This window comes from Duganella margarita, from assembly GCF_009857535.1.
In the GTDB taxonomy this organism is placed as follows: domain Bacteria; phylum Pseudomonadota; class Gammaproteobacteria; order Burkholderiales; family Burkholderiaceae_D; genus Rugamonas; species Rugamonas margarita.
The window spans coordinates 451,522-508,854 of the sequence record NZ_WWCS01000001.1 but is presented as its reverse complement, the minus strand read 5'-3'; the positions used below and the strand labels follow the sequence as shown (position 1 = coordinate 508,854).

48 protein-coding genes and 2 pseudogenes (2 of these 50 cut by a window edge) are annotated in these 57,333 nt (G+C 63.6%); 19 read left to right on the top strand and 31 right to left on the bottom strand.

Annotation, left to right across the window (positions count from 1 at the left end):
- On the bottom strand, nt 1-703 hold the 5' portion of the coding sequence (locus GTP55_RS02330) for an HD-GYP domain-containing protein (protein ID WP_161043358.1). It extends 518 nt beyond the left edge of the window; the window shows 703 of its 1,221 coding nt (coding positions 1-703); it begins with the start codon at nt 701-703; its stop codon lies off the left edge, out of view.
- Nucleotides 704-835: 132 nt separating this feature from the next.
- Between GTP55_RS02330 and GTP55_RS02325 the strand changes: the two genes are divergently transcribed.
- The 3 genes from GTP55_RS02325 (at nt 836) to icmF (ending at nt 8,790) form a co-directional block, all read left to right on the top strand.
- Nucleotides 836-1,765, top strand: a complete 930-nt coding sequence (locus GTP55_RS02325) for a LysR substrate-binding domain-containing protein (protein WP_161043357.1) — start codon at nt 836-838, stop codon at nt 1,763-1,765.
- A gap of 165 nt (nt 1,766-1,930) precedes the next feature.
- Nucleotides 1,931-5,449: an indolepyruvate ferredoxin oxidoreductase family protein gene (locus GTP55_RS02320; protein ID WP_161043356.1), complete on the top strand. Its 3,519-nt coding sequence runs from the start codon at nt 1,931-1,933 to the stop codon at nt 5,447-5,449.
- A gap of 50 nt (nt 5,450-5,499) precedes the next feature.
- Nucleotides 5,500-8,790 (top strand): fused isobutyryl-CoA mutase/GTPase IcmF, encoded by a 3,291-nt coding sequence (gene icmF / locus GTP55_RS02315; RefSeq protein ID WP_161043355.1) that lies wholly within the window; start codon nt 5,500-5,502, stop codon nt 8,788-8,790.
- A 43-nt stretch (nt 8,791-8,833) separates the two neighbouring features.
- Here the strand turns inward: icmF and GTP55_RS02310 are convergent, their stop codons facing one another.
- Nucleotides 8,834-10,279 (bottom strand): pectate lyase family protein, encoded by a 1,446-nt coding sequence (locus GTP55_RS02310; protein WP_161043354.1) that lies wholly within the window; start codon nt 10,277-10,279, stop codon nt 8,834-8,836.
- Between the two features lie 244 nt (nt 10,280-10,523).
- Nucleotides 10,524-10,661, bottom strand: a pseudogene (locus GTP55_RS02305) (redox-sensitive transcriptional activator SoxR); the annotation flags it as partial.
- On the opposite strand from GTP55_RS02305, the pseudogene GTP55_RS02300 reads away from it, so the two are divergent.
- Nucleotides 10,635-10,886: pseudogene (locus GTP55_RS02300) on the top strand (Rid family hydrolase); the annotation flags it as partial. The pseudogenes GTP55_RS02305 and GTP55_RS02300 sit on opposite strands and share 27 nt — an antisense overlap.
- Here GTP55_RS02300 and GTP55_RS02295 read toward each other — a convergent pair.
- Entirely contained in the window at nt 10,880-11,281 is a 402-nt protein-coding gene (locus tag GTP55_RS02295; protein WP_161043353.1) for a hypothetical protein, read from the bottom strand. The pseudogene GTP55_RS02300 and the gene GTP55_RS02295 sit on opposite strands and share 7 nt — an antisense overlap.
- Nucleotides 11,282-11,416: 135 nt before the next feature.
- On the opposite strand from GTP55_RS02295, the gene GTP55_RS02290 reads away from it, so the two are divergent.
- Together GTP55_RS02290 and GTP55_RS30325 are read left to right on the top strand one after the other, a co-directional pair.
- Nucleotides 11,417-11,656 carry a hypothetical protein gene (locus tag GTP55_RS02290; protein ID WP_161043352.1) on the top strand — a complete coding sequence of 80 codons (240 nt, stop codon included), beginning with the start codon at nt 11,417-11,419 and terminating at the stop codon, nt 11,654-11,656.
- Nucleotides 11,640-12,071: a putative toxin-antitoxin system toxin component, PIN family gene (locus tag GTP55_RS30325; RefSeq protein ID WP_161043351.1), complete on the top strand. Its 432-nt coding sequence runs from the start codon at nt 11,640-11,642 to the stop codon at nt 12,069-12,071. The genes GTP55_RS02290 and GTP55_RS30325 overlap by 17 nt, the downstream gene beginning before the upstream one ends.
- Here GTP55_RS30325 and GTP55_RS02280 read toward each other — a convergent pair.
- The 5 genes from GTP55_RS02280 to GTP55_RS02260 all read right to left on the bottom strand — a co-directional run bounded on the left by GTP55_RS02280 (nt 12,052) and on the right by GTP55_RS02260 (nt 18,496).
- Nucleotides 12,052-13,071 carry a substrate-binding domain-containing protein gene (locus tag GTP55_RS02280; protein ID WP_161043350.1) on the bottom strand — a complete coding sequence of 340 codons (1,020 nt, stop codon included), beginning with the start codon at nt 13,069-13,071 and terminating at the stop codon, nt 12,052-12,054. The two genes, GTP55_RS30325 and GTP55_RS02280, sit on opposite strands and share 20 nt — an antisense overlap.
- Nucleotides 13,072-13,081: 10 nt before the next feature.
- Nucleotides 13,082-14,350 (bottom strand): MFS transporter, encoded by a 1,269-nt coding sequence (locus tag GTP55_RS02275; protein ID WP_161043349.1) that lies wholly within the window; start codon nt 14,348-14,350, stop codon nt 13,082-13,084.
- Nucleotides 14,351-14,453: 103 nt separating this feature from the next.
- Entirely contained in the window at nt 14,454-15,095 is a 642-nt protein-coding gene (gene pgmB, locus GTP55_RS02270; protein ID WP_161043348.1) for a beta-phosphoglucomutase, read from the bottom strand.
- Nucleotides 15,092-17,413: a glycoside hydrolase family 65 protein gene (locus tag GTP55_RS02265; protein WP_371868274.1), complete on the bottom strand. Its 2,322-nt coding sequence runs from the start codon at nt 17,411-17,413 to the stop codon at nt 15,092-15,094. Before GTP55_RS02265 ends, pgmB begins: the two co-directional genes overlap by 4 nt.
- Nucleotides 17,414-17,500: 87 nt before the next feature.
- The gene (locus tag GTP55_RS02260) at nt 17,501-18,496 is read right to left on the bottom strand and encodes a LacI family DNA-binding transcriptional regulator (RefSeq protein ID WP_161043346.1); all 996 of its coding nucleotides are present in this window, start codon (nt 18,494-18,496) and stop codon (nt 17,501-17,503) included.
- A gap of 186 nt (nt 18,497-18,682) precedes the next feature.
- On the opposite strand from GTP55_RS02260, the gene GTP55_RS02255 reads away from it, so the two are divergent.
- Both GTP55_RS02255 and GTP55_RS02250 read left to right on the top strand, forming a co-directional pair.
- Nucleotides 18,683-21,145, top strand: coding sequence for a TonB-dependent receptor (locus tag GTP55_RS02255; RefSeq protein ID WP_161043345.1), 2,463 nt, complete (start codon nt 18,683-18,685; stop codon nt 21,143-21,145).
- 107 nt (nt 21,146-21,252) lie between these two features.
- Entirely contained in the window at nt 21,253-21,591 is a 339-nt protein-coding gene (locus tag GTP55_RS02250) for a hypothetical protein (RefSeq protein WP_161043344.1), read from the top strand.
- Here GTP55_RS02250 and GTP55_RS02245 read toward each other — a convergent pair whose 3' ends face one another.
- On the bottom strand, nt 21,592-22,656 hold the full coding sequence (locus tag GTP55_RS02245) for an MBL fold metallo-hydrolase (protein WP_161043343.1): 1,065 nt from the start codon (nt 22,654-22,656) through the stop codon (nt 21,592-21,594).
- An 86-nt stretch (nt 22,657-22,742) separates the two neighbouring features.
- On the opposite strand from GTP55_RS02245, the gene GTP55_RS02240 reads away from it, so the two are divergent.
- A complete protein-coding gene (locus GTP55_RS02240) occupies nt 22,743-23,348 on the top strand; it encodes a TetR/AcrR family transcriptional regulator (protein WP_161043342.1) in 606 nt (201 codons plus the stop codon).
- Between the two features lie 3 nt (nt 23,349-23,351).
- On the opposite strand, the gene GTP55_RS02235 is transcribed toward GTP55_RS02240, so the two are convergent.
- Both GTP55_RS02235 and GTP55_RS02230 read right to left on the bottom strand, forming a co-directional pair.
- The gene (locus GTP55_RS02235; RefSeq protein ID WP_161043341.1) at nt 23,352-24,443 is read right to left on the bottom strand and encodes a WD40/YVTN/BNR-like repeat-containing protein; all 1,092 of its coding nucleotides are present in this window, start codon (nt 24,441-24,443) and stop codon (nt 23,352-23,354) included.
- Nucleotides 24,444-24,445: 2 nt separating this feature from the next.
- Nucleotides 24,446-24,715: a MoaD/ThiS family protein gene (locus GTP55_RS02230; RefSeq protein ID WP_161043340.1), complete on the bottom strand. Its 270-nt coding sequence runs from the start codon at nt 24,713-24,715 to the stop codon at nt 24,446-24,448.
- A gap of 61 nt (nt 24,716-24,776) precedes the next feature.
- On the opposite strand from GTP55_RS02230, the gene GTP55_RS02225 reads away from it, so the two are divergent.
- Nucleotides 24,777-25,088, top strand: coding sequence for a hypothetical protein (locus GTP55_RS02225; protein ID WP_161043414.1), 312 nt, complete (start codon nt 24,777-24,779; stop codon nt 25,086-25,088).
- A gap of 108 nt (nt 25,089-25,196) precedes the next feature.
- Here GTP55_RS02225 and GTP55_RS02220 read toward each other — a convergent pair whose 3' ends face one another.
- Nucleotides 25,197-25,733, bottom strand: a complete 537-nt coding sequence (locus GTP55_RS02220; protein ID WP_161043339.1) for a carboxymuconolactone decarboxylase family protein — start codon at nt 25,731-25,733, stop codon at nt 25,197-25,199.
- A gap of 112 nt (nt 25,734-25,845) precedes the next feature.
- Between GTP55_RS02220 and GTP55_RS02215 the strand changes: the two genes are divergently transcribed.
- Nucleotides 25,846-26,739, top strand: a complete 894-nt coding sequence (locus GTP55_RS02215) for an AraC family transcriptional regulator (protein ID WP_161043338.1) — start codon at nt 25,846-25,848, stop codon at nt 26,737-26,739.
- On the opposite strand, the gene GTP55_RS02210 is transcribed toward GTP55_RS02215, so the two are convergent.
- The 5 genes from GTP55_RS02210 to GTP55_RS02190 form a co-directional block, all read right to left on the bottom strand.
- A complete protein-coding gene (locus GTP55_RS02210) occupies nt 26,684-26,995 on the bottom strand; it encodes a 2Fe-2S iron-sulfur cluster-binding protein (RefSeq protein WP_161043337.1) in 312 nt (103 codons plus the stop codon). The genes GTP55_RS02215 and GTP55_RS02210 overlap by 56 nt on opposite strands.
- A 29-nt stretch (nt 26,996-27,024) precedes the next feature.
- Nucleotides 27,025-28,692, bottom strand: coding sequence for a methyl-accepting chemotaxis protein (locus GTP55_RS02205; protein ID WP_161043336.1), 1,668 nt, complete (start codon nt 28,690-28,692; stop codon nt 27,025-27,027).
- Nucleotides 28,693-28,863: 171 nt separating this feature from the next.
- Nucleotides 28,864-29,790: an ABC transporter permease gene (locus tag GTP55_RS02200; RefSeq protein ID WP_161043335.1), complete on the bottom strand. Its 927-nt coding sequence runs from the start codon at nt 29,788-29,790 to the stop codon at nt 28,864-28,866.
- Nucleotides 29,787-30,863 carry an ABC transporter permease gene (locus GTP55_RS02195; RefSeq protein ID WP_229257697.1) on the bottom strand — a complete coding sequence of 359 codons (1,077 nt, stop codon included), beginning with the start codon at nt 30,861-30,863 and terminating at the stop codon, nt 29,787-29,789. Before GTP55_RS02195 ends, GTP55_RS02200 begins: the two co-directional genes overlap by 4 nt.
- Entirely contained in the window at nt 30,850-32,391 is a 1,542-nt protein-coding gene (locus tag GTP55_RS02190) for an ABC transporter ATP-binding protein (RefSeq protein ID WP_161043334.1), read from the bottom strand. Before GTP55_RS02190 ends, GTP55_RS02195 begins: the two co-directional genes overlap by 14 nt.
- A gap of 219 nt (nt 32,392-32,610) precedes the next feature.
- Between GTP55_RS02190 and GTP55_RS02185 the strand changes: the two genes are divergently transcribed.
- The 6 genes from GTP55_RS02185 to GTP55_RS02160 all read left to right on the top strand — a co-directional run bounded on the left by GTP55_RS02185 (nt 32,611) and on the right by GTP55_RS02160 (nt 37,344).
- Complete coding sequence (locus GTP55_RS02185) at nt 32,611-33,297, top strand: GntR family transcriptional regulator (RefSeq protein WP_161043333.1); 687 nt, start codon at nt 32,611-32,613, stop codon at nt 33,295-33,297.
- Between the two features lie 118 nt (nt 33,298-33,415).
- Nucleotides 33,416-34,264 carry an outer envelope protein gene (locus GTP55_RS02180; protein ID WP_161043332.1) on the top strand — a complete coding sequence of 283 codons (849 nt, stop codon included), beginning with the start codon at nt 33,416-33,418 and terminating at the stop codon, nt 34,262-34,264.
- 24 nt (nt 34,265-34,288) lie between these two features.
- Nucleotides 34,289-35,365, top strand: coding sequence for a BMP family ABC transporter substrate-binding protein (locus GTP55_RS02175; RefSeq protein ID WP_161043331.1), 1,077 nt, complete (start codon nt 34,289-34,291; stop codon nt 35,363-35,365).
- Between the two features lie 2 nt (nt 35,366-35,367).
- Nucleotides 35,368-36,351 (top strand): aromatic ring-hydroxylating dioxygenase subunit alpha, encoded by a 984-nt coding sequence (locus tag GTP55_RS02170; protein WP_202423453.1) that lies wholly within the window; start codon nt 35,368-35,370, stop codon nt 36,349-36,351.
- Nucleotides 36,348-36,824, top strand: coding sequence for a nucleoside deaminase (locus GTP55_RS02165; RefSeq protein ID WP_161043330.1), 477 nt, complete (start codon nt 36,348-36,350; stop codon nt 36,822-36,824). The genes GTP55_RS02170 and GTP55_RS02165 overlap by 4 nt, the downstream gene beginning before the upstream one ends.
- Before the next feature lie 133 nt (nt 36,825-36,957).
- Complete coding sequence (locus GTP55_RS02160; protein WP_161043329.1) at nt 36,958-37,344, top strand: EF-hand domain-containing protein; 387 nt, start codon at nt 36,958-36,960, stop codon at nt 37,342-37,344.
- A 9-nt stretch (nt 37,345-37,353) separates the two neighbouring features.
- On the opposite strand, the gene GTP55_RS02155 is transcribed toward GTP55_RS02160, so the two are convergent.
- From GTP55_RS02155 to GTP55_RS02135, 5 genes are all read right to left on the bottom strand, one after another.
- Nucleotides 37,354-38,532 (bottom strand): hybrid sensor histidine kinase/response regulator, encoded by a 1,179-nt coding sequence (locus GTP55_RS02155; RefSeq protein WP_161043328.1) that lies wholly within the window; start codon nt 38,530-38,532, stop codon nt 37,354-37,356.
- The gene (locus GTP55_RS02150) at nt 38,532-39,134 is read right to left on the bottom strand and encodes a chemotaxis protein CheB (protein WP_161043327.1); all 603 of its coding nucleotides are present in this window, start codon (nt 39,132-39,134) and stop codon (nt 38,532-38,534) included. The genes GTP55_RS02155 and GTP55_RS02150 overlap by 1 nt, the downstream gene beginning before the upstream one ends.
- A 2-nt stretch (nt 39,135-39,136) precedes the next feature.
- Nucleotides 39,137-39,955, bottom strand: a complete 819-nt coding sequence (locus tag GTP55_RS02145) for a CheR family methyltransferase (RefSeq protein ID WP_161043326.1) — start codon at nt 39,953-39,955, stop codon at nt 39,137-39,139.
- A 2-nt stretch (nt 39,956-39,957) separates the two neighbouring features.
- Nucleotides 39,958-43,458, bottom strand: a complete 3,501-nt coding sequence (locus GTP55_RS02140; protein ID WP_161043325.1) for a response regulator — start codon at nt 43,456-43,458, stop codon at nt 39,958-39,960.
- A gap of 114 nt (nt 43,459-43,572) precedes the next feature.
- Nucleotides 43,573-44,355: a TauD/TfdA dioxygenase family protein gene (locus GTP55_RS02135; protein WP_161043324.1), complete on the bottom strand. Its 783-nt coding sequence runs from the start codon at nt 44,353-44,355 to the stop codon at nt 43,573-43,575.
- A 102-nt stretch (nt 44,356-44,457) separates the two neighbouring features.
- Here GTP55_RS02135 and GTP55_RS02130 point away from each other — a divergent pair, with 102 nt between their 5' ends.
- Nucleotides 44,458-45,354, top strand: a complete 897-nt coding sequence (locus GTP55_RS02130) for a LysR family transcriptional regulator (RefSeq protein WP_161043323.1) — start codon at nt 44,458-44,460, stop codon at nt 45,352-45,354.
- On the opposite strand, the gene GTP55_RS02125 is transcribed toward GTP55_RS02130, so the two are convergent.
- The gene (locus GTP55_RS02125) at nt 45,347-46,375 is read right to left on the bottom strand and encodes an SDR family oxidoreductase (RefSeq protein ID WP_161043322.1); all 1,029 of its coding nucleotides are present in this window, start codon (nt 46,373-46,375) and stop codon (nt 45,347-45,349) included. The two genes, GTP55_RS02130 and GTP55_RS02125, sit on opposite strands and share 8 nt — an antisense overlap.
- Nucleotides 46,376-46,432: 57 nt before the next feature.
- Between GTP55_RS02125 and GTP55_RS02120 the strand changes: the two genes are divergently transcribed.
- A complete protein-coding gene (locus GTP55_RS02120; protein ID WP_161043321.1) occupies nt 46,433-47,407 on the top strand; it encodes an AraC family transcriptional regulator in 975 nt (324 codons plus the stop codon).
- Between the two features lie 8 nt (nt 47,408-47,415).
- Here the strand turns inward: GTP55_RS02120 and GTP55_RS02115 are convergent, their stop codons facing one another.
- The 7 genes from GTP55_RS02115 to GTP55_RS02085 form a co-directional block, all read right to left on the bottom strand.
- Nucleotides 47,416-48,762, bottom strand: coding sequence for a cytochrome c (locus GTP55_RS02115; RefSeq protein WP_161043320.1), 1,347 nt, complete (start codon nt 48,760-48,762; stop codon nt 47,416-47,418).
- A gap of 12 nt (nt 48,763-48,774) precedes the next feature.
- The gene (locus tag GTP55_RS02110) at nt 48,775-50,550 is read right to left on the bottom strand and encodes a GMC family oxidoreductase (protein WP_161043319.1); all 1,776 of its coding nucleotides are present in this window, start codon (nt 50,548-50,550) and stop codon (nt 48,775-48,777) included.
- Nucleotides 50,551-50,554: 4 nt separating this feature from the next.
- Nucleotides 50,555-51,283, bottom strand: coding sequence for a gluconate 2-dehydrogenase subunit 3 family protein (locus GTP55_RS02105; protein ID WP_161043318.1), 729 nt, complete (start codon nt 51,281-51,283; stop codon nt 50,555-50,557).
- Nucleotides 51,284-51,306: 23 nt separating this feature from the next.
- The gene (locus tag GTP55_RS02100; RefSeq protein ID WP_161043317.1) at nt 51,307-51,987 is read right to left on the bottom strand and encodes a response regulator; all 681 of its coding nucleotides are present in this window, start codon (nt 51,985-51,987) and stop codon (nt 51,307-51,309) included.
- A complete protein-coding gene (locus tag GTP55_RS30450; protein WP_161043316.1) occupies nt 51,984-53,405 on the bottom strand; it encodes an ATP-binding protein in 1,422 nt (473 codons plus the stop codon). Before GTP55_RS30450 ends, GTP55_RS02100 begins: the two co-directional genes overlap by 4 nt.
- A gap of 100 nt (nt 53,406-53,505) precedes the next feature.
- Nucleotides 53,506-55,665 carry an ATP-binding protein gene (locus tag GTP55_RS02090; RefSeq protein ID WP_161043315.1) on the bottom strand — a complete coding sequence of 720 codons (2,160 nt, stop codon included), beginning with the start codon at nt 55,663-55,665 and terminating at the stop codon, nt 53,506-53,508.
- 96 nt (nt 55,666-55,761) lie between these two features.
- Nucleotides 55,762-57,333: the 3' portion of a TonB-dependent receptor gene (locus tag GTP55_RS02085; protein ID WP_161043314.1), read on the bottom strand. It continues 1,140 nt past the right edge of the window; only the last 1,572 of its 2,712 coding nucleotides appear in the window; its start codon lies beyond the right edge, outside the window; it ends in the stop codon at nt 55,762-55,764.

The following is a 57,333-nucleotide window of genomic DNA, read 5'->3' as shown; positions in this document are numbered from 1 at the left end:
GCTTCAGGATCTTGTAGCCATCTTCTGGATGCTTCTTGATGATGGCGAATTCCTCGTCGGTCAGCGGCCCCGGTTTATTGAGAATGGCGTCCGGCACCAGCGCCTTGCCGGTATCATGCAACAACCCGCCCAGGCCGGCCTGATGGGTAACATCGGCCGCAATATTGCGCGAGCGGCAGAACGCCACCAGCAGCGTGCATACGCTGACCGAATGCAAAAAGGTGTAATCGTCCTTGTTCTTGATCCGCAGCAGCCCGACCAGCGCGCCGGGATTGCGCAGGATCGACTCGGTGATGTTCTGCACCACCGGCTGCACCTGGTCCAGCTCGATCGCCTTGCCGAGACGGGCGTCCTGCATCACCGAACGCACCAGCGTTGACGCCTGGTGGCGGATCTGCACCGCCCGCTGCATCTCCTCGCCCAGCGACACCCGGGTCTGCACCGGCGCCTTGGCGACGATTTCAACGATTTCGCGTTCGGTGGCGGCTTGCGCTTCGGCCAGCGACGGCGCATCCTGCACATCCAGGCCCTTGGCACTGTCTATGACAACGTCGTGGATGCCGGCATTGAGGATCTTGCGGATTTCATCGTGGGTGGTAATCAGAAAGCGGTTGCGCACGAACGGATGGGTCATCCAGTCGCAGCTCAGGTCATGAATATACATGCCCACTTTCAGCTGAGAAGAATCGACTTTCTTTAACATGCGTATACCCGTCAGAATAGGGGCTGAATGACGACCCACGATGCAAGCAGTATAACAAACTGTGTTTCCTGCGGGGATCAAATTTACAACTACAACTACTTTTGAGCAAGTCTCTCACCTTTACTTATTGGTATGGAATTACGTCAGCTGCGCTATTTTGTTGCCATCGTCGACCACGGATCGTTGTCCCGGGCGGCGCTGATCCTGCACGTCGCCCAGCCCGCGCTGACCCAGCAGTTACGCCAGCTGGAAGAGGACCTGGGGGTGCAATTGCTGCACCGTTCCGCCCAAGGGGTGCTCAGCACCGATGCCGGCAAGGTGTTCTACGAGCACGCCCAGGCCATCCTCAAGCAGGTGGCAGACGCCCGTTCCGCCGTGGCGCAATCGGCCGAGCGGCCCAGCGGCGCCGTCACGCTGGGCCTGCCGCACAGCATCTCCGGTGCGCTGGCGCTGCCGCTGCTGACCGCCACCCGTGCCCAGTACCCGGAAATCACGCTGCAACTGACCGAAGAGCTGACCGGCAACCTGGGCGACCAGCTCAAATCCGGCCGCCTCAACCTGGCCGTGCTGTTTGACGATGGCCAGCTCGGCCAGTTCGCCACCACGCCGCTGGCGGAGGAAGAACTGCGCTTCATCTGCCGCACCGACCGGCCGTACGGCGAAGGTGAGCAATCACTTACATTGCGACAGGCGCTGGCCACCACGCTGATCCTGCCGGGCTTGCAACATGGCGTGCGGCCGCGCATCGAGAGCGTGGCGCGCGCCGCGGGCCTGACGGTTGGCGACGTGATCGAAATCAATTCCATCGCCATCCTCAAATCCGCCTTGCTGGCGGACATGGGGGCGACGCTGCTGCCATCGGCGCCTGTCCTGGACGAACTGCAACGCGGCACTTTACGCGCGCAACGCATCGACCAACCATCAATTTCCCGCACCGTCGTACTGTGTTATTCCCGCAACATCCCACTGACCAATGCGGCCACCGCCATCAGCCGATTGGTGCGCCAGGTCAGCGAAAAGCTGTGCGTGGAGGGGCTATGGCCCGGAGCCACACCCCTATAAGTTATTCTTATACCCCCATCGGCAAACGGTATTTCCGTATACGTCAACGCGCGCCCATACTGGGACCAAGCCGCTAACAATGCGGCACCATGGCTTGTGCCTGGCCCGCTTACCCGGCGTCCTCCAGTCCAAGCGCGATCTGATACCAAAAACGGAGACACCACCATGCCAGACGGCGCCAGCACCCTCACGTCCGTGAGCCTCGACGACAAGTACACTTCCACCAACGGCAAAATCTTCCTGTCCGGCATCCAGGCGCTGGTGCGCCTGCCGATGATCCAGCATGCGCGCGACAAGACCGCCGGGCTGAACACCGCCGGCTTCATCTCCGGCTACCGCGGCTCGCCGCTGGGCGGTCTGGACGAAAACCTGTGGAAGGCCAAGCCGCATCTGGAAGCGCACAACGTGCAGTTCGTGCCCGGCGTTAACGAGGATCTGGCCGCGACCGCCGTTTGGGGCTCGCAGCAGGTCGACCTGATTGGCGAATCGAAATACGACGGCGTGTTCGCCATGTGGTACGGCAAAGGGCCGGGCGTGGACCGCTGCGGCGACGTCTTCAAGCACATGAACCACGCCGGCACCGCCAGGCACGGCGGCGTGCTGCTGGTGGCGGGTGACGACCACGGCGCGTATTCGTCCACGCTGCCACACCAGTCCGACCACATCTTCTCGGCCTGCATGGTGCCGGTGCTCTACCCTTGCAACGTGCAGGAGTATCTGGACCTCGGCATCCATGGCTGGGCCATGTCGCGCTTCTCCGGCTGCGCGGTGGCCTTCAAGGCGCTGGCCGACACGGTGGAATCGTCCGCCTCGATCGACGCCGATCCATTCCGCGTCGAGACCAGGATGCCGAAGGACTTCGTCATGCCGGCCGGCGGCCTGAATGCCCGCCTGTCGTCCGTGCCACTGGGCCAGCAGGCGCGCAATCAGGAAGCGCTGATGCAGGACTACAAAATCTACGCCGCGCTGGCCTATGCGCGCGAGAACAAACTGAATCACACCACCATCGATTCACCAGACGCCAAGCTGGGTATCATCGCCTCCGGCAAATCCTATCTGGATGTGCTGGAAGCGCTGGAAGAACTGGGCATCGATGAAGCCATGGCCGCCAAGGTCGGCCTGCGCCTGTTCAAGGTCGCCATGCCATGGCCGCTGGAACCGGACAGCGTGCGCGAGTTCGCGCAGGGCCTAGACGAAATCCTGGTGGTCGAAGAGAAGCGCCAGTTCGTCGAATACCAGTTGAAGGAACAGCTGTACAACTGGCGCGACGACGTGCGGCCGCGCGTGGTCGGCAAATTCGACGACAAGGGCGAATGGGTCGCGCCGCGCGGCGAATGGCTGCTGCCGCCGAAGGCCGACTTCTCGGTGTCGCAAGTGGCGCGCGTGATCGCCAGCCGCGTGGCGCGTTACATCAGCGACGCCAATATCCACGACCAGATCAAGGCGCGCCTGACCTTCCTCGACGCCAAGGACGCGGTGCTGAAGAAGGCCATCAACACGCCATTCCGCCCGGCCTTCTACTGCTCCGGATGCCCGCACAACACCTCGACCAAGGTGCCGGATGGTTCGTTCGCGCTGGCCGGCATCGGCTGCCACGTGATGGCCACTTCGATCTACCCGGAATTCAACAAGCTGACCACGCACATGGGCGGCGAAGGCGCGCCTTGGATCGGCCAGGCCGCGTTCTCCAAGATTCCGCACGTGTTCCAGAATCTCGGCGACGGCACCTACTTCCACTCCGGCTACCTGGCGATTCGCGCGGCGGTGGCGGCCAAGGTCAACATGACCTATAAGATTTTGTATAACGACGCCGTCGCCATGACCGGCGGCCAGCCGGTGGACGGCCAGACCTCGGTGCCGATGATTGCGCAGCAGATGGCGGCCGAAGGCGTCAAACGCATCGCGCTGGTGACGGAAGACCTGTCGCGCTACAGCGACCGTTCGGCGCTGCCGTCCAATGTATCGCTGCACGACCGCAAGGATATGGACGCGGTGCAGCGCGAACTGCGCGAAGTGGCCGGCGTGTCGGTGTTGATCTACGACCAGACCTGCGCTGCTGAAAAGCGCCGCCGCCGCAAAACCGGCGCTTATCCGGACATCGCCAAGCGCATGGTGATTAACGAAGCGGTGTGCGAAGGCTGCGGCGACTGCGGTATTCAATCCAACTGCGTCTCTATCCTGCCGAAGGAAACGGAATTCGGCCGCAAGCGCACCATCGACCAGTCGTCCTGCAACAAGGACTACTCGTGCGTGAAGGGTTTCTGCCCGAGCTTCGTTACGGTGGAAGGCGGCGCGCTGAAGAAATCCAAAGCCGGCGCTACGTCCAGCGATGACGGCTGGGATGAACTGCCAGCGCCAACGCTGCCGGACTGCGAACACCCGTACAACATCCTGATCAACGGCATCGGCGGAACCGGCGTGATCACCGTCGGCGCGCTGATGGGCATGGCCGCGCACATCGAAGGCAAAGGCGCCTCGGTGCTGGACATGACCGGCATGTCGCAGAAAAACGGCTCGGTCACCTCGCACGTGAAGATCGCGCGCACGCCGTCGCACCTGCGCGCGCAGCGCATCGCCACCGGCGAAGCCGACGTAGTCCTCGGCTGCGACATGCTGACCGCCGGCGCCGCCGATGCGGTCTCGAAGATGCGTCCCGGACGCACGCTGGCCATCGTCAACCTGCACGAACAGCCGCCCGGCACCTTCGCGCAGAACGCCGACTGGGAATATCCCGCCGCCGAGGTGCGCGCATTGATCGAGGAATCGGTCGGTGAAGGCGCCGCCGATTTCATCGACGCCACCAAGCTCGCCACCGCGTTGATGGGCGACTCGATTGCCGCCAACCTGTTCATGCTGGGCTACGCCTGGCAACGCGGCCGCATCCCGCTGAAAGAAGAATCGCTGCTGCGCGCGATTGAGCTGAATGGCGTGGCGGTAGCGTCGAACAAGAAGAGCCTTCTGTGGGGTCGACGCGCCGCCGTGGACCTGAAACGCGTCGAACGCACCGCCACGCCGTCGCAGCCTATCGTGCTGCAAATGCCACAAAGCCTGGACAGCATCATCGCCAAGCGCATGGAGTTCCTCACCGCGTACCAGAACGCCGCCTACGCCAGCACCTATTCGGAGCTGGTGGCGCAGGTGCGCGCAAAAGAGACCGCGCTCGGCCTCGGCAACAAGCTGTCCAGCGCCGTCGCCAAGTCCTACTTCAAGCTGATGGCCTATAAGGACGAATACGAAGTGGCGCGCCTGTACACCGATGGCCGCTTTGTCGAACAACTGCAGCAGCAGTTCGAGGGCAATTTCAGCGTCAAGTTCAACCTGGCGCCGCCGCTGTTGGCGAAGAAGGACGCCAAGGGCCATCTGGTGAAGGCGGAATTTGGTTCGTGGATGTGGAGCGCTTTCAAGATGCTGGCCAAATTCAAAGGCCTGCGCGGGGGCGCCTTCGACATCTTCGGCTACACCGAAGAACGCAGGATGGAGCGTGCGCTGATCGGCGAATATCGCGACATGGTGACGGCGTTGATCGGCCAACTGAACGCGGACAACCACCCGACGGCGGTCGAACTGGCAGCGCTGCCGGAAAAAGTGCGCGGCTTCGGCCATGTGAAGGAGGCTGCGGTCGCCACCTTCCGTACCGAGAAGGCCCGCCTGTTGACACAATTCAGCCATCAACGAGCAGCTTGACGTTAACGTAAACGTCATATAATCGATAAAAAATATTATTAGGGACACCAATGAACGATCTCTCGACTCCGAAACTCGCGGCCGTCGCGGACGAGCCGCGTGTGCAGAACAAAGTTCGCTTCGTCACCGCCGCCTCGCTGTTCGACGGCCACGATGCTTCGATCAACATCATGCGCCGCATCCTGCAATCGAACGGCGTAGAAGTCGTCCACCTCGGCCATAACCGCTCGGTGGACGAAGTGGTCACCGCCGCGCTGGCGGAAGACGTGCAAGGCATCGCCATCTCCAGCTACCAGGGCGGCCACGTCGAATACTTCAAATACATGATCGACCTGCTGCGCCAGCGCGGCGGCGCGCACATCAAGGTATTCGGCGGCGGCGGCGGCGTCATCGTTCCGAGCGAGATCGAAGAGCTGCACGCGTATGGCGTTACCAAAATCTTCAGCCCCGAAGACGGCCAGCGCATGGGCCTCGTCGGCATGATCCAGTGGATGGTGCAGCAGTGCGACATCGATCTGTCGCAATACTCCCCTACCTCGCTGGCGCCGCTGCGTGAAGGCGCGGACGTCGCCGGCCGTCACCGCCCGCTGGCGCAGCTGATCACCGCACTCGAAAACGAAAAAGCCGCGCCAGCGCTGCGCGCCGAACTGCTGGCCGCTGCCGCAGACCTGCCGGTGCCGACGCTCGGCATCACCGGCACCGGCGGCGCCGGTAAATCCTCGCTGACCGATGAACTGATACGCCGCATCCGCCTCGACCAGGGCGATATGCTGAACATCGCCGTCATCTCCATCGATCCATCGCGCCGCAAATCCGGCGGTGCGCTGCTGGGCGACCGCATCCGCATGAACGCCATCAATCCGTGGGCCGGCCAGTCGCATGTATTCATGCGGTCCCTTGCCACGCGCGAAGCCGGCTCCGAGATTTCGCAAGCGCTGCCCGACGTCATCGCCGCCTGCAAGGTCGCCGGCTTCGATCTGGTGATCGTCGAAACCTCCGGCATCGGCCAGGGCGACGCCGCCATCGTGCCACATGTGGACGTGTCGATGTACGTGATGACGCCGGAATTCGGCGCCGCCTCGCAGCTGGAAAAAATCGACATGCTCGATTTCGCCGACTTCATCGCCATCAACAAGTTTGACCGCAAAGGCGCGCAGGACGCGCTGCGCGACGTCGCCAAGCAGTACCAGCGCAACCGCGAACTGTGGAGCAAGCGTCCCGAAGAAATGCCGGTCTACGGCACGCAAGCTTCGCGCTTCAACGACGACGGCGTCACCGCGCTGTATCAAGGCCTGCTGCCCAAGCTGGCGCAATTCGGTCTGAAGGCGCAGGCAGGCAAGCTGCTGGCGATGGACGTGCGTCATTCCAGCGGCAAGCACGTGATCGTGCCGCCGGCCCGCGCGCGCTACCTGGCGGAGATTGCCGACACCGTGCGCGGCTACCATCGCTTCACGCGCAAGCAGGTCACGCTGGCGCGCGAACGCCAGCAGCTCAGCGAATCGAAACGCATGCTGGCCATCGCCCACAAATCGGCCGACTTTGACGACCTGATCGCCGAACGCGATGCCGAGATGGACGGCGGCGCGAAAAAGCTGCTGGCGCAATGGCCCGACATGCAAGCCGCCTACGCCGGCGACGACTACGTGGTGAAGATCCGCGACAAGGAAATCCGCACTCGCCTCGTGCAGCACACGCTGTCCGGCACGCGCATCCGCAAGGTCGCGCTGCCGCGCTACGAAGACCACGGCGAAATCCTGCGCTTCCTGATGCTGGAAAACGTACCCGGCTCCTTCCCCTTCACCGCCGGCGTGTTCGCCTTCAAACGCGAAGGTGAAGATCCAACCCGTATGTTCGCCGGTGAGGGCGACGCCTTCCGCACCAACCGCCGCTTCAAGCTGGTCTCCACTGGCATGGACGCCAAGCGCCTGTCGACCGCGTTCGATTCGGTCACTTTGTACGGCGCCGATCCCGCACTGCGGCCGGACATCTACGGCAAAGTCGGCAACTCCGGCGTGTCGATCGCCACCCTGGACGACATGAAGGTACTGTACGACGGATTCAACCTGTGCAGCCCAAGCACCTCGGTGTCGATGACCATCAACGGCCCGGCGCCGACGATCCTGGCGATGTTCATGAACACCGCCATCGACCAGCAGATCGACAAATTCGTCGAAGAGAACAAACGCCAGCCGAGCGCCGACGAAGCGGCCAAGATCAAGGAATGGGTGCTGCAAAACGTGCGCGGCACCGTGCAGGCGGACATCCTCAAGGAAGACCAGGGCCAGAACACCTGCATCTTCTCAACCGAGTTCTCGTTGAAGGTGATGGGGGACATCCAGGAATACTTCGTCCACCACCAGGTGCGCAACTTCTACTCGGTGTCGATCTCCGGCTACCACATCGCCGAAGCAGGCGCGAACCCGATCTCGCAACTGGCGTTCACGCTGTCGAACGGCTTCACGTTTGTGGAAGCCTATCTGGCGCGCGGCATGCACATCGACGACTTCGCACCCAACCTGTCGTTCTTCTTCTCCAACGGCATGGACCCGGAATACACGGTGCTCGGCCGCGTCGCCCGCCGTATCTGGGCGGTGGCGATGCGCGACAAATACGGCGCCAACGACCGCTCCCAAAAACTCAAGTACCACGTGCAGACCTCCGGCCGTTCGCTGCACGCGCAGGAGATCGACTTCAACGACATCCGCACCACGCTGCAGGCGCTGATCGCCATCTATGACAACTGCAACTCGCTGCACACCAACGCCTACGATGAAGCCATCACCACGCCGACCGACGAATCGGTGCGCAGGGCATTGGCAATTCAATTGATCATCAACCGCGAATGGGGCCTGGCCAAGAACGAGAATCCGAACCAGGGCTCATTCATCATGGACGAACTGACCGACATGGTGGAAGAAGCGGTGCTGCAGGAATTCGAGCGCATCGCCGAACGTGGCGGCGTGCTGGGTGCGATGGAAACCGGCTACCAGCGCGGCAAGATCCAGGAAGAGTCGATGCTGTACGAGCACCAGAAGCACGACGGCACGCTGCCCATCATCGGCGTCAACACCTTCCGCAATCCGAAGAGCGTTGAAGCGCCGGTGCAGATCGAACTGGCCCGCTCCACCGACGACGAAAAGCAATCGCAGCTCAAGCGTCTGGAAGACTTCCACACACGCCACGCCGGCGAAGCGCCGCAAGCGCTGGCCGCGTTACAGCAAGCCGCCATCGACAATGCCAACGTGTTCGACAAGCTGATGGACGCCGTGCGCGTCTGCTCCCTCGGCCAGATCACCACCGCGCTGTTTGAAGTCGGCGGCCAGTACCGCCGCAATATGTAATCCGAGGTGAAGACGGCCCGGCGCATTGCCGGGCCGTGAAATGCTACTGGAGCTTGCCCGCGCCGGCGTTGGCCGGGACAGCCGTCAGCGTTGCGGTCGCGGTTTGCAGCGTGTAGGCGTACGGTGGCGTCCACAGGCTGGCGGCCGGCGGCAGGGCGTAGCCGCATTGGCCATCCACCGCGCTGGTGCCCGACTTGTCGCTGGTGAAGATGTGGCCTGATGAGCGGAAGCCGATAAAGTCTTTACCTTTGATGGCCTTGCCGCAGAACTCCATCACCTTCAAGCCGGTGAAGTTGTAGTACTGGTTCTCCAGCAGCATGTTGGAGCGGTAGCGCGCATCGGTGCCGCTTTCGAATTTGACGTCGGTGTCCTTGGTCGAGGTGCTGCCGGTGATCAGGTTGTTGAACAGGTGGACCTGGCCGTAGCGGTTCAGCGGCAGGCGCGTGGTTGCGCCATTCCACCAGTTGCCGTTGAAGGTGACGTGCAGACGTCCCTCGTCGCTCCACGCGCGGCCCGAATCGCCATTGCCCACCAGCGTAGTCTTGTGGTGCTTGCCGAAGTAGCTGTTGGCGATGGTGACGTAGTCGCTGCCGCGCACCACATCCAGCGCGCCGTCGTGACGCGTGTCGTAGGTGCCGGTGGCCAGCGAATCCGGTGTATCACCGTCGCTGATGGTCAGATGATCGAGGTAGATATTCTGGCCGCGCGATACCGTCAGGCCGTCGGCATAAGCGTTGTCCGAGTCCTCTGGATTAACGTCCCATGGCGTATCGATTACCAGGTTGCGCACGATGACATTGCGGGTCCAGGTAGGATAGTCCTCACCATCCTTGCCGTCGGCAATCCACTTCTTGAAGTCCGTCTCGGGATCGCCGCCGGCCGTCAGCGGCAGCTCGCCGCCGATCAGCAGCGCGGTGCCGGTGATGCGCGCCGGGCGCCCCTGCGCGTCGTTGATGCCGACCAGCGTGGTGTTCGACGGCAGCGCAATCGAGCCGCCGTACTTCTGGTCCGAATAGCTGGTGTATTCGCGGAACACTGTGTTGTTCTGGCTCCAGCGCAGATCGATATGGCCGATCACGCGGATGATCTTCGGATCATTGCCCGCCTGATTGATCGCAGCCACCAGTTGCTGGCCGTTGTACACGGTGTAGACGCGGTTGGCGATGGCCGCGCCGCCGCCGGTCACCAGCACTGCGCCTTTGCGCGACTGCGCGTGCCAGCCGCTGGCAGGCGCCGGATCGCGCTCGAAGGTCAGCACGCCGCCGGTGGGATCGGCGGCGGCAAACTGCCATGCCGGCAGCTTGGGCGCCGCCGCGTAACTGGCCGGATCGTGCAAGCCGTTGACCAGCACCGGCGCCGAATAGTTGCGCACCCCGTACTGCGCAGTTTGCAAGGGCGTGCTGGCGCCGGTCAACGTCCTGGCGTCGATGATAGCGGCTTGCGCGGATGAAGCCAGCACGATGCCGGCAACGAGTAGTGGATATTTCATGGTTGTCTCCAATGGTGAAATTCACTGACAGCTCGCGATGATCCGTACCCACGTGCACGTGCCTTGCACGTAGCAATCGAAGAAGTGTTATGTGTGGGACGAATCAACATGCAGGCACCTTGCGTACCTGCCGCCATTGCGAAGAGGGTTGAGGGAACCGAGTTCGCGCTGGTCATCCGTTGGCAGTGCAGACTACTCCGGTCAACGGTGTGTAAATACTAATCCTGTAGAAAAAATAATGCAACTAGTCGAAATGCGGACCGGCGCCTTGCTGCGCCATCGCATCATCCACATTGCGCAGCGGGCAGGCTTTCAGTGACAGGCATCCGCAACCGATGCAGCCGTCCAGCTGATCGCGCAGCTGCGTCAGCGTCTTGATGCGCCCGCGCTGGCCGCTGCGGGCGCCGCGCATACCGAGGTATCCAAGGTGACGGCGTTGATTGTGGATCATAGCGAGGCGCGTCTCGCCATCTTCAGCAAGGCCTTGCGCGCGCTGTGGAGCGATCATCCGGCGCCGGCTTGCACATTGATTCCCGTGCCCCGACTGGCACTGGACGGCATGCTGTTTGAAATCGAGGCGACCGCGATTCAGCAGCAGATTTACTGAGCGTGACAGCGTTCGGCGCGATAGAAGTAAAAGTTATCGAAGCTGATATATTCGGCTGCTGCACCGAAACGGTAGGTAATTTCGCGACGCTGTGCGTTGTAACCGGTCAGACCGCCGACGCGTTTAGGCAGCTGTTCCTTGTACAGGTCCGCAGGGAACGGCGATTTACCGCCGACGGTAATGACCAGCACATCGCCCTGGCGGCGCCAGCTGCTCGGATTATAAAAATCGAATCCGCCCTTGAACTGCAGGCTGCCGTCCGACTGCAACAGCATGCACATGGTCGGAAACTCGGTACCGGTATTTTCCAGCACCTGCACCGTGCGCACAGACGGCACGCTCGCACAGCCGCCCAGCAGCAGCAAAATGGAGCCATAAGCCAGAAGAGGTTTCATGCGCAAGCCCGTAGAAGTGGCGATACCGCCACTCTACCTTATCAATTGCTGGAGAACTGAGGCACATCAAACATATCCCCTATGTTTTCGCATCCTGCTGCTTATACTGATTGAATAGTTCAACCGGGAGCAATCATGGTAACGATACAGCTATCGCTTCCAGACGATCTGGTAAAGGATGCGACCGAATTCGGCCTGTTAGAAAGCACGCGGCTGGAAACAATTTTGCGCAACGAAATCCGGAAAACGGCATTCGAAAGCTTTTTGAGTATTGCCCCCGAACTAGAGGCCGCAGGAATAGTGCCTATGAGTGAAGAGGAAGTCGTAGCGGAGGTGCGCGCAGCGAGGGCTGAGCAAAATGCGACTAGTAATTGATACGAACGTGATTGTGTCAGCACTCATAGCGCGAGGTGTCCCATATGAACTGTTACAGGCCGCACGCGGGAACCGCTTCGAAATCTACACGTCCATTGAACTCTTAGACGAGCTGGAGGCAGTACTACGTCGTAAAAAAATTGCGTCTAGACTTACAATAATGCAACGACGACCCGACGAGCTGAGGCAAAAGTTCGAACAGGTCTCTTGTCGAATAACAGTTCCGCGTCCGTATCCTCAAATTGCCAGAGATCCAAAGGATGACATCGTTCTTGCTTGCGCTCTCGCAGCCCAGGCATCCGCCATTGTCACTGGCGATAAAGACCTCATAATTCTAAATCGCTACTACAACATTCCCATACTGCGTCCGAGGCAAGCTCTGCAAAAAATACAGTTCAGATCCGGCGTTCCGTGACCGGGCCGACGGTAGCGCCTTCCAGCAGGATGGGCTGCCAGAGTTCGTGCAGGTCGCTGGCGGGGGTGCCGTCGATCAGGGACAGCAGCATCTCGACCATGCGGCCGCCGGCCTGGCGCGGGTCGGGTTGGTCGATGGTGGTGACGTGGGCGCCCGCCAGCGTGTCGGCCATGCTGCCCCAGACGATGACCGACATCTCCTTGCCGATCTCCACGCCCGCATCCAGCAAAGCACGCACCGCGCCGACGCCGGACAGATGATTGTCGACGATGACCGCCGTCGGCCGCGGCGAGCAGGCCAGCAGCTGCTGCATGGCCTGGTAGCCGCTGCGGCGATCCAGCGTGTTATCGATCAGGTAGCGCGGATCGGCCGCCAGGCCCGCCATCGCCAGCGCGGTGACAAAGCTGTCCTTGCGCTGCCGCGCAAAGTTCAATTCCAGCGGCGCGCTGATGAGCGCCACTCGCTGATGGCCCAATCCCAGCAGGCGCTCCACCGCGATGCGCACGCCGGCCTCGTTGTCATAGTCGAACCACGCATACGGCACATTCAAGTCCGTGCGGCCATGCGCGACAAACGGGAATTTGGCTTTGCTGAGAAACGCGATGCGCTCGTCGCGCACCAGCGTGCGGCCCACCACCAGGCCATCGACCCGCCGCCCACGCACAATCTGCTGGTACGACGGCTGCTCCGCCGCCGGCGACACCGGCGCGATGATCAGGTTCTTGTTGACTGCTTCCAGCGCGGCCGACATGCCCGCCACCACGTCGAGGAACATCGGATCGCCGAGGTCCGTCGGCAGCAGCGGATAGATGATGCCGAACACATTGGTGCGGCCCAGCGCCAGCGAGCGCGCCATCGGATTCGGCTGGTAGCCGACTTCCTTGGCCGCCTTCAGCACGCGCTCGCGGGTCCGCACATTGACTTCGGGGTAACCGTTTAACGCCCGGCTCACCGTCGTCTTGGACATGCCAAGGTGATTTGCGAGACGAGCGAGGTTCATGGCCTAAAGTTCAATGTTGACTGCTGATTATAGCGTTTGCATCGAACCCGCCGCCACCGTGATCGACTGCCTTTTTAAAGAAATACAACATCACCAGCACAATCGTGATCGGCACCAGCGTCAGATAAAACGCAAAGTGACCGCTGAAGTTACCGAACACGTAACCAGTAATCAGCGAACCGGTGGTGCCTCCCAACGCCGAAAAAATCACCAGCAGGCCGGTCATGGCCGAGTGCTGGTTCTTCGGCAAAGAGCTGAGCATCACCGAGTTGATGCCAGGGTAAATCGGCGCCATGAACAGGCCAATCAGCGGGAACAAAAAGGTCGCCAGCGGCGCGGTGGCCCAAGTGATGCCCGGATCGGCCACCACGTCGTGCGTCAGCGGCAGCGCCAGCAGCACCGTGGCGCCCATGCCCAGCACGCAGCCGTTCATCACCGGATACCAGTTCAATTTGCGCATCAACACGCCGGCCGACAGCCGTCCAACGGCCAGACAGGCGGCGAAGATGCTGGTCACCTCCACGCTCATGGCTGCCGGCAGCTTGAGGATTTCGTTGTTAAACGTCGGCAGCCAGGTGCCGATGCTTTGCTCGATCAGCACATACAGGAAGGCGGTGATGATGAACACGCACACCAGCGGCTTGATGAACAGTTTGAGCATGGACGCGAAGTCCTGCGCGATGCCGCGATTTTCCGGCAGCGCCGCCGGCGCTTCGTTAAACGGCGTCGACAGAATCAGCAGGAAGGTCGCCGCGCACAGCACCGCCAGTACCCAGTAGGTTTGCAGCCAGCTTTGCGATTGCGGATTGTGCGAGTCGATGAAGTAGCCGAACACCCAGTAGGCGCTCAACACGCCGAGCATGAAGAAGCCCTCCAGCAAATTCATGGTGCTGGCGTGCTGCTTGCGGTCGGCGGTGATCAGGCCCAGCGTCGAGTAGACCGACACCTTCACCAGCGCGAACGACACGCCGACGCAGAAGAACAGCGCCTTGGTGGTGGCAAACGACGGCAGCAGCGGCATGGCCACGCAGGCGAAGGTGACGATGGCCAGGCCAATCAGCATGGCCTTCTTGTAGCCCACGCGCGGCAGGAACGACGCCACCAGAAAGGATACCACCGCGATCGGCAAATCCTTGAAGCCTTCCAGCACGCTGGCGGCGGACTTGCTCACGCCGTAGTTGCTGATCACCTGCAGGATCACCGTGCCCACGCTGTTGAGCAGGATGGCGAAAACAAAGTAGATCAGGAATAGCGCAAATAGTATTTTGTTGTTCTTCATGCTGTCTCCGTTATCTCCCGGCCATCGCCCCGTCATTCCCGCATCCGCGGGAATCCATACCGAGCCGGCGTTCTATGGACTCCCGCCTGCGCGGGAGTGACGGTTAATAGGCGGCGAGGTTGAATTCTTTGAGACTCGTAATCACCACATCCGCTTCGGTCAGCACGAAGGGATGGCCTATTCCCAAAGCGAACATGCCGGCGGACTTGATCGACGCCACGCCGGCCACCGCGTCTTCGACGCCGAGACAATCCGCCGGCGCCACGCCCAATTCCCGCGCCGCCTTGAGGAAAATCTCCGGGTCCGGCTTGCCGCGCGCGATGATGGCGGCATCCACCACGTAGTCGAATTTATCGGTGATACCCAGGCGCTCCAGCACCGTAAAGGCGTTCTTGCTAACCGATGCCAGGCCGATACGCAAACCGGCGCGGCGCACCGTGTCCAGCGCCTCCACGGCGCCAGGCAGCAGATCCTTGGACGACATGGTGGCGATCAGCTCTTGATAATGCAGGTTTTTCGCGTCGGCCAGCGCCAGCTTCTCTTCCGGCGTGTAGGTGCGCGACGACGATGCAAGAATCAGGTCCAGAGAACCCATGCGGTCGATGCCCTTCAGGTTCTCGTTGAATGCATGGTCGAAGTGCACGCCCTGCGATTCCGCCAGCTGCTTCCACGCCAGGTAGTGGTAATGGGCGGTATCGGTGATCACGCCATCCAGATCGAATATGACTGCTTTAAAACGGCTCATGCCAAACTCCTCGATTGCTTGGGTTGCGACAGGGTCAGCGCGACCGCTTCGCCGCCATGGGTAAAGTCCAGCGCCTCGCCTTGCAGCAGGCGATATTCCACCTGGCCCGGTTGCACGTGCACTTCCAGCAGCGCGCCGCGGAAGTGGATCTTGAAGGTGTAGTGCCGCCACTGCTTCGGCAGCTTCGGCGCGAAGTGCAGTTCGCCGCCGACCACCCGCATGCCGGCGAAGCCGTAGGCCACGCCCATCCAGGTGCCGGCCATCGCCGCCGTGTGAACGCCGTAGTGCGTGTTGCCGTGCGTGTCGTCCAGATCGAGGCGCGCAGTCTCCATGAAGTAGTCGTAGGCCTTGTCTTCATAGCCCACTTCCGCCGCGATGATGCTGAAAATGCAGGTCGACAGCGACGAATCGTGCGTGGTCACCGCCTCGTAGTAGTCGAAGTCGCGGCGCTTGTCGTCCAGCGAGAACTGGTCGCTGAGCAGCAGCGTCGCCAGCACCACGTCCGCCTGCTTGCAGACCTGATGGCGGTAAATCACCATCGGATGGTAATTCAGCAGCAGCGGGTAGTTCTCCTTCGGCGTGTTGGCGAAGTCCCACACCTTCTTGGACAGGAAGCTGTCGTCCTGCGCGTGGATTTGCAGTGCTTCGTCGTACGGAAGATTCATCAGCGACGCGGCGCGGCGCCACGCGGCCGGCTCGTTCGCATCCAGCGCCATGGCGGCGGCGATGCGCGCGAATTCGGCCGGAGCCTCCGCCTGTAACTGCTCGGCGATGGAGGCTGCAAAGTTCAGGTGCATCTGCGCCATGGCGTTGGTGTAGTAGTTGTTGTTGACCAGCGCCGTGTATTCATCAGGGCCGGTGACCTGGTTGATGCAGAAGCGGCCCTCGCGGTCATACGAACCGATGCCGGTCCAGATGCGCGCCGTCTCCATCACGATCTCGGCGCCGGCCTGGATCAGGTATTCCTGATCGTTGGTCGCTTCCATATAGGTCTTGATCGAGTAGGCGATATCGGCGTTGATGTGATACTGCGCGGTGCCGGCCGGGAAGTAGGCCGAGCATTCTTCGCCGGCGATGGTGCGCCATGGGTACAGCGCGCCTTTGTCATGCGACATCTGGCGCGCGCGCTCACGCGCTTTCGGCAGGCCGGCGTAGCGGTACTCCAGCAGCTTGCGTGCGATCTCCGGCTTGGAATACAGGAAGAACGGAAAGATGTAGATTTCCGTATCCCAGAAATAGTGGCCTTCGTAGCCCTCGCCGGTCACGCCTTTGGCCGAAATATTGGTCTTGCCGTCGCGGCCCACCGATTGCAGCAGGTGGAACTGGTTGAAGTGCATGCCTTGCTGAAGCGCGTCGTCGCCGGCGATCTGCACGTCGGCCTGCTGCCAGAAGTCGGCCAGGTACTGTTCCTGCGCCAGGCGCAGCGCGTCGAAGCCTGCGGCGGCGGCGCTGGACAGCGTGTCCTTGCTGCGCCACATCAGCTCTTTGGCGTCGTGGTCGCGCGACGAGTAGTAGCTGCCGTACTTGGTCAGCGTGATTGGCTGGCCGGCGCGCGCCGCCAGCGTCCAGCTTTGTGTCAGGCGCTGGCCTTCCTGCGCGGTCACCGCCGGCAGGCCGGCGCTCAGCACCGACTCGGTGGCGCTGATCAGCGTGAAACCGCTGTTGTGGGTCTTCTGCACCAGCGCCGCGAAGCTGTCCGACTGTTCGCTGTCGATCATGTGCAGCGTCGGGCCGGAAATCGCCGAGCCGACGCGCGGATCGTCGCCCGCTTCCAGATTCTTCACCGCGCCATCCAGCGCCGAGACCAGGCGCAGATTATCAATGTCGGTCAGCGGCGTCACCTCAAACTCGATCGCGAACAGATGCTTGTTCTCGAAGCTGACCAGGCGGCGACTGCACACGCGCACGCTGCGGCCTTGCGGCGAGGTCCACTCCACCACACGCGTCAGCAGACCGGTGCGGAAATCCAGTACGCGCTCGTAGGTCTGCACGGAGCCGGTCAGCAGATCGAAACGCTCGCCGTCCAGCCACAGCTCGATGCCTTTCGCGTTCGGCACATTCAGCATGAACTGGTTGACCTTGGCTAGGCCATACGCCGCTTCTGGATACTGAATCGGCTCCGATTCGTAGAAGCCATTCAGATAGGTGCCATCGAGCGAGGTGCCGGCCGGACCGCTGTAGCCCTCTTCACCGGTGCCGCGCAGGCCGATATAGCCATTCCCCAGCGCGAACAGCGTCTCATCGAGGAAGTGGGAGTCGGTATCAAAGCTGGTCTCGCGGATGCACCAGGCTTCAAGAGGATAAGTGTGTTCTTGCACAGCGAATTCCTTAGAAAAGCGATTCAAAGCGGTTTGAATTTCAAAATACGCCGTTTTTTGAGGTCTTTTTGGCGATTTCGGGAAAAACTAGGTCTGGCGTACCATCAGCGTGGTCGGCAGCATTTCGGAAGCGACCGCGTGGCCTTCGATCAGGCCCAACATCTTCTTGGCCAACAACACGCCGCCGTCGCGCAGATACTGGTGCACGCTGGTCAGCGGCGGCACGAAACTGGCCGCGCCGGGCGTATCGTCGTAGCCGATGACGGAGACATTCTCCGGCACCCGCAAATTCTTCTCGGCCAGCGCGCGGATCGCGCCCATGGCCAGCAAGTCGCTGGCGGCAAACACGCCGTCGAACGACGCACCCTTCTTCTTCAGCAGCGCGGAAATGCTGTCAAAGCCGGCCTCGAAGGTGAACGCCTTCGGCCGGATGATGTGCACCATGGCCGCGCCGCCCATGGCGTCGATGAAGCCGGCGCAGCGTTCCTGCACCTCGGCGTGGTCGACATCGCCCAGGAACACCAGCTTCTGCCGGCCCTGCGCGATGAAGCGCTCGGCCGCGCTGATGCCGCCCTTGCGGTTGTCCGAGCCGACCACGATGTAGTCGCTGCCCGGCTGCGGCGCGCCCCACACGACGAGCGGCATGCCGGTCTGCTGCACCGTGCGCACTGCCTCGCCGTGCGACCCCTGGCCCAGCAGGATCAGGCCGTCGGCGCCCATCACCGGCGCCGTGTTCATCAACTGCTTGGACGTTAAAACAACACTGTAGCCGGCCGTGGTCAGCTCCTGCGTAATGCCGCCCAACAGCTCCAGCGGATACGGATCGGACATCGGCCGGCCGCGCACGGGTGTCATTTCTACAACAACCGCGACCGAATAACTGCGGCCCATGCGCAAGTTGCGCGCGCTCACATTCAACCGATAGCCCTGCTGCTCGGCCAGCGCGCGGATCTTCTCGCGCGTCTCGACCGTCACCAGCGGACTGTCGCGCAATGCCCGCGACACGGTGATCTTGGACACGCCAGCCAGCTTGGCCAGGTCTTCCATCGTCAGCGTAGCGGCTACAGTCTTCTTTGCGGGCATCGTTGTTATAGGTATAAAAAGCGGGAGTGCGGACGCATTATGACAGAAAATTTTCGTTTGTCGCGAAAAATGACATCGATAACATTTCAATTGACATCGATAACATTTCTTGTTTCAATGACTAAATCGGCGATGGCGGAACGCTGTCTCCGGAGACGACACATCCTATAAGAAAGAAGAGACACGATGAAAAACCCGTTCCTGCCATCGGCCATTGCGGCCGCCGTCCTCATCCTGGTCAACCAGAGCGCCCAGGCCCAGAACGCAGAAGCCACCGCCCCCGAACCGTCCAGAGAAGTTTCCAAGGAAATCCAGCAAGTGGTGGTGACCGGCGTCGCCTCGGCGCGTGGCGTGCGCAAGGTCGACTCGGCCTTCTCCATCACCACCGCCAACGAAGAGCAGCTGAAACAGGCCGCCCCGAGCAGCACCGCCGACATCATGAAAATCGTGCCGGGCGTGTATGCCGAATCGACCGGCGGCCAGTCCGGCGCCAACATCGAGGTGCGCGGCTTCCCGTCCGGCTCCGATTCGCCGTTCGTGTCGGTGCAAATGATGGGCAACCCGATCTTCCCGCCGCCGACCTTGTCGTTCTTTGAAGGCTCGTCGGCGTTCCGCCTGGACGACACCGTCGAGCGCGTCGAAGTGCTGCGCGGCGGCCCGTCGACCATCTGGTCCAACGGCCAGCCGGGCGCCACCATGAACTTCATCCTGAAAGAAGGCAGCGACACGCCGGAAGGCACGGTGCGCTTCACCACCGGCACCGGCAGCCTGCGCCGCGTCGATATGTACTACGGCGGCAAGATCAGCGATGGCTGGTACGGCTCGGTCGGCGGCTTCTACCGCAAGACCGACGGCGTGCGCGACGCCGGCTTCCCGGCCGACGACGGCCACCAGATCACCGCCACGCTGACCCGCAACCTCGACCAGGGCAAGCTGACCCTGTATGCGCGCAGCACCGACGACAAGAACGCCTTCTACACCGGCGTACCGCTAATCTCCAGCAACAACGGCCGCACCATCAGCGCCTTCCCCGGCTTCGATCCGCTGACCGGCACGCTGATGAGCGGCGAAATGCGCAACTTCACCATCGAAGCCGGTCCCGGCAAGACGCTGACCAAGGATCTGGGCGATGGCCGTGGCCTGAAAGCCACCGTATTCGGCGCCAACTTCGACCAGAAGATCGGCGACTGGAGCGTATCGAACAAGTTCAACCGCTTTGACGGCGACCTCAACACTATCGCCATGTTCACCGGTAACAACCCGCTGTCGATGAGCGACTACATCAGCCAGGCGATTGCTTCGGCCAACAGCAACCCGGCAGTCGTGGCGGCAGCCGGCGGCGTGGCGACCTCGGGCACGGCATCGTATGTGCACGGCGGCGCGGTGGCCGGCAACCAGCAGGTGGTGCAGGCCGGCCTGTGGGCGGTGGAAAAAAAGCTGAAATCGTTCACCGACGAGCTGCACGTCAGCAAGGAACTGTTCAAAGGCAATACGCTGACCGTGGGCGGCTACTTTGCCGATTACTCCTCGCATGACGTCTGGTATCTGGGTAACAGTCATCTGATGACGGCCCAGCCGCAGGCCAGCCTGATCAACGTCACCCTGAACAACGGCGTGGTGGTGTCGAAAAACGGCACCGACGGTCCGGTCAATTTTGCGCCGGTGGCCTCGTATGATGGCCGCAACACGGCCGGTTTCGTCTCGGACGAGTGGCAGATTAACGACAAGATCAAGGTCGACGCCGGCGTCCGTCACGAACAGCAGAAAATCAGCGGCACCATCTCCAACCTGAGTTCCGGCGATACCGATGGCAACCTGCTGACGGTGTACAACAACGGCACCTCGATGCCGAACGGTTCCAACACCTACCTGAGCCGCACCGACAGCGCCAACTCCTTCACGCTGGGCGGCAACTACAAACTGGCGGCCAACAGCTCGGTGTTCGTGCGCGCCAACCGCGGCCATACCTTCGTGTCGTTTGACGATATCCGTGGCGCCGGCACGCAAGCGGCCGCCAACGACCGCAGCGTGCTGCCGACGCCGAAAGTGAGCCAGTACGAAATCGGCTTCAAGACGGCAACGCAGCTCTACACCGCGTATATCAACGCCTTCCACACCGATTTTGACGGTATCGCGTTCACCCAGATTCTCACCGACGGCACCGAGCTGCACCGCATCAGCGGCTCCAAAGGCAACGGCGTGGAGTTCGAGGTGGCGGTGCGCCCGATCGAGAACCTGCAACTGTCGCTGACCGGCGATTACCAGAAGTCCGAGTACAAGGACAATCCGGACACGGCCGGCAAAGTCGTGCAGCGCCAGCCGAAGCTGCAGTTCCGCTTCACGCCGACCTACCGCATTCCTTTCGGCGACGGCAACTCGGCCAAGCTGTACGCGACCTACACCTCGATCGGCGAGCGCTGGGCGGATCAGTTGAACACGCAATACCTGCCGTCCTACCGCACCATCGACGCGGGCGTGCTGTTCTCGCTGGGTGACAAAATCGAAGTACGCCTGGCTGGCACCAACCTCAACAACGAGCTCGGCCTGACCGAAGGCAACTCGCGTCTGACCACCGGCGGCAGCGGCCCGATCAACGCGCGTCCACTGTTCGGCCGCACCTGGGAAGCGTCGCTTCTGTACCGCTTCTGATCAGGTAATGTCCCTCTTCAGGCAAGGCGATGTTGGCCTTGCCTTTTTTATTTTCATGGTCTAATCTACAAGAAACGTGTCCGTCTTGTGCATAAGCGAAAACAAACGTGGCTTCACTGTCCTCCATCAACGCGCTGCAAGCATCGGTTGTCCAGGCTGAAAGGCAAGTACAGCGTGATCAGGTGCGTGTGAGCGAGGACGCCGACCGGCTGGACGCCAGCCGCGATCAACTCAACAAGGACAAGCAGACGCTGTCCGACAATCAACGCGACAGCAACCAGGCCGCGCAAGCAACGCAAAAGCCGCTGCGCACGGTGAATCTCACCAGCGCCATCGAAAACCCGCCGCGCGCCGAGCAGCAACTGCCGGCGGATCTGGTGGCGCCCAAGCCTCAGGTCAATACGCTCGGGCAGACCATCGGCAAGTTCGTCAACGTTACCGCCTGATCAGGCGCGCGCCGCCTCGAGCGCGGCTTCCTGCTGCGCCAGCGGTTCCCACCATTTGGTTTCCGCCTGCGGCTGCAAGATATCCAGCGCCAGACCGATTTCCGGCGTGGCGATCGGCAAGCGGCGCTCTTCGGCCAGTTGGGTGATGCGGTCGAACGGATCGTGCCAGGCATGCAGCGACAGATCGAAGGTGCCGTTATGAATCGGCAGCAGCACCTTGCCCTGCAAATCGATGTGCGCCTGCAAGGATTCCTCGGGTTGCATATGCACGTCCGGCCATTGCGGATCGTAGGCGCCGGTTTCCACCATGGTCAGGTCGAATGGGCCGTAACGACGGCCGATTTCCTTAAAACCGTCGAAATAGCCGCTATCGCCACTGAAAAAGATCCGGACATCGCGGTCTTCAATCACAAACGACGCCCACAGCGTCTTGTTGCGGTCGCCCATGCCGCGGCCGGAGAAATGCTGCGCCGGGGTCGCCACCAGTTTCAGGCCGGCTACATAGGTACTCTGCCACCAGCTCAGCTGCTGCACCTTCTTGGCTGGGATGCCCCACGAGATCAAACGGTCGCCCACGCCCAGCGTGGTGATGAAATGCTCGGTCTTGCCGGCCAGCTTTTTCACCGCCGCATAGTCCAGATGGTCGTAGTGGTCATGCGACAGGATCACGCCCTTGATCGGCGGCAGGTCGTCGATGCTGATCGGCGGCTGGTGGAAACGCTGCGGCCCGGCCCACTGCACCGGCGATGCGCGCTCGGAAAACACCGGGTCGGTCAACCAGAAGTTGCCATTGAGCTTGAGCAGCACCGTCGAGTGACCGAGACGGAACAGGCTGCGATCCGGAGCAGCCAATAATTGCTGCTGCGTGATCGCGTGAACGGGAATCGGGAGTGTGGGCACCGTGTCTTTCGGCTTGTCGAAAGCAAAGCGCAGCATGATGCCCAGCGTCTTGAAGAAGCCCATCTTGTGCATCTTGACCGGATTGCGGAAACGGCCGTTACGCGCACGCGGCGCACTCGGCACGGACAGGTTGTCCAGGCTATCTACGGCAGATGGAAACGTCATGATGGCACTCCTGCGAATTAAAATGTACACTACACAGTGTAGTTCCGATTTTTTGAAAAGTAAACTAGCCGGTGTAAAATAAAGCCATGAACGCGCCCCTCAAACTTACCGACCGCAAACGCCAGGCGATTGTCGATGCCGCCATCGCCCAGTTCCGTTCGACCGGCTTCGAATCCACCAGCATGGACAAGATCGCCGCCTCGGCCGGGGTTTCCAAGCGCACCGTTTACAACCACTTCCCCAGTAAAGACGAACTGTTCGCGCAAATATTGCATGAGTTGTGGACCAGTATCGCGTCGATGCCGCCGCCGCCCTACGACCCGGCAAAACCGCTGCGCACGCAATTGCTGGATTTGCTGAGCAAGAAGATGGCGGGCCTGCAAGACGGCTATTTCCTCGACCTGGCGCGGGTGGCCATCGCCGAAGCCATTCACTCGCCCGAGCGGGCGCAGGAAATGGTGGCGCGGCTGAGCGTGAAGGAAGAAGCCGTCACCACCTGGCTGCGCGCCGCGCAGGCCGACGGCAAGCTGACCCGCGCCGATCCGGTGCTGGCCTCGCAAATGTTGCAGGGGAATTTGAAAACCTTCGCCTTCTGGCCGCAAGTGACGCTTAACCAGCCGCCATTGGACGAGAAAACGCAACGCCAGGTGGTCGAAACCACCGTCGAGATGTTCCTGGCTTATGCAGGTTAAAGACTAGGCGAACGCCACCGAGTAAATCGGCGGCAGATGGGTAGAAATCGTCTGCCACTGCCCGCCACCATCTTCCGACACCCAGGCGCCGCCGGTAGTCGAGCCCATCAGCAGAATCTGGCCGTCGTCGCTGACCGCCAGCCCATGCCGGTACACCAGGTCATAGCAATGCTCATGCGGCAAGCCGCCGCGCCAGGCGGTAAAGTGCCGGCCGCCATCCATGGTGCGCGTGACCGCCAGCGAACCGTGCGGCGGAATCCGCTTGCTGTCCGCCTCGGCCGGCACAAACCACGCCGTCTCGCCATCGCGCGGATGCACGGCGGTGACGAAACCGAAATTCGACACCGGCGCCGCCGGCTTTACCTCGGTCCACAGCGCGCCATTGTCGACGCTGCGCCAGATGCCGTTGTGATGCTGGCACCACAGCTTGTCCGGCTCGCCCGCACAGCGCACGATGCAGTGCGGGTCCTGGATCGCCTGCACCTCCTGCAACTCGGGCGGCATATAGCTGGCTACCATGCCCCTGGCGCGCAGCGACCAGCTGGCGCCGCCATCCTCGGTCAGCCAGGCGCCGCCGCAGGACACCCCCACCAGCACCGACTGGCTGTCACGCGGATCGACGCAGATGCTGTGGATGCCCGGCACATCGTAGCCGCCGCCCATCCACTGCGCGCGCTCCGGCACGTTCCACAGGCCATCCACCAGTTGCCAGCTGTCGCCCCGATCCTGCGAGCGAAACAGGCCGCCCGGCAAGGTACCGGCCCACAGAACGCCCGGCTGGTCCGGCCCGCCCGCCGCCAGCGACCAGATCATGCGCACTTTCCACTCCACCGGATCGCTGCTGCCGGCCGGCTTTTCGGGAAAGGCCGGCGCCGCCACCTCGACCCAGTCGGCGCCGCCGGCGTCGCGCCGGTGCAGCTTGGCGCCGAAGTGGCCGAGGTTGAGCGCCGCGTACAGCGTGCCGTCGCGCCGGTCCGGCAGCACCATCGACACCGGGTCGCCGAGGAAATGCTGCTGGTCCAGCCGCCACGCCTCATGCGTGCGGTAGGCTTCAAACAGACCCTTGCGGGTGGCGAAGTAGGCACGGTCGGACATGGTCAGCCTCCTGACAAAGCTTGCAGAATATAGACTTGGGATTGGGGCGCCAGCGCATCATCCAGCCGGCGCGGATCGCGCGCGCGCCGGCCGTCGATGAAGATCGCCACGTTCTCGCGCAGGTGTCCCTGCTCGTCGAGCACGTAGCCGCGCAGCCGCGGGTGGTCGGCAAAGCACGCGTCCAGGGCGCCGCGCAGATCGGCCGCCTGGGTCTCCACCTGCGGCACGGTCATGAAGCGCCCTAACTGTTGTGTGAAGATGAGATGCGCCATGCGCACTGATTCTATGCCGATTGGCGCTAAAATGAAATTGCCTCAACCAACGGAGTCCTGCATGTCGATTACGCCGCAAGAACTGGAACTGCTGATGCAGGAAGTGGAGAAGGAAGATCCGATCGACTTCGCCGACCTGCCCTTTGAAGAACACGATCTGCGCGGACTGATCTCCAACCATCTGTGCGAGATGGCCGATGCGATGGAAAGCTTCAGCGACGAAGACAAACACCTGACGCTGCTGGCCGTGGCGGCCAAGCTGGTGCTGGAAAACATGGTGCTGAATATCCAGCTGCTGAGACGGCACGGCGTGCCGCTCAGCGAGACCACGGAGGCGCTCCTGCAGCGCCTCCGCAAACCCGGCGAAGATTAAGCCACGCCCGTCGTTGCGGCGGAGGCCGGAACCCATGGAACGCGTGCTTTGCGTAAGCGCATGCGGTCTATGGATTCCGGCCTGCGCCGGAATGACTACGCAGGACAATTAAGCGGCGCGCGGGAAGTCGATGTCAGTCACGTTGACCCGGTTGAACAGGTTGGTGAACGTAATCGACGTGATCGCCAGCAGCGTATCGACGATCTGCGTGTCGCTGTAGCCGGCTGCCTTGACCGCCGCCACCACCTCGGCCGGCACGTCGCCGCTGGTGGTCACCACGCTGTGCACAAAGGTAGCCAGCGCGTTCAGGCGCGCGTCGCCGCTGTCCTGGCCGTAACGCACGGCCTTGATGGCGTCAGCGCTCAGGCCGGCCTTGCCGCCCATCAGCGTGTGCGCGGCCAGGCAGTAGTCACACTGGGCATCCTGGCTGACGGCCAGCTTGACCACTTCGATTTCCTTCGCGCTCAGGCTGCCTTTGCGCAGCGCGCCATCCAGGTTTAACGCGGCTTCCAGCGCTACCGGGCTGTTGCTGCCGACAGCTGCATAGGCATTCGGCACCTTGCCGATCGCGCCCTTGATGGCGGTGAACAGTTGCGCAGCTTGGCCGGTGGCTTCCGAGACGGGTTGGGTGAACAGGCGGGACATGATGTGTTTCCTTTCAAAGTCGGTTGGTATGAGAAACAGTTTAGGCCGTTCGTCTGCGATGCTGAATACCTCAAATGCTCTATAATTTGCTCTATCGTCTCAGCACTTACTTATGGACCCTCTCAGCCACCTGCTCTCCCTGTACCCCGTGCGCACCGCGCTCGACGTGCGCTGCCGCTTTGGCGCGCCATGGGTACTGGACCACGAAGGCACGCCACGCGGCGTTGCTCCCTACCACCTGATCGTGCGCGGCGAAGCGCAGGCCGAAGGCCAGACGCTGCAAACCGGCGACATCATCGTCTTCCCGCATGGCCGCGCCCACCGGCTGCACATCGGCGATCCGCAGCACGCGTCGGCCCCGCACAGCGCGCCCGGCGTGCTGCGTTCCCTGGCCAACGACGGTGACGGCCCGCAGACCGACATCCTGTGCGGCGAATTCCGCTTCGATGCCCACGGCAGCGCCGGTCTATTGGCGGCCTTGCCGGAGGTGCTGGTGGTGCACACCGCCGGCCGCCCGGACGCGCAAAGCCTGCGTCACCTGCTGCGCATGCTGCAAGAAGAGGCGGAAACGCCGCGCGGCGGCTCGGCAGCCATCATCCGTCAGCTGGCCTCGGCCCTGTTCGCTCTGCTGATCCGCACCTGGCTGGAGCAGGCGCTGGCGGTGCCCGGCCTGTTCGGCGTACTGGCCGAGCGCCGCTTGCAAGCCGCCCTCAACGGCATGCTGACCGCGCCGGAAAAGCCGTGGACGCTGGAACAGCTGGCCGACACCAGCCACATGTCGCGCGCCACCTTCGCCCGTCTGTTCAAGCAGGCCGCCAACGCCACGCCGGCCGACGTGCTGGCGCAACTGCGTATGGCGCGCGCCGCCCGCCTGCTGGATGATGGCCAGCCGGCCGGCGTGGTCGGTGAAGCAGTGGGATATCAGTCGGAGGCGGCGTTCAACCGCGCCTTCAAGCGTCAGTACGGGGTAGGACCGGGAGCTTACCGGCGGCGGGCGCCAGAATGACCAGGTCGGTCTCGGCGATGGCCACGCAGGGCAGGATGTAGCCCTCGCGTTTTTCGTCCGGGCTCAGGCCCGGCCAGTCGATCTTGTAGCGCACCTTGCCGCTGGTGGCCTGGCAGATGCAGGTGCGGCAGGTGCCGTTACGGCACGAGCTGGGCAGGCGGATGCCGGCGCGGTCGGCCGCCTGCAGCAACGTATCCGGTGCCGCCGCCTCAAAGGTCCATCCCTGCCCTGCCAGCGTCACCTTCATGCCTGCCATCCATGTTGCCCATTAAAGGCAACATGATATCAAGCGGGCAGCCGCAACTGGGGCTTGCTGTTGACCTGCGGCCGCGACGGCTGTCCGCCCACCGGCCGGGCGCCGCGCGCGCCGCCCGGCAACTGCTGCAGCTTGAACACCGCCATCGCCTGCGACACGCAGCGCGCCTGCTGCGCCAGGTTGCCGGCGGCAGCGGCGGCCTGCTCCACCAGCGCCGCGTTCTGCTGCGTGATGTCGTCGATCTTGATCACCGCCTCGTTGACCTGGCCGATGCCCGAACTCTGTTCACGCGTGGAGTTGGAAATCTCGCCCATCACCTGCGACACGCGGCACACCGACTCGATCACCTGGTTCATGGTGACGCCGGCGTTGTTGGTCAGCGTGGTGCCGGCCTGCACCTTCTGGATCGACGTATCGATCAGTTCCTTGATCTCCTTGGCCGCCGTGGCCGAACGCTGCGCCAGCCCGCGCACCTCGCTGGCCACCACCGCAAAGCCGCGTCCCTGCTCGCCGGCGCGCGCCGCCTCCACCGCCGCATTCAGGGCCAGGATATTGGTCTGGAACGCGATGCCGTCGATCAGGCCGATGATGTCGAGGATCTTGTTGGACGAGGCGCTGATGTCGCCCATGGTCGTCACCACCTGCGAAACGATGCTGCCGCCCTGTGTCGCCACTTCGCGCGCGCGCTCGGCCAGTTCGTTGGCGCTGGCGACATTGGTGGCGCTCTGCTGAACAGTGGCGGTCAGCTGCTCCATGCTGGACGCCGTCTGCTGCAGGCTGGACGCCTGCGATTCGGTGCGGCCCGACAAATCCATATTGCCATCGGCAATCTCGTCGGTGGCCAGCGAGATCTGGTCAAAGTTGGCGCGTACGTCGCCGATGATGCTGTGCAGGTTGATATTGGTCTGGCGCAGCGCCGCCAGCAGCTGCCCCACTTCATCGTCGCGCTGGATGTCGATGGTGGCGGTCAGGTCGCCGCCGGCCATCATGCGCGCCGCCTTGGTGGCTTGCCGCAGCGGCAGCGCCACGTTGACATACAGGTTGCGGCCGAACGCCAGCATGCCAAGCATGGCGACGATGGCGGCGCCGCCCAGCCAGCCATGCGCCTTGGCGGCGGTGGCGTCGTCCATCACCAGCAGCATCAGCGCCAGCACGCCCAGCACGCCGACCAGCAGCGCGGTGGCGGCGCCGATCTGCGCCGACAGCGACGTCGTGGTCAACGCCTTGAGCTGCGCCAGCACCCCGGTCGATACCGCGCGGCCCTTGACGATGCGCAGCTTGCGTGGATTGCCATTCTTGATTTCGCGGTACGCCGCATCGGTCTCGCGCACCTGCTCGCGCGACGGCTTGGTGCGCACCGACAGATAGCCGACCGGCTTGCCGTTCTCGATCACCGGGGTGACGTTGGCCAGCACCCAGTAGAAGTCGCCGTTCTTGCAGCGGTTCTTCACCAGCCCGGTCCACGGCATGCCATCCTTGATGGTGGCCCACAGGTCGGCGAAGGCTTCGACCGGCATGTCCGGATGACGCACGATGTTTTGCGGCGCGCCCATCAACTCCTCTTCCGTGAAGCCGCTGACTTCAATGAAGTACGGATTGGCGTAATTGATATTGCCCTGCAAATCGGTACTGGAGACGATGGTCTTGCCATCGTCCATGACGTATTCGTTGGACGTAACCGGGCTGTTTACTCGCATGACGGTTCCTTTACTTGCTTTTATGGGATCAGTATCAGTAGAGGCGAACCGGGGGCTGGGGAGCGCCACAGGCACGCAATGGGCCTGTGTACACAGAATAGTGGTTTCTGGCGCGACGAAAGTCACCAATTGTCGCAATGCGATTTTTTGTGCAACGATACAACAGGCAATCTAGTCAGGTTTGAAATTCTGCCCCAGAGACATTGGCTTATTCAGCAAGATTGTCTGCGGATTGCGGCAGATAATCACTAGCACCACGATAGTGGCGAGGTATGGCAGCATCGACAGGAACTCCGACGGAATCGCCAGCCCCATGCCCTGCCCGTGGAACTGCAGCATGGTCACGCCGCCGAACAGATACGCGCCGACCAGCACGCCGCGCGGCTTCCACGTCGCGAACACCACCTGCGCCAGCGCGATCCAGCCCCGCCCTGCCGTCATGCCCTCGACCCACATCGGCGTTAGCGCCAGCGACAGGTAGGCGCCGCCCAGTCCCGCCAGCGCGCCGCCAAACAGCACGGTGCCATAACGCAGGCCGATCACCGGAAAGCCGATTGCGTGCGCGCTGTGCGGCGACTCGCCCACCGCGCGGATGATCAGGCCCAGCCGCGTGCGCGCCAGCATCCAGCCGATCGCCACCACCAGCGCCACCGACGCATACACCATCGCATCAAAGCGGAACAGCAGCGGCCCGACAAACGGCAGTTCGGACAGCAGCGGAAAATGCAGGTGCGGCATCGGCGCCACCGTCTGGCCGACGAAACCCTGGCCGATGAAGGCCGATGCGCCGATGCCGAACAAGGTTAGCGCCAGGCCGGTGGCTACCTGGTTGGTTTGCAGCGTCAGCACCAGGAAGCCGAAGATCAGCGACATCAACATGCCCGCCGCCGCCGCCGCCAGCAAGCCGGCGGCCATGCTGCCGGTGCCCAGCGTGACGCCGAAGCCGACCACCGCGCCGATCAGCATCATGCCCTCCATGCCCAGATTGAGCACGCCGGAACGCTCCGTCACCAGCTCGCCCATCGACGCCACCACCAGCGGCGTGGCCGCGCCGGCGGTGCTGGCGAGGAAAGCGATCAACAATTCAGTGGTCATCATGCCGGCACTCCCGCCACACGCTTGTGCGGCTTGATACGATAGTGAATGAACAGGTCCGCCGCCAGCAGATAAAACAGCAGCAGTCCCTGGAAGATGCCGGTGATGGCGGACGGCGTCTGCAACTCGATCTGCGCCGTCTCGCCGCCGATGTACAGCAGCGACATCAGCACCGCCGACAGCACCACGCCGAGCGGATGCAAGCGCCCCACATACGCGACGATGATCGCGGCGAAGCCATAGCCCGGCGACACCGACGGCTGCAGCTGCCCCAGCGGCCCCGCCACTTCACCCACGCCGGCGATGCCGGCCAGCGCGCCGCTGACCATAAACGCCAGCCACACATTGCGCGGCTCGCTGAAGCCGGCGTACAGCGCCGCCGCCGGCGCCATGCCGCTGACCTGCATGCGGTAGCCGGCAAACGTGTGCTTGCAGAAGAACCACGCCGCCCCCGCCGCCAGCAGCGACAGGATGAAAGCCGCGTTGACGCGCAAGCCTTCCACCAGCAGCGGCAAGGTAGCCGACTCGCTGAACATCTTCGACTGCGGGAAGTTGAAGCCGGCCGGATCGCGCATCGGCCCGTGCACCAGATAGCTGAGCAAGTGATACGCCACGTAGACCAGCATCAGGCTGACGAGAATCTCGCTGGTGTTGAAGCGCGTACGCAGCAGCGCCGGAATCGCCGCCCACAGCATGCCGCCCAGCGCGCCGGCCAGCAGCATCAGCGGCAGCACCCACCACGCCTGCACCTCGTCGAAATACAGCGCCACCGCACCGGCGCAAATCGCGCCGATGGTCAGCTGGCCGTCGGCGCCGATGTTGTTGACGTTGGCGCGGAAGCCGATCGCCAGGCCCACGCCACACAGGATCAGCGGCGTCGCCTTCAGCAGCAGTTCGCCCACGCTGTACAACGTGGTACACGGCTTGACGAAGTAAACGTAGAACGCATGCAGCGGCGCCTGGCCGATAAAGAAGAACAGCAGCGAGCCGGTAAACAGCATCGCCACCGCCGCAATCAACGGTGAGGCGAGCATCATGCGGCGTGAAGGTTCGGGACGTCGTTCAAGCCGGGACATGCTCTGCTCCTTGGTAATCGAAATCGCCGCTCATCCACACGCCGATCTGGTTGATGCTAGTGGCTTCCGCCGGCACCGCGCGCGACAGCCGGCCATCGGCCAGCACGGCGATGCGGTCGCTCATCATGAACAATTCGTCCAGCTCCTCGGACAGCACCAGTACCGCCACGCCCTGGTCGCGCATGTCGATGATGGCCTGGCGTATCAGCATGGCGGCGCCGATGTCCACGCCCCACGTGGGCTGCGCAAACACCATCACCTTCGGCGCCAGCATGATCTCGCGGCCGACGATGAACTTTTGCAGGTTGCCGCCGGACAGACTGGCCGCCGCCGACTGCGCGCCGCCGCACTTGACCTTGAAACGCTCGATCACCTGCTGCGCAAACGCGCGCACCGCACCGCGCTGTATCAGGCCACGCTTGACCATGCCGGTGGTGGCGGCCGGCACGTAGCCGGTCAGCAGCGCGTTATCAGCCAGCGACAATTCCGGCGCGGCGCCGCGTCCCAGCCGCTCCTCCGGCACTAAGCCAAGACCCAGCTGGCGGCGCTGTGCCGCATCCAGCAGGCCTACGTCACGCGTGACAAGGCGCAGCGTCCCTTCGCGCACGCCCAGTGTGCGTTCGCCGGAAATCACTTTCAATAGCTGCTGCTGGCCGTTGCCGGAAATGCCGGCGATGCCGACGATCTCGCCGCTGCGCAGCGACAGGTTGATGTCCTTCAGCCGCGTGCCGAATGGATCGCTGCTCTCTACATTCAGATGCTCCAGCGACAGCCGGATCTCGCCCGGCTCGCGCGGCTGGTGTACGCACACCGGCAGTTCGCGGCCGATCATCAGCTCGGCCAGCGACTTCGCGCTTTCCTGCTTCGGCAGCGCGGTGCCGGAAACGCGTCCCGCGCGCAGCACCGTGGCCTTGTCGCACAGCGTCTGGATCTCATCGAGCTTGTGACTGATATACAGGATGCTGACGCCTTCCGCCGCCAGCCGCCGCAGCGACTCGAACAGCTTGAGCACCGCATCCGGCGTCAACACCGACGTCGGCTCGTCCATGATCAGCAGCTTGGGCGACTGCAGCAGGCAGCGCACAATCTCCACCCGCTGCCGCTCGCCGACCGACATGCTGTGCACCCGCCGTTGTGGATCGAGCGGCAAGCCGTATTGTTCGGAGACCTGCTTGATGCGCGGCGCCAGCGCGGCCGGCGACACCTTGTCGTCCAGCGCCAGCGCAATGTTCTCGGCCACCGTCAGCGTCTCGAACAGCGCAAAGTGCTGGAACACCATGCCGATGCCCAGCTTGCGCGCGTCGTGCGGCGAATGGATATGCACCTGGCGGCCTTCCCACATGATCTGACCGTCGTCCGGCTTGACCACGCCGTAGATGATCTTCATTAGCGTGCTTTTGCCGGCGCCGTTCTCGCCCAGCACAGCATGGATCTCGCCCGGCATCACAGTCAGGTTCACATCGGCGTTGGCCACCACCGAGGGATAGATCTTGGAGATGCCCAGCATCTGCAAGCGCGGTTCAGTCATCGGCGCCTTCCTTCATCGTATACAAATCGGATGCCGGAACAGACGCAATTAGCATGCCACGCCCACCCCAAGGGCAATGCGCTGTTTTGGCGGCGTCCTGCACCAAAGAGGGATGCAATGCATCCCAAAAGCGTGCACAGGATGTATCCAGCTTTGTATACGAGTTAGCACGCTTCCTGCTTTATAGCGGACAGTATCAACCAGATATGGAGTCTTTCAATGCCTACCAAGCGCGGTACCACCGCCATCGATATGCGCATATACAAGGCGGTGGTCAACGCCGTCATGAGCCACCGCCTGCCGCCCGGCACCCACCTCGGCGAGGCGGATTTCTGCGAGCTGTATAACGTCAGCCGCACCATCGTGCGCAAGGCGCTGCAACGGCTGGCGCACGATCACATTATCGAGCTGCGGCCCAATCGCGGCGCAGTCATCGCCTCCCCCACGCCGCAGGAAGCGCGCGAGATTTTCGCCGCGCGGCGCGCGCTGGAGCGCGAGATCGTGCCACTGGTAATACAGAACGCCACGCCCGAATCGCTGAAGCAAATCCGCGCCGCCATTGCGGCGGAAGACGCCGCGCGCCGCAGCGGCGACCGCGCCGGCTGGATACGACTGGGCGGCGAGTTCCATCTGCTGCTGGCGGAGCTGGCCGGCAACCATGTGCTGCGACGCTTCATGGCGGAGCTGGTATCGCGCTGCTCGCTGATCATCGCGCTGTATGAAACACCCGGCAGCGCCATGTGCGAGAACGATGAACACGAGGATCTGGCCACGCTGATCGAGAAGGGCAAGGTGAAAGAAGCCACCCATCTGATCGAGCATCATCTGCTGGAGATTGAGGCGCGCCTGCGTCTCGCTGAGCAGGACAAGAAAGTGAATCTGGCGGAAGCGCTGTCTGGTTTTTAAAAGTTAGCCTTGCATTGGCCCACTTATTGCTAAAGAAGTAGACGAGATTGAATCCAATTACTAAAACGAATTGGATACAAACAAAGTGCTTTCAAACCTCACCGACCGGAGTTCGCCTATGTCACATCTCGTACGCACCACTGTTGCTCTCGCCTTCTTTGCAGCTTGCAGCGCGCAAGCCGCCGACTGGACCGATACCTCGCTCAGCTATCGTTATGGCACCAAGTTCGCCGAGCCATACAACAGCAATGACATCACCAAGAACATCGTCAACCTGAGCAGCGTCTCCGGCTACAAGTACGGCAAGAACTTCTTCAGCGTTGACCTGCTGATGTCGTCCGAACTCGATCCATCGGCGCCAGGTTCCAACAGCGGTGCGCACGAAGCCTACGTGGTGTATCGCCATACGCTGGACTTCGGCAAGATCTTCAACAAGAGCTACGCCTTCGGCCCGGTGCGCGGCCTTGGCGCCACCGCCGGCTTTGACTACAACAGCAAAACCGACGCCGGCTACAACTCCAAGAAACGCATGGTCGTCGCCGGCCCGACGCTGATGATGGACGTACCGGGCTTCCTCGATATCAGCCTGCTCGCGCTGTGGGAATCCAATGCGCCGTACAACACCTTCACCAACCAGGCTACGCCGCGCTACGCCTACAAAACGCATGCCATGCTGACCGGCGCCTGGGGCATTCCATTCAACGTCGGCATTCCGCTGTCGTTCGAAGGCTACGCCAACTTCATCACTGGCAAGGGCACCAATGAATTCGGCGGCGGCACCGCGCCGGAGACCAACATCGACATGCAGATCATGTACGACATCAGCGAGGCAGTGGGCACGCCGAAGAACACCTTCAAGATCGGCATCGAGTACCAGTACTGGAAAAACAAATTCGGCAACCCCGACCGCACCGTGCCTGGCGCCACCGCCAAGACGCCGATGGTGCGCGCGGAATATCACTTCTAACTCTCTCAACGTAAAGGAAACCGTATGATGAATCGTCGCACAGTACTGGCTACCCTGGCTGCAGCCACCGCCTTCGTCGCCGCACCGTCGTTTGCCGCCGACCCGTTGAAGATCGGCTTCGTCTACGTCGGCCCGGTCGGCGACGCGGGCTGGACCTACGCGCATGACCAGGCCCGCCTGGCGATGGAAAAGGAATTGGCCGGCAAAGTCAAAACCACTTACGTGGAAAACGTGCCGGAAGGCGCCGATGCCGAACGCGTGATCCGCAAGCTGGTGGCGGAAGGGAACAAGCTGATTTTCACCACCTCCTTCGGCTACATGAACCCGACCGAGAAAGTCGCCAAGTCCGCGCCGGGCGTGGTGTTCCTGCATGCCACCGGCTTCAAGACCGGCAAGAACATGGGCGTGTACGAATCGCGCCTGTATGAAGGCGCCTACCTGGACGGCATCCTGGCCGGCAAGATGACCAAGTCGAACACGCTGGGCTTCATCGCCTCGTTCCCGGTGCCTGAAGTGATCCGCAACATCAACGCCTTCACGCTCGGCGCACAAAGCGTCAACCCGAAAATCAAGACCAAGGTGATTTGGGTGAACTCGTGGTACGACCCGGCAAAAGAACGCCAGGCTGCGGAAACCCTGGTGGCACAAGGCGCGGATGTGATGGCGCAGAACACAGACTCGCCGGCCACGCTGCAAGTGGCGCAGGAAAAAGGCGTGTACGCCTTCGGCTGGGATTCGGACATGTCCAAGTTTGCACCGAAAGCCCACCTGACCGCCGCCACCAACGACTGGACCGGCTACTACGTCGACACCGCCAAAGCCGTCATCGCCGGCACCTGGAAAACCGGCTCCTACAACGGCGGCCTGAAAGAAGGCATGGTCAAGATGTCGAAGCTGAACGCAGTGGTGCCGGCCGATGCGGCCAAGGCGTTTGAAGAGAAGAAGGCCGCGCTGACCGCCGGCACCTTCGCACCGTTCACTGGTCCGATCAAGGATCAATCGGGCGCCATCAAGTACGCGGCCGGCGTCAAGGCGCCGGAGAAGGACCTGATGAGCATGAACTTCTACGTGCAGGGCGTGGACGGCGCCATTCCGAAGTAAGCATGGATAGGCTGCTGCTCAACGACTGGCATCCGGTCGCGCTGTCCACGCAGATTGCGACTGGCTCTATGCTGGCCACCGATCTGCTGGAAACGCGCGTGGTGCTGTGGCGCGACAGCGGCGGCGTGCTGCATGCATGGGAAGACCGCTGTCCGCATCGCGGCACGCGGCTTTCCATGGGTTCCCTGCGCGACGACACGCTGACCTGTCCCTACCACGGCTGGACCTTCGGCAAGGAGGGGCGCTGCACGCGTATCCCGGCGCTGCCGCAGGCCCCGCTCAAGGCGCATGTCAATGTGTACCACGTGCAGGAGCAGTATGGCCTGGCGTGGGTGTGCCTCGGCACACCGGCACATGCGGGGCCGCCAGCGTTTCCGGAGTTTGGCGACGCGCAGCTGCGCAAGGTCTGGTGCGGGCCTTACGATGTGCGCAGCAGCGCGCCGCGCATCATCGAGAACTTCCTCGACATGGCGCACTTCGCGTTTGTGCACGAGGGCATATTGGGCGACCAGCAGCACCCGGTCATTCCCGACTACAGCGTCGAGGCATTCGACGATGCGGAATACGGCAGCGGCGTATGGGCGAAGCAGTGCCACGCCTTCCAGCCGAAAGCCAGCAAGGCCGCCACCGGCGGCAGCGATATCGAATACACCTACCGCGTGGTGCGGCCGTTGACGGCGGTGCTGACCAAGCATCCGCCCGACACCATCCGCGAAGCGATCGCGCTGCTGCTGCAACCGCTGACCGAAACCACCACGCGCGCGTGGATCATCCTCGCGCTCAACGACTTCACCTCCAGCGACGACGCGCTGCGCGCCTTCCAGGACACCATCTTCCTGCAAGACCTGCCGATCCTGGAAAGCCAGCACCCGGCGCGCCTGCCGCTGACGCCGGGTGCCGAAGTGTCGGTAGCCTGCGACCGCATGTCGCTGGCCTACCGCAGCTATCTCAAACAACTGAACCTGCAATACGGAGTGATTCGATGACAGCAACCGCACAAGACCACGATTTCCTGACCCGCGTGCTGGCGCTGGCGCAGCGCTCGCGCGACGAAGGCCACCATCCGTTTGCCGCCATGGTGGTGGCGGCCGACGGCACCATCATCTCGCAAGCGATGAACGCCTCCAGCAGCGACCGCACCGCGCACGCCGAAATGAACGCGCTGCGCCTCGCATCACAGCAATACGGCCCGGCCGAACTGGCCGGCGCCACGCTGTACGCTAACGCTGAGCCATGCGCCATGTGCGCCGGCGGCACCTACTGGAGCGGCGTGGGACGGGTGGTGTATGCGATGTCGGAAGCCAGCCTGCTGGCACTGACCGGCAGCGATCCCGAAAATCCGACGCTGTCGCTGCCGTGCCGCACCGTGTTTGCCGCCGGCCAGCGCCCGACCGAAGTGATCGGACCGCTGCGCGAAGACGAGGCGCGCCTTGCGCACGCTGACTTCTGGCACAAATAACAAAGTTCCGAATCCAAATGATGTTTCCGGGCGACACTATCAGCGGCCGGCATGAAACTGCATTGATTATTTGGCGCAATCGGATCACAGTATCTCCCTAAGCCATGCATCATTCAGATGCGGGGAGACAATCATGAAGCTTTTACAATTCGCCATCTGGGCCGCCCTGGGCATGGCAGCCATATCGTCTGCCGGCGCGCAGGCACCGCAAACAGATACGCCGTCCGCTCTGCGCGGCGCCGATCCTTATCTGCCGCCGGCGCTCCGCAAGCCGCTGCGCGACGCCTCCACCGGCACCGCGCTGCTGCGCTACCAGCCGATGCTGAAACTGAAGAAACGGTTTGAAGCCGCCGACCTCGACGGCAACGGCGTGCTAAGCCGCGACGAAGCGCGCCAGGCCGGCCTGACCGTGGTCGATAAAAACTTCGACCACATCGACACCGCCCAGCGCGGCGCGGTCAGCTTCGACGACCTCAAAGCCTTCCTGATCCAGCGCCGAGAAGAGGCGCATTCCCGCTAACTGTCCTCTTTACTGCGGCGGCGCGTCGCGCCGGGGCAGGGTCAGGCTGAAGGTCGAGCCTTCGCCCGGCTTGCTTTCCAGCGTCAGGCTGCCCTCGTGCACTTCGGCCAGCTGGCGCGAGATGTACAGGCCCAGCCCCAGGCCGGCTGGCGCATCGCTGCCGACACCGCGTTCATACGGTTCAAAAATCTTGGCCTGGTTTTCCGGTGCAATGCCCGGACCGCAATCGCGCACGTCGATGCGGGCCCAGTCCTGCTCCACCGTCAGGCTCACGCTGACCGGCTGCTGGCAGCCGTAGCGCATCGCATTGGTCAGCAGGTTGACCACGATCTGCTCGATGCGGAACTCATCCCACCAGCCGCTGACCGGCGTGCCCGCCTCCAGCGAAATGCTGGTGCCGGCCGTATTGGCCTGCGGCGTCAGGTCATGCACCACCCGCCGCAGCAGGCCGGACAACTCCACCCAGCCCGGCCGCAGCGACAGCTTGCCGCTACGGATGCGCGACACGTCCAGCATGTCGTCGATCAGCCGGATGATGCTCTGGATCTGGCGGTCGTCGCGCGCCACCATGCGCTGCAACTGTTCGGCGCCGAACGCCGCCATATTGCCGCGCTCCAGCTGCATCTTGCGCAGCTGGGTTTCCAGGTACAGCGTGTTGAGCGGCGTGCGCATCTCGTGCGACACCATCGACATGAATTCGTCGCGCATCACCAGCGCCCGCTCCAGCTGGGCCTGGGTCGCGGCCTGTTTCTGCTGCGCCGCCTCCAGCGCCTCGACCTGGCGCCGCATCGCTTCGCGCGCCTCGTACAGCGCCACGAACACCTGCACCTTGCCCTTCACCGCGCGCGGATCGAGCGGCTTGTACAGCAAGTCCACCGCGCCCGCCTCGTAGCCCTTGAACGAGTAATTGAGCTCCTTGCCGGCCGCCGTCACGAACACGATCGGGATGTGGCGGGTCTTCTCGGTGCCGCGCATCAGCTCGGCCAGCTCGAAACCGTCCATGCCGGGCATCTGCACGTCGAGGATGGCGATGGCGAAATCGTGCTGCAACAGCAGCGCCAGCGCTTCCTCGCCGGAGCCGGCCTGGAATACTTCGCGGCCGTCGCCGCGGATCAGCGCTTCCAGCGCCTGCAGGTTTTCCGGCAGATCGTCGACGATCAGCAACTTGGTAGGGGATGCGTCTTGCATTACTTATTCTCCAGCATCATCAACAGGGTGTGTATCTGTTCCAACGGCAAAATCAGGTCCGGCGCGCGCAGCCGGATGGCCTGCTGCGGCATGGTCGGCACTTCGGCCTCGTGCGGGTCCTGCACCACGGTCAGGCCGCCGGCCGCGCCGATCGCCGCCAGGCCGGCCGCGCCATCGTGGTTGGCGCCGGTCAGCAGGATGCCCATCAGCGCCGGCCCATAAGCGTCAGCCGCCGATTCCATCAGATAATCGATCGCCGGACGGGCAAAATGCAGCGGCGCCTCGCAGCTGAGCGAAAAGCTGCGATCGCGCTCAACCGACAAATGGTAGCCCGAACCGGCAAAGTACAGCGTTCCGGACGCCAGTTCTTCCTTGTCCTGCGCTTCGCGCACCGGCAGGTTCATGCGCTGCTGGAACACCCCGGCCAGATGGCTCTGGCGCCCATCGGGAATGTGCAGCACCGCCACCACCGCGCAGCCGTAGTCGGCCGGCAAGCCCGGCAACAGACGCAGCAATGCGCCGACGCCGCCGGCCGAGGCGCCGATCACCACCGCCTCCACCTTGCGGCCGGCCAGTGCGGTGCGGAGTGCTGACGTGTCCATGGTCAACGCTTGCGGAACAGGCGTTCGCGCTTCAGCACCGGCTCGAAGCTCGGCGCGTACGCCGAGAAGTCGATGCTTTCCTTGCTACCCAGGCCGAGAAAGCCGCGATGGCACAGCGACTCGTGGAACAGGCCGAAGGCGCGCTCCTGCAACTTCTTCTTGAAATAAATCATCACGTTGCGGCAGCTGATCAGGTGGGTCTCGGCAAACACCGCGTCAGTCGCCAGGCTGTGGTCGGCGAAGGTGACGTTTTCGCACAACGACTTGTCGAACAGCGCGGCGTTGTAGGCCGCCGTGTAGTAGTCGGAAAAACTGCGGGTGCCGCCGGCCGCCTGGTAGTTCTGCGTGTATTCGCGCATCGCGTCCAGCGGAAACACGCCCTGGCGCGCCTTGTCCAGCGATTTCGGATTGATGTCGGTGGCGTAAATCATGCTGCGTTCCAGCAAGCCTTCTTCCTTCAGCAGGATCGCCATCGAATACACTTCCTCGCCGGTGCTGCAGCCGGCAATCCAGATCTTCAGCGACGGGTAGGTGCGCAGCACCGGCACTACATGCTCGCGCAGCGCGGCAAAGTAGGTTGGATCGCGGAACATCGAGGTGACCGGTATCGTCAGGTATTGCAGCAGCTGGCTGAAAGCGGCGGGCTCGTGGATCACCCGCGCCTGCAGGGCCGAAATGCTGTCGCAATCCATCTCCTTCAGCGCGTGCAGCACGCGGCGCTTTTGCGAGGCGCCGGTGTAGTCGCGGAAATCGTAGCTGTATTTCAGGTAGATGGCTTCTACCAGCATCTTCAGCTCGATATCGGTATCACTGTGCTGCATGGTCAGTTCCGTTCAGCGTTCGGCATCCAGACGCGCAGCAGCGAATACAGACGGGACAAATCAATCGGTTTGGCCAGGTAATCGCTGGCGCCGGCCGCCAGGCATTGCTCCTGGTCGTCCTTCATGGCCTTGGCGGTGATCGCGATCACCGGCAGGCGGGCGAAGCGCGGATCGTCGCGCAGGCGGCGCGTCGCTTCCAGGCCGTCCATGCCCGGCATCATCACGTCCATCAGCACCAGGTCGATGTCCGGCACGGTGTCGAGTTTCTCCAGCGCCTCGAAGCCGTTGCGGCCGACTTCCACCAGCGCGCCTTTCTGCTCCAGCGCGCTGGTCAGCGCGAAGATGTTGCGCACGTCGTCGTCCACCAGCAGGATGCGGCGGCCTTCGAACACGCGGTCGCGCGAACGCACCGTCTTCAGCATGCGCTGGCGTTCGCTCGACAGGTCGGCTTCCACCTTGTGCAGGAACAGCGTCACCTCGTCCAGCAGGCGCTCCGGCGAGCGGGCGCCCTTGATGATGATCGAGCGCGAATACTTGTGCAGGTCGGCTTCCTCGGCGCGCGACAGGTTGCGGCCGGTGTAGACGATCACCGGCGGGAACGCCGCCAGCGACTCGCCGGCCATGCGTTGCAGCAGCTCGTTGCCCTGCATGTCCGGCAGCTTGAGGTCGATGATCATGCAGTCGTAGATGGTGGTGCGCAGCAGCGCCAGCGCTTCCTCGCCGCTGCCGACCGCGACGATTTCGACGTCGTCGTCGGAGATCAGCTGCACCACGCTGTCGCGCTGGCGGTCGTCGTCTTCCACCAGCAGCACGCGCTTGATCTTCTGGGTCAGCTTGGTTTCGATGCGGCGGAACACTTCCATCAGCTGCTCGCGCGTGGTCGGCTTCAGCGCGAAGCCGATCGCGCCCAGGTGCAGCGCCGCTTCGCCGTTTTCGGTACCGGACACCACGTGCACCGGAATGTGGCGGGTCAGCGCATCGTCTTTCAGCAGTTGCAGCACCGACAGGCCGGAACGGTCCGGCAGGCGGATGTCCAGCATGATCGCGTCCGGCTTGTACTGGCGGGCCAGCGCCAGCCCTTCCTCGGCGTCGAACGCCACCAGGCAAAGGTATTGTTTTTCGTGCGCCAGGTCGTACAGGATGTGGGCGAACGCTACGTCATCCTCCACCACCAGCACCAGTCGGCCGCGGACGGCGTCCGGCGCGTCGAGCAACTCGCGGTCGTCGTCAAACGCGCGCGGCAGGGCCGGCGCTGGTGACGGGGCTGGTTCCGGCACGGGTGCGCGTGGCAGCGAGGTCAGGCCGATTTCCACTTCCGCCGAGGACGTCGAACTGCCCAGGCGCGGCCCCGGCTCGGGCGCCGTCCACGCAGTCGGCAGCGTCAGCGTGAAGCAGCTGCCCTTGCCTGGTTCGCTGACCAGGCTGATGGCGCCGCCCAGCAATTGTGCCAGGTCGCGCGAAATCGACAGGCCGAGGCCGGTGCCGCCGTATTTGCGGCTGGTGGTGCCGTCGGCCTGCTGGAAGGCGTTGAAAATGCCTTGCTGGTCTTCGGCGCGGATGCCGATGCCGGTGTCCTGCACGGCAAACGCCACCGCGCCGTTGGCGGCCGGCTGCACCGTCAGCGTGATCTGGCCGCTGCTGGTGAACTTGAGCGCGTTCGACAGCAGGTTTTTCAGGATTTGTTCCAGGCGCTGGCGGTCGGTCACCATGTGCGACGCCACACCGTCGGCGACCTGCAACCGGAAGGCCAGCTTCTTCTGTTGCGCCAGCGGCTCGAATACCATCGCCATGCCTTCCGCCACGTGGCGGGTGGACAGGTTTTCCGGCACCAGGTCCAGCTTGCCGGCTTCGACCTTGGAAATATCGAGAATGTCGTTGATCAGGTTCAGCAGGTCGTTGCCGGCCGAGTAAATCGTGTTGGCGAAGCGCACCTGCTCGTCGTTCAGGTTGCCGGCGGCGTTTTCCGACAGCAGCTTGGCCAGGATCAGCGAGCTGTTGAGCGGCGTACGCAGCTCGTGCGACATATTCGCCAGGAACTGCGATTTGTACTGGCTGGCGCGCTCCAGGTCGCGGGCACGCTCTTCCAGGTCCAGCTGGGCTTTTTGCAGCTCAGCGTTCTTCTGGTCCAGCGCCACGCCTTGCTCGTTCAGCTGCTCGTTGGTCTGTTCCAGCTCGGCTTTCTGGTTTTCCAGGCTGGCCTGCGATTCTTCCAGCACGCGCGACTGTTCTTCCAGCTCTTCGTTGGCGGTGCGCAGTTCTTCCTGCTGTACTTGCAGTTCTTCGTTGAGCTGCTGCGTTTCGGCCAGCACTTCCTGCAGGCGTTGACGGGAATGGCTGGCCTCGATGGCGCTGCCAATATTGCCCTTCACCAGCGTCAGCAACTCGACATCGCGCTCGGTGATCGGCCGCAGCAGGCCCAGTTCCACCACGCCGTTGATATCGCCATCGCTGTCCACGGGCGCCAGCAGCACGCTGGCCGGAGCGCCGCCGCCCAGGCCGGACGCGACACGGATGTAATCGGCCGGCAGCGGCTCCAGCCGCAGCACGCGGCGCTCCAGCGCCGCCTGCGCCACCAGGCTTTCGGCTGGCTTGATCTGCTGGTCGCGCCGCTCCCATTCATCGCTGAAGCCGTACGAGGCCACGCGCTGGAAACTGCCGTCCGGCCGGCGCAGGTACAGCGCGCCGACCACCACGCCCATATAGCGCGCCAGGAATTGCAGCAGCGCCGCCGACAGTTGCGGCAGCGCCAGCTGGCCGATGCCCTGCTGCGCCAGTTCGCTTTGACCGGTGCGCAGCCAGGCTTGCTGTTGCAGCATGGTGGCATGCTCGGCATGCTCGTTCAGCGCCTTGGTGTAGACCCGCGACAAGCCGGTCAGCTCGCGGCGGCCGAACCAGGCCAGCGCGCCGCCCACGCCCAACGTCAGAATCAGATACAGCACCGCCACCCAGGTGGTCACGGTGCGCGCTTCATCGGCGCGGTCCACGCGCATGCGTACTTCGGCGGCGACGAAGGTGTCCAGCAGGCGGCGGATTTCATCGAACTGGGTCTTGCCGCGGCCGGTCTTGACCGGACCGGTGACATCGGCATTGGCGGCGCGCAGGCGGATCATTTCCTGGGCGTACAAGTCCCATTGCTGCTGCTGGTATTGAATGGTGCGCAGGCGGTCGACCTGGGTAGGATTGTCTTCCACCAGTTTCATCAGGCCGGCCAGGTTGGACGCCACCTTCGGCTTGGAAACGATATAGGGTTGCAGGAACGACTCGTCGCCGGCCAGCATATAGCCGCGCAAGCCGGTTTCCATATCGACCATCTCCTTGCCGACCTGGTTGGCATTGCCGATGACACGCTCGCTGTGCTCGACCCAGTTCATGGTGGTGATCAGATAGGCAAGCAGGACGACAAACACGCCTGCACTGACGACACCGGCCGCCAGCGGCAGCGTAACGTTACGAACAAGGATGCGACGGAAACCGCGGTCGTCCAGCGTGGTGGAATTCGGCATGGTCTGGGCCAGATTAACTTAAGAAACAAGAAGTTTATCTCAAACACAAGCTTAACCAACCCACCATTTCAATCGTGCGTGAAGGAAATAACATATCCCTCACGCAAATTGTCCTCAAGCCGCCTGTTTCTGCCCGCCGTCGTACCAGATCACACCGTCGGCGCGAATGGTGGTGCGGTTGAGGATGCGGCGGGTGGACGGCGTGATCGGCGTCGCCTTGTGCGCCACGTGCAGGTTGTCGGCCACCACCACGTCGCCCGGCAGCCAGTGATGGCGGTAGGTGGCCCCGTCCCGCGAGTAATGGCGGTCCACCGCCTCCATCAGCGCCCGCGAATGGTCGGGACTGTAGCCCAGCACGCCGGCCGTCAGGCCGAGGTTCAGGTACAGCGCCGGCACGCCGGTTTTCGGATGCTTGAGCACCAGCGGATGCACCACGCCGTTGCGGTGCGCCGTGTTCAGGCCGGCAAACTCCTGCTGTATCTCCGGCTGCAACTCGGCATACGCCTGCTGCAAATCGGTGAACAGCGTATCGCCGCCCTCCTCCGACTGCACTTCCGAATACCAGAAACTGATTGGCGTCGGATCCTCGCGGAACGACCCGTCCGAGTGCCAGTAGCGGCCGACCTCGACATGGCCATCCTCCGGCCGGCTGGCGACGCGGAAGATCTCCGGCCAGCCGTTCAGCTGGCCGCGCATGGTGGGGAAGGTCTCCAGGCTGCCGAACAGCTGGCTGGCGGCGATCTGCTCCGGCGGTGTGAACGACTGGCCACGAATGACCAGCAAGCCATATTGCAGCAGCGCCGAGCGCAGCAATTCAGTCGTGCCGGGGTCGGCCTGGCGCATATCAACACCGTCGATTTCGGCGCCAAAACCTACGGGAAGCGGGGTGATTTTCATACATCCTCCTTAAGTATTGCAGTATGAAATGACTATAATCCCGCCCCGGTCTGCTGATAAGATAGGCAAATTCGCACACACCTTTGCGCAGGACGCAACATCATGGACCGATTTGCCGAACTGAAAGCGTTTTGCCTGGTCGCCAGCAACGGTGGCTTTTCGGCCGCCGCGCGCCAGCTCAATGTGGCGACCTCCTCCGTGACCCGGCTGGTGGACGCGCTGGAACAACGCCTCGGTGCGCCATTGCTGAACCGCTCGACGCGCAGCATCACCCTCACCGACAGCGGCCGCAGCTACTTCGACCACGCCAGCCAGATCCTGGCCGCGCTGGACGAGGCCGATGACGCCGCCGCCGGCCGCGACGCCGAACCGGCCGGCGTGCTGCGCATCGCCGCCCCGGTCACCTTGGCGCTCCGCTACATTGCCCCGCTGCTGCCGGAACTGGCGCGCCGTTATCCGCGACTGGAACTGGACATGCGCCTCAGCGACGCCCTGACCAATATGGTCGATGAAGCGATCGACGTCGCCATCCGCATCGGCAACCCGGAACAGCAGCCCAACCTGATCGCCCGCAAGCTGGCCGGCCACACGCGCCACATCGTCGCCAGCCCGGCCTACCTGGCGGCCCACGGCGCGCCGCAGACGCCGGACGAACTGAGCCAGCGCAACTGCCTGCTGTTCGCCTACGGCGCCAGCCGTTCCACGTGGCGGCTGCGCAACGCCGATCTGGCCACCGAAGTGGACGTCGGCGGCAGCCTGCACGTCAACAACGCGGAAATGCTGCGCCAGGCCGCGCTGGGCGGACTCGGCCTGGCGCTGCTGCCGACCTGGCTGATCCAGCCCGACCTGGACGCTGGCACGCTGGTGCCGGTGCTCGGTGCATACCAGGCCAATCCGGGAGAAATGGATGTGGGGATTTATGCGGTGTATCCGGCCAACCGGCGCGGCGCCTCCAAGATCCGCGTCTTCACCGACCTGCTGGCGGCGGCGCTTACGTAGCCAACAGCCCCAGCTGTACCAGGCTTTCTGCGCAGGCCAGAATCGCCTCGTCCCGCGTGCGCGGCGTCCAGCCCAGCAGCCGCCGCGCCTTCTCGTTGCTGGCGTTCATGTTCACGCCCAGCATCGAGCGGATGCTTTTCAGGGCCGGATTGCGCAGCGCGCCGAGGCGGATCAGCCAGTCCGGGATCACCCGCGTCGACACCTTGTCCGCCGCCTGCCCCAGGTGCTGGCGCAGCAAGCGGGCCACGTCCACCAGCCACGCGCTGTCGCCCGAGGTCGCCAGGAAGCGCTGGCCGCGGGCAGCCGGATGCACCATGGCCAGCAGGTGCAGGTCGGCGACATCGCGCACATCGACAAAGCAACTATTGATTCTTGGACAACCCGGCTGCCCGTCCAGCATATTTTTGATCAACCGGATCGAATGCGAATAGTCCGAGCCCAGCGCCGGCCCCAGCACGGCGGTCGGATTGATGGCCGCCAGTTCCATGCCGCCGCCTTCGGCTTCGATGAACGCCCACGCGGCGCGCTCGGCCAGGGTCTTGGATTTCTGGTACGGCGCAATATTGCTGTTCAGGTTGCTCCAGTCCGATTCGTTGAACGGCCGCTCCCGCCGCCCATGCCCCATGCCCACTGCGCCGAAAGCCGACGTCAGCACCACGCGCCGGATACCGGCATCGCGCGCGGCCCGCAGCACGCGCAGGTTGCCGTCCACCGCCGGCTCGATCCAGTCCTGTTCCCGCACCTGGTCGCCGGAAGGCGTCGGCGAGGCGCCGTGCAGCACAAAGCGGCAGCCGGCCACGGCCTCGGCCCAGCCGTGATCGGCGCCGAGGTCGGCGACGACGAACGACAGCCGCTCGCCCGCCTCCACGCCGCCGTTGCGCAGCTGCTGGCGCACTTCCGCCTCGCGCGCCAGCGAACGCACCGTGGTGCGGACGCGATAGCCGCTGTTCAACAACGCCAGCATGCAATGCTGCGCGATAAATCCGGTGCCGCCGGTCACCAGTACCAAGGTATCGTCCATTCCATTCCTTTCAGGTTTCAACAGCCGCCACGATACGTGCGGTATGCCGGACTTGGAATGCTTGAAAGTGCGCATTACTTGTGCAATAGTGCGGAAATGAACGCCGATCCCTTCTCCGACATCCTGAAGCTGATGAAAGCCGAAACCCTGGTGACGGGCGGCTTCAGCGCCGGCGGCGCCTGGTCGCTGCGCTTTCCCGCGCCGGAGAAAATCAAATTCTTCGCGGTGGTCAAAGGTCATTGCTGGGTCTGTATCGACGGCGAAGCGCCGCTCCAGTTCAATACCGGGGACGTGGGATTATTGACGGCCAAGCGCTCGTTCGTGCTGGCCAGCGCGCCGGAGGTGCCGCCACAGGACGCCATGCGCCTGTTCTCCGGCGCGGGCCGCTCCACCGCCACCGTCGGCGACGGCCGGGATTTCGCCCACATCGGCGGCCACGTGCTGCTCGATCCCGCCAGCGGCCGCCTGTTGGCGGATGTGCTGCCGCCATGGATCCACGTGCCGGCGGCATCGCCGCAGGCCACAACTTTCCGCTGGTTGCTGGATCAATTGCTGGCAGAGCGCGCCGCCGGATTGCCGGGCGCACAGCTGGCGACGGCGCAACTGGCGCAACTGCTGTTCATTCAGATTTTGCGGGCGCATCTGCAGACCACCAGCCCGATGCCGGCCAGCTGGCTGCGGGCGCTGGGCGATCCCCGCATCGCGCCCGCGTTGCGGCTGATGCATGGCGATCCCGCCCGCGCCTGGCACCTCGATGAACTGGCCAAGGCGTGCGCCATGTCGCGCACCACCTTCGCGCTGCATTTCCGCACCATCGCCGGGGTGGCGCCGCTGACCTACCTGACCGGCTGGCGCATGCGGCTGGCCGAACGCGAACTGGGCCAGAACACGCCGATGGCGGTGATCGCGCAATCGCTAGGCTATACATCGGAGAGCGCCTTCAGCCACGCCTTCAAGCGCGTGACCGGGCACTCTCCGCGGGCGTACCGCACTGCCAGGATGGCAGCCGGCACGCCCGCTGCAGCGGCTTAGTGCCGCTGTCAGTGCTGAGCTTGGGCGTCGATCTGCTTGCGGATCTTCGCCACCTGGCCGGCATCGGCCGCCGATGCCTGGTTACCCCAGCTCTGCCGCACGAAGGTCACCAGCTGCGCCGCTTCCTGGTCCGACAAACGCCATGCAAAGCCCGGCATGCCGAGCGGTGACGGCGCGCCTTTGGTGGACGGCAGCGAACTGCCCGCCAGCACCAGACGGATCAGCGAGGTCGGATCATCCGACAACACCGACGGATTGCCCACCAGCGCCGGGAACACCTTGGCGTTGGAAGTCGCATCGCTGCGATGGCAAGCCGCGCAGTTGTCCAGATACAGCTGGGCACCGCGCGTCTCGTCATGGCCCGCCTTCAGGGCCTTGGCGGTGACGTCGCTCACGGCATAGCGCGACTTCTCATCCGGTCCCGGCGTCAGCGATTTCAGGTACACCGCGATCGCCTTCAGGTCTTCCGGCGACATCGACTGCGTGCTGTGCAGGACCACATCCGCCATCGGCGAACCGACCACCGCCGAATGCGCATTGCGTGCCTTGCTCAGGGTATCGACGATGTCCTGCTCGCTCCACCGCCCCAGGCCGCCGGCCGGATTGCTGCGCAGGTTGACCGCCAGCCAGCCATCGATCACCGGACCGCCGGCCAGGAAGGCCGGATTCGACTCATCCTGCGCCAGCTCCTGCATGGTCGTCGCGCGCGGCGTATGGCAAGCGCCGCAATGTCCCAGGCCTTGCACCAGATAGGCGCCGCGCGCCAGCGCCTCGCCCTGGTATTTGCTCAGCACCAGCGGCGCCACGGCCGGCGCGTACGTCTTGCGCCAGATCGCCAGCGGCCAGTTCATCGACAGCGGCCAGCTGATGCCGCTGCCATGGTTGGCCTGCGCCACCGGCTGCACGCCATGCATGAAGTACGCATACAGCGCGCGCAGGTCGTCGTCGGTGACCTTGGCGTACGACGGATACGGCATGGCCGGATACAGCGTATCGCCCGACGGCGCAATGCCGTGCCGCACTGCGCGGTCGAAGTCGTTCAGGCTGTAGTTGCCGATGCCGGTGGCCTTGTCCGGCGTGATGTTGGAGCTGTACACCGCGCCAACCGGCGTCGCCATCGCCAGTCCACCGGCGAACGGCTGCCCTTTCGGCGCCGTGTGGCACGCCACGCAGTCGGCCGCGACGGCCAGGTAGCGGCCTTTCTCGACCAGCTGCGCGCTCGGCGCCGTCAGATTCTCCGCGCCCGCGCCGATGTCCCTGGTGACCGTGGTCTGTTTGGCGTAAGCAAACGCTCCCACCACGCCGACTACCGCCACCGCCGCGACGACCGCGATTCCTTTTTTTACATTGCTCATGTCGTCGTCTCCTTAAGCCTGGACCAGCGGGCCCGGGTTTTTCAAGTACTGCTCGCGGACCGCCTTGGCGCACCAGTACGTCAGCGCGCCGACCATGCCGGTCGGGTTGTAGCCGTTGTTTTGCGGGAAGGCATTGGCGCCGGGCGCAAACACGTTGGAGACGTCCCACGACTGCAGGTAGCGGTTCAGCGCCGAGGTCTTCGGATCGCTGCCCATGATGGCGCCGCCGCAGGTGTGGGTCGACTGGTACTGCGTCACGTTGTAGTGGTCGCCGTCCTTCTTGGCGTCGCCCTTGATGGCTTTCGGACCCAGCACCTTGCACATGTCGGAGGCTTTCTCCACCAGGTACTGCGACGCCTTGACCTCGTTGTCATGCCAGTCGAAAGTCATGCGCAGCAGCGGACGGCCAAAGGCGTCCTTGTAGGTCGGGTCCAGGCTCAGGTAGGCGTCCTGGTAGGACATGCACGAACCCTGCACCTCGTAGTAGAACGAATGGCGGAAGGCTTCCTTGACGCCCTTCTTCCAGCCGCTGCCCCAGTTCGGCACACCCGGCGCCGTGGCGATGCCGCGCACCGGACCGCCGCCCGGCTGGCGCGCCCAGACCAGGCCGCCGCCGATGAAGCCGGACTTGGTGCTGTCGTTCTGGTTGCCGTTCAGGTCGTCGATGGTGGTGCCGCCGCCGCCGATGCCCATGAACTGGTTGGCGTGCACGGTTTCATCGAAGAACAGCGAGACGCGGTTCAGGTTCTGGTACGAGTAGTTGCGGCCGATGGTGCCGGTATTGCTCACCGGGTCATACGGCACGCCGATGCCCGACAACAGCATCAAATGCACATTGAACAGCGAGAACGCACACAGCACCACCAGGTCGGCCGGCTGCTCGGTCTCGCGGCCTTGCGCGTCCAGATAAGTGACGCCGGTGGCTTTCTTCTTGTCGGCGGTCAGGTTGACCTTCAGCACTTGCGCCAGCGTGCGCAGCTCGAAGCCCTTGCGGCCGCGCAGCACCGGCATGATGCAGGCGTTCGGGCTGGCCTTGGAGTAATTCAGGCAGCCGTAGTCGGAGCAGAAGCCGCAGAAGTTGCACGACCCCATCTGGCAGCCGTACGGATTCACATACGGGCCGGACGCGTTGGACGCCGGAATCGGATACGGGTGGTAGCCCATCTCGCGCGCGGCCTTGTAGAACAGTTCGGCGCCGAGGTAGTTCGGGTTCGGCGGCAGCGCGAATTCCCGCGAGCGCGAGCCTTCGAACGGATTACCGCCTTCGACCTTCTGGCCGTTCAGCACGCCGGCCTTGCCGGAGGTGCCGCACACGTACTCAAAGTGGTCGAAATGCGGTTCCAGGTCGTCATACGTGACCGGGAAATCCTGGATCGTCATGCCGGCCGGGATGAACTTCTTGCCGTAGCGCTGCTCCACGTTGGAACGCACCTTGAAGTCTTCCGGCAGCGCGCGGAAATGGCAGCCCGACCAGTGGCTGCCGGCGCCACCGACGCCGGTGCCCGGCTTGAACGAGCCCATCTGGCGATACGGCACCGCCGTGTCGTTCATATTGTGGCGGATGGTCACCGTCTCCTTCGACAGCGATTGCAGGTACTTGCGGTGCACCGAGCCTTCCAGCTCGTCGACCACGCGCGGATAGGCGAAATCCGGCTGCGTGTCGCGGTCCGGGCCGCGTTCCAGGCACACCACGCTCAGGCCGGCGTCAGTCAGCTCCTTGGCCATGATGGCGCCGGTCCAGCCCATGCCGACAATCACGGCGTCTACTTTGTTTTTTACGATACTCATGTCATTAACCTCTGCGTCCAGCCAGATCGACGGGGCCGATCGGATACGGTTTGTCGCGAACTTCCACCCAGTCCAGATAATCGGCGCGCATGCCGGGATAGCCGATCATTTTCCACGACCCCATGCCCTTGTTGCCGCCGTGCTTGGGATCGGCGAAATAGCCGTTGCGCACTTCGTTCAGCAGATTGGTGAAGAACAGCTTGGCCGAAATGTCGTCGAACTTCAGCTTGCCGCCTTCGCAGCCCTTGAGGATTTCTTCCTGCTGCTTGCGGTCCAGGTCGGCAAACGCCTTGCCGCCGAACTGCGAGGCGCAATAGCCGTCGACGTTCTTGATGCCGACGCGGATGATGTCGCGCAGGCCCAGCTTGCCCTGGTAGCCGAACTCCGGTGCCGCCTTGACGAACGGGCCTTGCATGTACCAGATATCGCCGGTGGCGTACGGCGTCTGCATGTGACAGTCGAGGAATTCCAGCACGCCCAGCTCGATGGCGCCGGGGCCGTGTTCATCGTGCGGGATCAGGCGGTCGACGGCGGCGTTGAGGAACTTCCACTCCACCTGGTTGAAAAACGCCGGCGTGTACGCGTCCGGCTTGCCCTCGGGCGCATTGGCGTCGGCCGCAGTGGCCGGTTGCAGTGCGCGCACCGCGCCGGTCGCGGCCACCGCGCCGATCGGTATGAACACCATGCCTTTGATAAGGTTGCGCCGGGACGGCGACTGTGTGTCGTCAGACATTGCTTTCTCCTCGTTGTAAGACGTCAGGGTTGCAGCGCGCTGCGCGCTTCCCATCGATAGCCGACCCCATAAACGGCCGAAATCGCTTCGGCCAGGCCGGCCTCCTCCAGTTTCCGGCGCAGGTTCTTCACATGCGTATCGATCGTGCGGTCGTGCACGATGCGCCGGTCCTCATACACCCAGCTGCGCAAGTCATCGCGTGACATGGCTTTGCCCGGTGCATCGCGCAACAGTTTCAGCAAGCGGAATTCCACCGGCGTCAGCGCGACCTCTTTGCCGTGCACAAAGGCGCGCATGCCGGCATCGTCAATCTGCAAACCCGGCTGCGGCGTGCCGGACGGCCGGCGGCGCAGCACCGCCCGCACCCGCGCCACCACCTCGCGCGGGCTGAACGGTTTGCAGATGTAATCGTCGGCGCCGCTGTCGAGGCCGTCGAGACGGTCTTCTTCCTGCGCGCGCGCCGTCATCATGATGATGGGGATATCGCTGTTGGCGCGCAGCAGGCGGCACAGGCTCAGGCCGTCCATGCCGGGCAGCATCCAGTCCAGCAGGATCAGGTCGACGTCGCCGGCCGCCACGGTGGCCTGCACCGCCAGGCCGTCGTGCTGGGCGCTGGCGCGGTAGCCGGCCGCCAGCAGATAGCTGACCAGCAGCCGCGCCAGCCGTTGTTCATCTTCCACCACCAGCACGTGCGGCGCGTTCATGCGATTTCTCCGGACAGCGGCAGCATGATGCGGATGGTCAGGCCGCGCGGTGCGTTTGTGGCCAACTGCGTATGCGTGTGCATGGCGCCGATGCTGCCGCCGTGCGCTTCCACAATGCTGCGGCAGATCGCCAGGCCGAGGCCGCTGCCGCCGGTGCTGCGGCTGCGCGCGTGGTCGCCGCGCCAGAAGCGTTCGAACAGCATCAGCAGGCCGGCATCGCTGACGCCGGGGCCGTTGTCGGCCAGCGTCAGCACCGCCTGCTGCCGCATGATATGCAGGCTGATGCGCAACTGCGTGGCGCCTTCGGCGTGGCGCAGCGTGTTGTTGAACAGGTTACGCAGTAGCTGGCGCAGGCGCACCGTGTCGCCATCAATGATCATGGTAGATGGACGCTCGACCCGGATTTCGGTGCCGCTCTGCGCCAGCGGCTCGCGCCACTTGTGGACTTCGCTGTCCAGCAGTGCGGCCAGGTCCAGCGGCTCGCGGCGGTAGTCGAAGGCGCCCACTTCGGACAAGGTGATCTGGCGCATGTCCTCCACCAGCCGGCTCAGCGTGGCAACCTCGTCCATCAGCGCCTTCAGGCTGCCGGCGTCGATCGGCTCGATGCCGTCTTCCATCGCTTCCAGCTGCGCCTGCAACACCGACAGCGGCGTGCGCAGCTCGTGCGAAATGTCGGCCATGAAGTGGCGGCGCAGCGCCTCGTTGCTCTCCAGCGTGGCCACCATGATGTTGAAGTTGCGCGCCAGCGTACCCAGCTCGTCGCGCTGCGCATGCGGCACGCGCACGCCGTAATCGCCGGCGGCCACCTTGGAGGCGGCCGCAATCAGCCGTCGCGTCGGCGCCACAAAGCTGCGCGCCAGCAGCATGGCCGCCAGCGCCGCCAGCACCAGCGTGCCGAGGCCGATGAATAGGCTGTCGCGCTGCTGTTGTGCCTGGAAGGTTTGTTCGGCTTCTTCCTGCAAGCCGCGCAGCGGCGCGCCAGCCAGCGTGCCGACCCTTTTGCCGTCCACCAGCACCGGCTGGTAGCGCAGGTCGGCGCCGGCCTGCAGGTTGCCGGCCAGGTGGTTGCCGTGTTCGTCATACAGGCCGAGGCGGCGCGGCGCCTTGTCCGGCACCGCGTAATAAATGGAGTCGCCGCCGGGACGCGGCGAGGTGGCGCGTTCGCGGCCGATGGCGCCGGTGTAGCGCTCCCAGGCTTCGCGGTTGTTGCGGATGAAGTCCCAGTTGCCGTGTTGCTGGTAGGCGCGCGAAAACTCGAAGGCCATCGCCTCCATGCGGCGCGCCTCCACTTCGTTCAGATAACCCTGGAAGCCGCGCGTGAAACTCCAGCGCGTGCCCAGCCCGACGCCGACTGCGGTCAGCATGCTGACGATCAGCAACGACAGAAATAGGCGGGCGGTGATACCGATCTTGACCATCAGGCCATTTAGCCACGATGCCGGGCCAGCTTCAAGCGTCTGCTTTGAAACTGCCGTAATTCTTCACAGAAACTCCACATTGTTGTGAAAGTGAAAAGTGTCAGACGCGCGGCAACGTTACAGTGAAGACAACTTGCGGTGCTTCGTAGCGGTAGGCGATCTGGCCCCCGTGCTGCTGCACGATCTCCTGCGCGATGTGCAAGCCAAGGCCGAGGCCGCCGCGGTTGCGGACATTGCCGACCGACGTGTGTTTCAACGGGCTGTACAGCATCGGCACCATCTCGGCCGGAATTTCCGGCGCGACGTTGCGCACTTCGAGCAGCACCTGGTCGTCCTGCTCCGACAATTTGACGTGGATCGGCTCGCCATGCGTGCCGTGGTGGCGCGCATTGCTGACCAGGTTGCTCACCACCTGCGTCATGCGGTCGCCGTCGACCTGCGCCAGCAGCGTCGGCGGCAGGCTGGTTTCGATGCGCAGTTCGGCATGCGACAGGCGCGCTTCCTCCATCAGGTCCTGCAAGAGCGCCACCAGGTCGACTTCGCTGCGGGTCAGGCCCAGGCCGATGCCGCCGTTGATGCGGCTCATGTCCAGCACCTGGCTGATCAGGCGTTCCATGCGCGTGCTGGAGGCCTGAATGCGGGTGCTCATGGTGCTGGCGGCGCCGCCGTGCTGCAGCACGGTAGCCGCCATATTGATCGAATGCAGCGGGCCGCGCAGGTCGTGGCCCAGCATCGCCAGCAGCTGTGCGCGGGCGCGGTCGGTCTCGATGTGTTTGGCAACGCTGGCGCGGTGCATCTCGCCCAGCAACTGGGTCGCCGCCAGCTTTTCGTTGGCGTCCCAGGCCACCGCACGGCCGCGCACCATCTCGCGCCACTCGTCGAACGAGCCGCGCGGCGTCAGGCGCGGCCCCAGCGGGCCGGGCACCACCAGTTTTTCCGGCCGGCCGCCCCAGCGGATGGTATGGATCTGCTCGCGCCGCAGCGCCAGCAGCCAGCCCCCCGTGGCCGGATCGAAGCGTAGCGCCAGCATGCCGGCCCACTGTCCCAGCGCCGGCTGGATGTCCTGCGGCCAGTCGCTGACGGCAACCCGTTCGACTAGATCGCCCTCGCCTTCCGACAGCGACGCCACCATGCGCGCCGCCAGCGCGGCGTCAATCTCGCCATACACCATGGTCTTGCCGTATTGCGTCACCACCATGGCCTCGGCCTGCAGCGACTGGCACAGCGCCGGCGCATGTTCCAGCAGCGCCCGCGCCGGTTCGTCGTGGTGCAGCAGCGCTTCCATCACGCGCGTGCGCACTTCGGCCGATTCTTCCACCAGCCGGGTGCGTTCGCGCGCCTCGATCGACTGCACCAGCGAGGCGATCACCTGCGCCATCACGTCGGCCGCCATGCGGATCGAATACGGCACCTGCAACGGCGCCATGTGATGGCAGGCCAGCAGGCCCCACAGGCGGCCGTTGACGACAATGGAGACGCTCATCGAGGCGCCCACGCCCATGTTCTGCAAATACTCGATGTGGATCGGCGATACGCTGCGCAGCACGCTGTGGCTCAGGTCCAGCGGTGCATCCCCGGCGCGGCCGCGCAGCGGCGCCGGCGTGTAGCCGACGTCGGCGATCAGCCGCAAGGTGTTGATGATGTACAGCCGCCGCGCCTGGGCCGGAATATCGCTGGCCGGATAACGTCGGCCGAGGTAGGGTTCCAGGTCGTCGCGGCGCGCCTCGGCGATGACGTCGCCGCTGTCGTCCTGGTGGAAGCGGTAGCCCATCACGCGGTCGAAGCCGGTGATGGCGCGCACCTGTTCGGTCGCCAGTTGCAGCAGCGCATCGATGGATTTCTGCCGTTTCAGACGGTCGATGGCGGCGTGCGCCTTCAGCGCGAAAGCGGCCACGGCGTCGCTGGGCGTGTCGCGCAGTTCGAATTCGATGATCAGGCGGGACTGATAGGCATGGACGATGCAGTCGAACTGGCGGCCGCCGAGGGCCACCTCCAGCGCGATGGCCGGCGCCTCGCCCTCCTCGACGCTGTCGCGGCATTCGGCGGCGACGTCGTGTACGCCGGCCGGCAACGGCAGGTCGGCCAGCGCCATGCCCAGCGCCGGCGCCAGGCCGAGCAGTTGCGGCGCGTTGTCGCTCCAGGCCAGCAAGCCGCCGGCCAGGTCGAACGCCAGCAAAGCCCCGTGCGGCTGGATACTGCCCGGGATGTGAATAGGCTCATCCGCACAATTGTCCAGCGTGACGGGATCGGTCGCTTGCATCGGGCGAAGTCGCTTTTTCGAGGGGGAGAAGCTGGAATTCTATCATCCCTCGACCGACCCAGGCAGCACAGCTAATGACTGTGTTCGCTAGCGTACTTACAGCCGGTAGTTCAGCCCCAGCAGGAACTGACGGCCATAGGTGGTATAGCGCTCCGGTGCATACGAGCCGCCTGAGAACGGATCGCCCTGGCGCGTCTGGTACGGCGAGTTGTTCAGGTTATTCACCTGGAACAGGAACGACAGTCCCTTGTAGGTGCCCTCCTCGATCGCGTAGCCCAGCTGCAGGTCGATCTGGCGCTCGGCCAGGATCTCGCTGAAGGCGCGCTGCGCAAACAGACCGGTCACCTCGCCGCGATACGCCGAGCGGTAGCGGCGGCTGGCGCGCGCCGAGTAGCCATCCTTCTCGTAGTAGACGGTGAAGTTGGACACCACACCGGACAGGCCCGGCAGCTTCTCCTTGGTGCCCGGACCGTTCGGATGGATCGAGCTCTCGGTGCCGGACATGCTGCCGGTGACGCCGAACCCTTCAAGCGACGCCCACAGCAGGCCGGCATCCAGCGCGCCGGACAGTTCCACGCCCTTGACCTGGCCGCCGTTGCCGTTGGCCGGACGGTTCAACGTGCCGATGTCCTGCAGCGGGATCACCGCCGACGGATTGGGGAAGCCGGCAAAGCTGAACGCGGTCTGCTGGTTGTAGATATAGCTCTGCAGCTTCTTGTACCACAGCGCGCCGGCGATGTAGCTGCGCTTGCCGATGTACTTCTCCACCGACAGGTCATATGAATTGGCGCGCCATGGCTCCAGGTCCGGATTGCCGCCGCTGCCGTTCCACATGCGGGTGGTGGCGTCGACGCCGCCGGAAATGCCGGCGCGCATATCGGACATCTGCGGCCGCGCCACGGTCTTGGCCAGGCCCAGGCGCAGATTGGTGGTCGACAGGTATTGGTCCAGATCGAAGTTCAGGTTCAGGCTCGGCAGCCAGTCGGTGTAGTTCTTGCCGCCGCTGATGGTGCCCAGCACGCCGGCGTTGACGGTGGCGCCGCGTGATTTCTGGTCGACATTGACCGCCTGCAGGCCAAGCGCGCCGCGCAGCGGGATCGGGCCGAGGTCGGTGTCGATGCCCAGCTTGGCGTAGGCGGTGGCGATCTTCTCGGTCACGCCCCAGTCCTGCAAGGCCTGGTCATTGGGGCGGGCCGGCTGCTTGTCGTAGTACTTGTTCAGCACGCCCAGCACGTCGTAGCTCATCACCGAGGGAATGCCGGCGAACGACAGCGAGGTCGACGGCTGCAACAGGTCGGACGAGACGGTGGCCGGTGTGCGGCCGTTCTTCAGGAACCAGTAGTTATTGGTGTCGGCGTGGGTCTTCTCGCGCTTGCTGTAGTTGAGGCCGCCTTCCAGGCTGCGGAACATGCCGTCCAGCTCCTTCTTGACCGAAAATTTGCCCGAACTGAGCGTGTCTTCGACCACCGGATGGTGCATGTCCGCATCCTTGCCCCAGCCGCCAACGTCGGTCAGCTTGATGATGCTGGGGTCGGCGAAGTTGAGGCTCGGGGTGAAGGTCGGCAAGCCGCCGGCGGTGGGAATGTGGAACTGGAAATTGTTGTCGGTATTTTTCGACCCTGCAGGGCCGAGGCCGGCGTAAGTTTCCAGCACTTCCTCGCGCCGCTT

Coding starts and splice junctions, on each gene's coding strand:
- GTP55_RS02235 (WP_161043341.1), bottom strand. CDS start 24,443: ATGTCCGACCGTGCCTACTTCGCCACCCGCAAGGGTCTGTTTGAAGCC.
- GTP55_RS02130 (WP_161043323.1), top strand. CDS start 44,458: ATGGACCGATTTGCCGAACTGAAAGCGTTTTGCCTGGTCGCCAGCAAC.
- GTP55_RS02110 (WP_161043319.1), bottom strand. CDS start 50,550: ATGAGTATCGTAAAAAACAAAGTAGACGCCGTGATTGTCGGCATGGGC.
- icmF (WP_161043355.1), top strand. CDS start 5,500: ATGAACGATCTCTCGACTCCGAAACTCGCGGCCGTCGCGGACGAGCCG.
- GTP55_RS02100 (WP_161043317.1), bottom strand. CDS start 51,987: ATGAACGCGCCGCACGTGCTGGTGGTGGAAGATGAACAACGGCTGGCG.
- GTP55_RS02120 (WP_161043321.1), top strand. CDS start 46,433: ATGCTTGAAAGTGCGCATTACTTGTGCAATAGTGCGGAAATGAACGCC.
- GTP55_RS02115 (WP_161043320.1), bottom strand. CDS start 48,762: ATGAGCAATGTAAAAAAAGGAATCGCGGTCGTCGCGGCGGTGGCGGTA.
- GTP55_RS02155 (WP_161043328.1), bottom strand. CDS start 38,532: ATGCAAGACGCATCCCCTACCAAGTTGCTGATCGTCGACGATCTGCCG.
- GTP55_RS30325 (WP_161043351.1), top strand. CDS start 11,640: ATGCGACTAGTAATTGATACGAACGTGATTGTGTCAGCACTCATAGCG.
- GTP55_RS02135 (WP_161043324.1), bottom strand. CDS start 44,355: ATGAAAATCACCCCGCTTCCCGTAGGTTTTGGCGCCGAAATCGACGGT.
- GTP55_RS02150 (WP_161043327.1), bottom strand. CDS start 39,134: ATGGACACGTCAGCACTCCGCACCGCACTGGCCGGCCGCAAGGTGGAG.
- GTP55_RS02190 (WP_161043334.1), bottom strand. CDS start 32,391: ATGACTGAACCGCGCTTGCAGATGCTGGGCATCTCCAAGATCTATCCC.
- GTP55_RS02295 (WP_161043353.1), bottom strand. CDS start 11,281: ATGAAACCTCTTCTGGCTTATGGCTCCATTTTGCTGCTGCTGGGCGGC.
- GTP55_RS02255 (WP_161043345.1), top strand. CDS start 18,683: ATGAAAAACCCGTTCCTGCCATCGGCCATTGCGGCCGCCGTCCTCATC.
- GTP55_RS30450 (WP_161043316.1), bottom strand. CDS start 53,405: ATGGTCAAGATCGGTATCACCGCCCGCCTATTTCTGTCGTTGCTGATC.
- GTP55_RS02320 (WP_161043356.1), top strand. CDS start 1,931: ATGCCAGACGGCGCCAGCACCCTCACGTCCGTGAGCCTCGACGACAAG.
- GTP55_RS02225 (WP_161043414.1), top strand. CDS start 24,777: ATGTCGATTACGCCGCAAGAACTGGAACTGCTGATGCAGGAAGTGGAG.
- GTP55_RS02310 (WP_161043354.1), bottom strand. CDS start 10,279: ATGAAATATCCACTACTCGTTGCCGGCATCGTGCTGGCTTCATCCGCG.
- GTP55_RS02215 (WP_161043338.1), top strand. CDS start 25,846: ATGGACCCTCTCAGCCACCTGCTCTCCCTGTACCCCGTGCGCACCGCG.
- GTP55_RS02165 (WP_161043330.1), top strand. CDS start 36,348: ATGACAGCAACCGCACAAGACCACGATTTCCTGACCCGCGTGCTGGCG.
- GTP55_RS02230 (WP_161043340.1), bottom strand. CDS start 24,715: ATGGCGCATCTCATCTTCACACAACAGTTAGGGCGCTTCATGACCGTG.
- GTP55_RS02290 (WP_161043352.1), top strand. CDS start 11,417: ATGGTAACGATACAGCTATCGCTTCCAGACGATCTGGTAAAGGATGCG.
- GTP55_RS02200 (WP_161043335.1), bottom strand. CDS start 29,790: ATGATGACCACTGAATTGTTGATCGCTTTCCTCGCCAGCACCGCCGGC.
- GTP55_RS02240 (WP_161043342.1), top strand. CDS start 22,743: ATGAACGCGCCCCTCAAACTTACCGACCGCAAACGCCAGGCGATTGTC.
- GTP55_RS02145 (WP_161043326.1), bottom strand. CDS start 39,955: ATGCAGCACAGTGATACCGATATCGAGCTGAAGATGCTGGTAGAAGCC.
- GTP55_RS02220 (WP_161043339.1), bottom strand. CDS start 25,733: ATGTCCCGCCTGTTCACCCAACCCGTCTCGGAAGCCACCGGCCAAGCT.
- GTP55_RS02185 (WP_161043333.1), top strand. CDS start 32,611: ATGCCTACCAAGCGCGGTACCACCGCCATCGATATGCGCATATACAAG.
- GTP55_RS02260 (WP_161043346.1), bottom strand. CDS start 18,496: ATGCCCGCAAAGAAGACTGTAGCCGCTACGCTGACGATGGAAGACCTG.
- GTP55_RS02090 (WP_161043315.1), bottom strand. CDS start 55,665: ATGCAAGCGACCGATCCCGTCACGCTGGACAATTGTGCGGATGAGCCT.
- GTP55_RS02160 (WP_161043329.1), top strand. CDS start 36,958: ATGAAGCTTTTACAATTCGCCATCTGGGCCGCCCTGGGCATGGCAGCC.
- GTP55_RS02205 (WP_161043336.1), bottom strand. CDS start 28,692: ATGCGAGTAAACAGCCCGGTTACGTCCAACGAATACGTCATGGACGAT.
- GTP55_RS02245 (WP_161043343.1), bottom strand. CDS start 22,656: ATGACGTTTCCATCTGCCGTAGATAGCCTGGACAACCTGTCCGTGCCG.
- pgmB (WP_161043348.1), bottom strand. CDS start 15,095: ATGAGCCGTTTTAAAGCAGTCATATTCGATCTGGATGGCGTGATCACC.
- GTP55_RS02125 (WP_161043322.1), bottom strand. CDS start 46,375: ATGGACGATACCTTGGTACTGGTGACCGGCGGCACCGGATTTATCGCG.
- GTP55_RS02170 (WP_202423453.1), top strand. CDS start 35,368: ATGGATAGGCTGCTGCTCAACGACTGGCATCCGGTCGCGCTGTCCACG.
- GTP55_RS02280 (WP_161043350.1), bottom strand. CDS start 13,071: ATGAACCTCGCTCGTCTCGCAAATCACCTTGGCATGTCCAAGACGACG.
- GTP55_RS02275 (WP_161043349.1), bottom strand. CDS start 14,350: ATGAAGAACAACAAAATACTATTTGCGCTATTCCTGATCTACTTTGTT.
- GTP55_RS02140 (WP_161043325.1), bottom strand. CDS start 43,458: ATGCCGAATTCCACCACGCTGGACGACCGCGGTTTCCGTCGCATCCTT.
- GTP55_RS02175 (WP_161043331.1), top strand. CDS start 34,289: ATGATGAATCGTCGCACAGTACTGGCTACCCTGGCTGCAGCCACCGCC.
- GTP55_RS02105 (WP_161043318.1), bottom strand. CDS start 51,283: ATGTCTGACGACACACAGTCGCCGTCCCGGCGCAACCTTATCAAAGGC.
- GTP55_RS02195 (WP_229257697.1), bottom strand. CDS start 30,863: ATGTCCCGGCTTGAACGACGTCCCGAACCTTCACGCCGCATGATGCTC.
- GTP55_RS02325 (WP_161043357.1), top strand. CDS start 836: ATGGAATTACGTCAGCTGCGCTATTTTGTTGCCATCGTCGACCACGGA.
- GTP55_RS02210 (WP_161043337.1), bottom strand. CDS start 26,995: ATGGCAGGCATGAAGGTGACGCTGGCAGGGCAGGGATGGACCTTTGAG.
- GTP55_RS02180 (WP_161043332.1), top strand. CDS start 33,416: ATGTCACATCTCGTACGCACCACTGTTGCTCTCGCCTTCTTTGCAGCT.